The 57,671-nt window shown below is 27.3% G+C and carries 53 protein-coding genes, 1 riboswitch and 1 other annotated feature (1 of these 55 running past the window's edge); of the genes, 45 read left to right on the forward strand and 8 right to left on the reverse strand.

Annotation, left to right across the window (positions count from 1 at the left end):
* From J2Z53_RS11325 to J2Z53_RS11355, 7 genes are all read left to right on the forward strand, one after another.
* A partial coding sequence (locus tag J2Z53_RS11325; protein ID WP_209797607.1) for a sodium:solute symporter occupies positions 1–1,310 on the forward strand: 1,310 nt, incomplete at its 5' end.
* A gap of 40 nt (positions 1,311–1,350) precedes the next feature.
* The gene (locus J2Z53_RS11330; protein ID WP_209797608.1) at positions 1,351–1,803 is read left to right on the forward strand and encodes a YhcH/YjgK/YiaL family protein; all 453 of its coding nucleotides are present in this window, start codon (positions 1,351–1,353) and stop codon (positions 1,801–1,803) included.
* A 210-nt stretch (positions 1,804–2,013) separates the two neighbouring features.
* A complete protein-coding gene (locus tag J2Z53_RS11335) occupies positions 2,014–2,901 on the forward strand; it encodes an ROK family protein (RefSeq protein WP_209797609.1) in 888 nt (295 codons plus the stop codon).
* A gap of 69 nt (positions 2,902–2,970) precedes the next feature.
* Positions 2,971–3,822: a MurR/RpiR family transcriptional regulator gene (locus J2Z53_RS11340; RefSeq protein ID WP_209797610.1), complete on the forward strand. Its 852-nt coding sequence runs from the start codon at positions 2,971–2,973 to the stop codon at positions 3,820–3,822.
* A gap of 284 nt (positions 3,823–4,106) precedes the next feature.
* Positions 4,107–4,733 (forward strand): zinc dependent phospholipase C family protein, encoded by a 627-nt coding sequence (locus J2Z53_RS11345; protein WP_234925853.1) that lies wholly within the window; start codon positions 4,107–4,109, stop codon positions 4,731–4,733.
* 151 nt (positions 4,734–4,884) lie between these two features.
* A complete protein-coding gene (locus tag J2Z53_RS11350; protein ID WP_209797611.1) occupies positions 4,885–5,244 on the forward strand; it encodes an ArsR/SmtB family transcription factor in 360 nt (119 codons plus the stop codon).
* A 15-nt stretch (positions 5,245–5,259) separates the two neighbouring features.
* Positions 5,260–7,461, forward strand: coding sequence for a heavy metal translocating P-type ATPase (locus J2Z53_RS11355; protein ID WP_209797612.1), 2,202 nt, complete (start codon positions 5,260–5,262; stop codon positions 7,459–7,461).
* 82 nt (positions 7,462–7,543) lie between these two features.
* Here the strand turns inward: J2Z53_RS11355 and J2Z53_RS11360 are convergent, their stop codons facing one another.
* A complete protein-coding gene (locus J2Z53_RS11360) occupies positions 7,544–8,383 on the reverse strand; it encodes a phosphatase PAP2 family protein (RefSeq protein ID WP_209797613.1) in 840 nt (279 codons plus the stop codon).
* A gap of 376 nt (positions 8,384–8,759) precedes the next feature.
* Between J2Z53_RS11360 and J2Z53_RS11365 the strand changes: the two genes are divergently transcribed.
* The 7 genes from J2Z53_RS11365 to J2Z53_RS11395 all read left to right on the forward strand — a co-directional run bounded on the left by J2Z53_RS11365 (position 8,760) and on the right by J2Z53_RS11395 (position 15,548).
* Complete coding sequence (locus tag J2Z53_RS11365; RefSeq protein ID WP_209797614.1) at positions 8,760–9,404, forward strand: redox-sensing transcriptional repressor Rex; 645 nt, start codon at positions 8,760–8,762, stop codon at positions 9,402–9,404.
* Positions 9,405–9,645: 241 nt separating this feature from the next.
* Positions 9,646–10,428: a short-chain-enoyl-CoA hydratase gene (locus tag J2Z53_RS11370; protein ID WP_209797615.1), complete on the forward strand. Its 783-nt coding sequence runs from the start codon at positions 9,646–9,648 to the stop codon at positions 10,426–10,428.
* 61 nt (positions 10,429–10,489) lie between these two features.
* Complete coding sequence (locus J2Z53_RS11375; RefSeq protein WP_209797616.1) at positions 10,490–11,629, forward strand: acyl-CoA dehydrogenase; 1,140 nt, start codon at positions 10,490–10,492, stop codon at positions 11,627–11,629.
* A 16-nt stretch (positions 11,630–11,645) separates the two neighbouring features.
* Positions 11,646–12,425, forward strand: coding sequence for an electron transfer flavoprotein subunit beta/FixA family protein (locus J2Z53_RS11380; protein ID WP_209797617.1), 780 nt, complete (start codon positions 11,646–11,648; stop codon positions 12,423–12,425).
* Between the two features lie 20 nt (positions 12,426–12,445).
* The gene (locus J2Z53_RS11385; RefSeq protein ID WP_209797618.1) at positions 12,446–13,453 is read left to right on the forward strand and encodes an electron transfer flavoprotein subunit alpha/FixB family protein; all 1,008 of its coding nucleotides are present in this window, start codon (positions 12,446–12,448) and stop codon (positions 13,451–13,453) included.
* Between the two features lie 34 nt (positions 13,454–13,487).
* Positions 13,488–14,336: a 3-hydroxybutyryl-CoA dehydrogenase gene (locus tag J2Z53_RS11390; protein WP_209797619.1), complete on the forward strand. Its 849-nt coding sequence runs from the start codon at positions 13,488–13,490 to the stop codon at positions 14,334–14,336.
* A gap of 312 nt (positions 14,337–14,648) precedes the next feature.
* Positions 14,649–15,548, forward strand: a complete 900-nt coding sequence (locus J2Z53_RS11395) for a DNA-3-methyladenine glycosylase family protein (RefSeq protein ID WP_209797620.1) — start codon at positions 14,649–14,651, stop codon at positions 15,546–15,548.
* Between the two features lie 38 nt (positions 15,549–15,586).
* Here J2Z53_RS11395 and J2Z53_RS11400 read toward each other — a convergent pair whose 3' ends face one another.
* Entirely contained in the window at positions 15,587–15,874 is a 288-nt protein-coding gene (locus J2Z53_RS11400) for an HNH endonuclease (RefSeq protein WP_209797621.1), read from the reverse strand.
* 344 nt (positions 15,875–16,218) lie between these two features.
* Between J2Z53_RS11400 and groES the strand changes: the two genes are divergently transcribed.
* The 22 genes from groES (at position 16,219) to gltX (ending at position 42,107) form a co-directional block, all read left to right on the forward strand.
* On the forward strand, positions 16,219–16,503 hold the full coding sequence (gene groES, locus J2Z53_RS11405) for a co-chaperone GroES (RefSeq protein WP_209797622.1): 285 nt from the start codon (positions 16,219–16,221) through the stop codon (positions 16,501–16,503).
* A gap of 13 nt (positions 16,504–16,516) precedes the next feature.
* Complete coding sequence (gene groL, locus J2Z53_RS11410) at positions 16,517–18,142, forward strand: chaperonin GroEL (protein WP_209797623.1); 1,626 nt, start codon at positions 16,517–16,519, stop codon at positions 18,140–18,142.
* Positions 18,143–18,280: 138 nt separating this feature from the next.
* Positions 18,281–18,697 carry a type II secretion system protein gene (locus J2Z53_RS11415; protein WP_209797624.1) on the forward strand — a complete coding sequence of 139 codons (417 nt, stop codon included), beginning with the start codon at positions 18,281–18,283 and terminating at the stop codon, positions 18,695–18,697.
* Between the two features lie 206 nt (positions 18,698–18,903).
* Positions 18,904–19,001: riboswitch (purine riboswitch) on the forward strand.
* A gap of 158 nt (positions 19,002–19,159) precedes the next feature.
* Positions 19,160–20,614 (forward strand): IMP dehydrogenase, encoded by a 1,455-nt coding sequence (guaB, locus tag J2Z53_RS11420; RefSeq protein ID WP_209797625.1) that lies wholly within the window; start codon positions 19,160–19,162, stop codon positions 20,612–20,614.
* A gap of 211 nt (positions 20,615–20,825) precedes the next feature.
* The gene (gene guaA / locus J2Z53_RS11425; protein ID WP_209797626.1) at positions 20,826–22,358 is read left to right on the forward strand and encodes a glutamine-hydrolyzing GMP synthase; all 1,533 of its coding nucleotides are present in this window, start codon (positions 20,826–20,828) and stop codon (positions 22,356–22,358) included.
* A 231-nt stretch (positions 22,359–22,589) separates the two neighbouring features.
* On the forward strand, positions 22,590–23,105 hold the full coding sequence (locus tag J2Z53_RS11430; RefSeq protein WP_209797627.1) for a hypothetical protein: 516 nt from the start codon (positions 22,590–22,592) through the stop codon (positions 23,103–23,105).
* Between the two features lie 163 nt (positions 23,106–23,268).
* Positions 23,269–23,553, forward strand: a complete 285-nt coding sequence (locus tag J2Z53_RS11435; RefSeq protein WP_061415978.1) for a hypothetical protein — start codon at positions 23,269–23,271, stop codon at positions 23,551–23,553.
* Between the two features lie 106 nt (positions 23,554–23,659).
* Complete coding sequence (locus tag J2Z53_RS11440; protein ID WP_198605891.1) at positions 23,660–23,962, forward strand: hypothetical protein; 303 nt, start codon at positions 23,660–23,662, stop codon at positions 23,960–23,962.
* Positions 23,959–25,332: an FtsK/SpoIIIE domain-containing protein gene (locus J2Z53_RS11445; RefSeq protein ID WP_234925854.1), complete on the forward strand. Its 1,374-nt coding sequence runs from the start codon at positions 23,959–23,961 to the stop codon at positions 25,330–25,332. Before J2Z53_RS11440 ends, J2Z53_RS11445 begins: the two co-directional genes overlap by 4 nt.
* A 266-nt stretch (positions 25,333–25,598) precedes the next feature.
* The gene (locus tag J2Z53_RS11450) at positions 25,599–26,102 is read left to right on the forward strand and encodes a peptidase (RefSeq protein ID WP_075810332.1); all 504 of its coding nucleotides are present in this window, start codon (positions 25,599–25,601) and stop codon (positions 26,100–26,102) included.
* Positions 26,083–27,114, forward strand: coding sequence for a replication initiation factor domain-containing protein (locus tag J2Z53_RS11455; protein WP_209797656.1), 1,032 nt, complete (start codon positions 26,083–26,085; stop codon positions 27,112–27,114). Before J2Z53_RS11450 ends, J2Z53_RS11455 begins: the two co-directional genes overlap by 20 nt.
* A 22-nt stretch (positions 27,115–27,136) precedes the next feature.
* The gene (locus J2Z53_RS11460; protein WP_011722909.1) at positions 27,137–27,346 is read left to right on the forward strand and encodes a DUF3173 domain-containing protein; all 210 of its coding nucleotides are present in this window, start codon (positions 27,137–27,139) and stop codon (positions 27,344–27,346) included.
* Complete coding sequence (locus tag J2Z53_RS11465) at positions 27,339–28,595, forward strand: tyrosine-type recombinase/integrase (RefSeq protein ID WP_209797628.1); 1,257 nt, start codon at positions 27,339–27,341, stop codon at positions 28,593–28,595. The genes J2Z53_RS11460 and J2Z53_RS11465 overlap by 8 nt, the downstream gene beginning before the upstream one ends.
* A gap of 239 nt (positions 28,596–28,834) precedes the next feature.
* Positions 28,835–29,272 carry a GTP pyrophosphokinase gene (locus J2Z53_RS11470; protein WP_209797629.1) on the forward strand — a complete coding sequence of 146 codons (438 nt, stop codon included), beginning with the start codon at positions 28,835–28,837 and terminating at the stop codon, positions 29,270–29,272.
* Positions 29,273–29,506: 234 nt separating this feature from the next.
* Positions 29,507–30,781, forward strand: a complete 1,275-nt coding sequence (locus J2Z53_RS11475; protein WP_209797630.1) for a hypothetical protein — start codon at positions 29,507–29,509, stop codon at positions 30,779–30,781.
* Between the two features lie 552 nt (positions 30,782–31,333).
* Complete coding sequence (locus tag J2Z53_RS11480) at positions 31,334–33,619, forward strand: hydratase (RefSeq protein ID WP_209797631.1); 2,286 nt, start codon at positions 31,334–31,336, stop codon at positions 33,617–33,619.
* A gap of 158 nt (positions 33,620–33,777) precedes the next feature.
* On the forward strand, positions 33,778–34,575 hold the full coding sequence (gene hdhA / locus J2Z53_RS11485; protein ID WP_209797632.1) for a 7alpha-hydroxysteroid dehydrogenase: 798 nt from the start codon (positions 33,778–33,780) through the stop codon (positions 34,573–34,575).
* Between the two features lie 285 nt (positions 34,576–34,860).
* On the forward strand, positions 34,861–36,213 hold the full coding sequence (locus J2Z53_RS11490) for a glucose-6-phosphate isomerase (protein WP_209797633.1): 1,353 nt from the start codon (positions 34,861–34,863) through the stop codon (positions 36,211–36,213).
* A gap of 1 nt (position 36,214) precedes the next feature.
* Entirely contained in the window at positions 36,215–36,658 is a 444-nt protein-coding gene (locus J2Z53_RS11495) for a YaiI/YqxD family protein (protein WP_209797634.1), read from the forward strand.
* A 174-nt stretch (positions 36,659–36,832) separates the two neighbouring features.
* Positions 36,833–38,833, forward strand: a complete 2,001-nt coding sequence (locus tag J2Z53_RS11500) for a triple tyrosine motif-containing protein (RefSeq protein WP_209797635.1) — start codon at positions 36,833–36,835, stop codon at positions 38,831–38,833.
* A gap of 174 nt (positions 38,834–39,007) precedes the next feature.
* On the forward strand, positions 39,008–39,724 hold the full coding sequence (locus J2Z53_RS11505; RefSeq protein ID WP_209797636.1) for a pseudouridine synthase: 717 nt from the start codon (positions 39,008–39,010) through the stop codon (positions 39,722–39,724).
* 424 nt (positions 39,725–40,148) lie between these two features.
* Positions 40,149–40,385: a binding site (T-box leader), on the forward strand.
* Positions 40,386–40,448: 63 nt separating this feature from the next.
* A complete protein-coding gene (gene gltX, locus J2Z53_RS11510; RefSeq protein WP_209797637.1) occupies positions 40,449–42,107 on the forward strand; it encodes a glutamate--tRNA ligase in 1,659 nt (552 codons plus the stop codon).
* Between the two features lie 146 nt (positions 42,108–42,253).
* Here the strand turns inward: gltX and J2Z53_RS11515 are convergent, their stop codons facing one another.
* A complete protein-coding gene (locus J2Z53_RS11515) occupies positions 42,254–43,915 on the reverse strand; it encodes a glutamine--tRNA ligase/YqeY domain fusion protein (protein ID WP_209797638.1) in 1,662 nt (553 codons plus the stop codon).
* Positions 43,916–44,120: 205 nt separating this feature from the next.
* On the opposite strand from J2Z53_RS11515, the gene J2Z53_RS11520 reads away from it, so the two are divergent.
* On the forward strand, positions 44,121–44,987 hold the full coding sequence (locus J2Z53_RS11520; RefSeq protein ID WP_209797639.1) for a polysaccharide deacetylase family protein: 867 nt from the start codon (positions 44,121–44,123) through the stop codon (positions 44,985–44,987).
* Positions 44,988–45,110: 123 nt separating this feature from the next.
* On the opposite strand, the gene J2Z53_RS11525 is transcribed toward J2Z53_RS11520, so the two are convergent.
* Together J2Z53_RS11525 and J2Z53_RS11530 are read right to left on the reverse strand one after the other, a co-directional pair.
* Positions 45,111–45,737: a superoxide dismutase gene (locus J2Z53_RS11525; RefSeq protein WP_209797640.1), complete on the reverse strand. Its 627-nt coding sequence runs from the start codon at positions 45,735–45,737 to the stop codon at positions 45,111–45,113.
* Positions 45,738–45,866: 129 nt separating this feature from the next.
* Entirely contained in the window at positions 45,867–46,778 is a 912-nt protein-coding gene (locus tag J2Z53_RS11530; RefSeq protein WP_209797641.1) for a radical SAM protein, read from the reverse strand.
* A gap of 134 nt (positions 46,779–46,912) precedes the next feature.
* Here J2Z53_RS11530 and J2Z53_RS11535 point away from each other — a divergent pair, with 134 nt between their 5' ends.
* From J2Z53_RS11535 to J2Z53_RS11545, 3 genes are read left to right on the forward strand one after another with little or no spacing between them, the layout of a single operon-like run.
* Positions 46,913–47,323, forward strand: a complete 411-nt coding sequence (locus tag J2Z53_RS11535; protein ID WP_209797642.1) for a hypothetical protein — start codon at positions 46,913–46,915, stop codon at positions 47,321–47,323.
* Between the two features lie 33 nt (positions 47,324–47,356).
* A complete protein-coding gene (locus tag J2Z53_RS11540; RefSeq protein WP_209797643.1) occupies positions 47,357–47,941 on the forward strand; it encodes a pentapeptide repeat-containing protein in 585 nt (194 codons plus the stop codon).
* A gap of 29 nt (positions 47,942–47,970) precedes the next feature.
* On the forward strand, positions 47,971–48,777 hold the full coding sequence (locus J2Z53_RS11545) for an aminoglycoside N(3)-acetyltransferase (RefSeq protein WP_234925855.1): 807 nt from the start codon (positions 47,971–47,973) through the stop codon (positions 48,775–48,777).
* Positions 48,778–48,821: 44 nt separating this feature from the next.
* Here the strand turns inward: J2Z53_RS11545 and J2Z53_RS11550 are convergent, their stop codons facing one another.
* Complete coding sequence (locus J2Z53_RS11550) at positions 48,822–49,271, reverse strand: hypothetical protein (protein WP_209797644.1); 450 nt, start codon at positions 49,269–49,271, stop codon at positions 48,822–48,824.
* Between the two features lie 137 nt (positions 49,272–49,408).
* Here J2Z53_RS11550 and pcrA point away from each other — a divergent pair, with 137 nt between their 5' ends.
* The 3 genes from pcrA to J2Z53_RS11565 are packed head-to-tail and all read left to right on the forward strand — an operon-like array spanning position 49,409 to position 53,964.
* Positions 49,409–51,676, forward strand: coding sequence for a DNA helicase PcrA (gene pcrA / locus J2Z53_RS11555; RefSeq protein WP_209797645.1), 2,268 nt, complete (start codon positions 49,409–49,411; stop codon positions 51,674–51,676).
* An 18-nt stretch (positions 51,677–51,694) separates the two neighbouring features.
* Positions 51,695–53,686 carry an NAD-dependent DNA ligase LigA gene (gene ligA, locus J2Z53_RS11560; RefSeq protein ID WP_209797646.1) on the forward strand — a complete coding sequence of 664 codons (1,992 nt, stop codon included), beginning with the start codon at positions 51,695–51,697 and terminating at the stop codon, positions 53,684–53,686.
* A gap of 5 nt (positions 53,687–53,691) precedes the next feature.
* A complete protein-coding gene (locus J2Z53_RS11565; protein WP_209797647.1) occupies positions 53,692–53,964 on the forward strand; it encodes a hypothetical protein in 273 nt (90 codons plus the stop codon).
* A 41-nt stretch (positions 53,965–54,005) separates the two neighbouring features.
* Here J2Z53_RS11565 and J2Z53_RS11570 read toward each other — a convergent pair whose 3' ends face one another.
* Positions 54,006–54,284: a hypothetical protein gene (locus J2Z53_RS11570; protein ID WP_209797648.1), complete on the reverse strand. Its 279-nt coding sequence runs from the start codon at positions 54,282–54,284 to the stop codon at positions 54,006–54,008.
* A gap of 148 nt (positions 54,285–54,432) precedes the next feature.
* Between J2Z53_RS11570 and J2Z53_RS11575 the strand changes: the two genes are divergently transcribed.
* Positions 54,433–55,914, forward strand: coding sequence for an ABC transporter substrate-binding protein (locus J2Z53_RS11575; protein WP_209797649.1), 1,482 nt, complete (start codon positions 54,433–54,435; stop codon positions 55,912–55,914).
* Positions 55,915–55,956: 42 nt separating this feature from the next.
* Here the strand turns inward: J2Z53_RS11575 and J2Z53_RS11580 are convergent, their stop codons facing one another.
* Entirely contained in the window at positions 55,957–57,483 is a 1,527-nt protein-coding gene (locus J2Z53_RS11580; RefSeq protein ID WP_209797650.1) for a hypothetical protein, read from the reverse strand.
* Between the two features lie 166 nt (positions 57,484–57,649).
* Between J2Z53_RS11580 and rph the strand changes: the two genes are divergently transcribed.
* Positions 57,650–57,671: the beginning of a ribonuclease PH gene (gene rph, locus J2Z53_RS11585; protein ID WP_209797651.1), read on the forward strand. 725 nt of this gene lie beyond the right edge of the window; only the first 22 of its 747 coding nucleotides appear in the window; its start codon is at positions 57,650–57,652; the stop codon falls past the right edge of the window.

Consider the following 57,671-nt stretch of genomic DNA (forward strand, 5'->3'; position numbering starts at 1 on the left):
CACAATTAGGTATGTTTATAGCAGTACCTCTTACTATAAGATATTTTCTACCAGTTTACAGTAGATTAGATATCGATACTGCTTATGAATACTTAGAAATTAGATATAAAGATAAAGGTCTTAGAATTCTTGGAGCTTTAATGTTTATAATTTATCAAATTGGACGTATGGCAATAATTATGTATTTACCATCAATGGTACTTGCAAATCTTACAGGAATAAATGTTTATTTACTTATTATCGCAATGGGAGTTATAGCAATAATTTACTCATATACAGGTGGATTAAAGTCAGTATTATGGACAGACTTTATTCAAGGATGCGTACTTATAGCAGGAATTATATTTTCATTAATATTCTTAGTTTCAACAATTAACGGTGGATTTGGCTCAATAATGAGTGAATTAACTGAAGGTGGAAAATTCTTAGCATCAACTGAACCAGTATTTGATGCAAATATATTTAAATCAAGTGTATTCTTATTAATTGTAGGTGGTGGTTTAAATACTTTCTCATCATATATATCAAGTCAAGATATAGTTCAAAGATTTACAACAACTACTGATATAAAACAATTAAAGAAAATGACATATGGAAACTTAGTACTATCATTATTCGTTGCTACTATATTCTATCTAATAGGAACAGCCTTATTTGTATTCTACAAACAAAACCCAGCATTATTACAAACTGCACAACAAGATCAAATATTTGCTTCATACATAGCTTATCAATTACCTGTTGGTATAACTGGTATAGTTTTAGCAGCTATTTATGCAGCAGCTCAATCAACACTTTCAACTGGATTAAATTCAGTTGCAACAAGTTGGACTTTAGATATTCAAAAATACATATCAAAAGATATGTCAATGGAAAAGCAAACAAAGCTTGCACAATATATTTCTTTAGGAGTTGGTATTGCATCAATTGGAATGGCAATTATATTAGCAAATGGTGGAGTTAAATCAGCTTATGAGTGGTTTAATGGATTTATGGGACTTGTACTTGGAGTTTTAGCTGGAATATTTGTACTTGGAATATTCTTTAAGAAAGCAACAAAAGCTGGAGCATATGCAGGGTTTATAGCATCAGCAATAGCTGTAATAGTATGCAAATATGGTGGATTTGATGTAAGTATATGGTCATATGCAATAATATCTATTGGAGTTTCAGTAATAGTTGGAATGTTAGTATCATTAATTACTCAATCACAAGTTGTAGATGAAAAGACACAAAATGAAGCTACAATTTATTATAATAAAAAAAATAATAAAGAAGACAATGATAAAAGAGAAGCTGCTTTATCATAATGTTAATTTTAAATAAAGTAACTTTATGGGAGGTAATAAAATGATATTTGGAAATTTAAAAGATTTAGAAAGTTATAATTATCTACATGAATTAGTAAAGAAGGCTTTAAGACATGCTTTAGAAAATAATGTAATTGAATATGAAGCAGGAAGTCATGAAATTGAAGGTGACAAGCTTTTCTTAAATAGGGTTAACTATACTACTAAGGATAAGAAAGATCGTTTTTGGGAAGGTCATAAAAAATATATAGATGTTCATGTAGTATTTGAAGGAAAAGAAAGAATAAATCTTAACTTTAAAGAAAATTTAAAATTTAAGGAATATGTTGAAAAGGATGATTTCCTTTCATTTGAAGGAGATGAAAATTCCTCAGTAGTTCTTGAAAAGGGAGATTTTCTAATATGTTATCCAGCTGATATTCATATGACTTGTTTAAAGGCAGATGAAAATTCAGATAATGTTAAAAAGGCTATTTACAAAGTAATATTATAAAAAAATCTTATTGTTAATTAAAAATACCCTATAACATAATAATTATGTTGTAGGGTATTATTGTCTAAATTTATTAAATATTTTAGATAAATATAAAAAGGTTATATAAATTATAAGTAGAATATATTCAATAAATTAACTTAGAAAGTAATAAAATGTATAATGAGAGAATTAATTAAATTATACAATAATATATAGAGGTGATTTTATATGAAACTATTTGCAGGTATAGATATTGGTGGAACTAATATTAAATATGGAGTTATAAGTGAAGATGGAAATATAATTAAATCTTCCGAAAGATCAACTGAAGCTCATAAAGGTGGAATGAGTATAATAGATAAAGTTAAAGAAATAATTAGTGAAATGAATAAGGAATATAAAATAGAAGGAATATGTGTATCTACAGCTGGTATGGTTTGTCCAAATGAAGGGAAAATAGTATATGCAGGACCAACTATCCCAAATTATACAGGAGTTGAAATAAAAAAGATTTTAGAAAAAGAATTTAATATAAAATGTGAAGTGGAAAATGATGTAAACTGTGCTGCCTTAGGTGAGTTATGGCTTGGAGCAGGAAAAGGAAAGAAATCAATGGCGTGTATGACAATTGGAACAGGAATAGGTGGAGCTATAATAGTTGATGGAAAAATAATACATGGATTTAGCAATTCAGCAGGGGAAATTGGCTATATGCTAGTTAATGGAGAGCAAATACAAAATATTGCATCAACTACTGCTTTAGTAAAAAATGTAGCTCATAGAAAAGGTATAGATGAAAATGATATAAATGGTAAAAAAATATTTAAAGGGTATGAAGATGGAGATTCTATATGTATAGATGAAATTGAAAAGTTAGCAGATATTTTAGCTCTTGGAATAAGCAATACAGTTTATTTATTTAATCCTGAAGTTTTTGTATTAGGTGGAGGAATTATGGCTAGAGAGGATATTTTAAGACCTTTAATTGATAAATCATTGAAGAAATATTTAATAGAATCAGTTTATAACAATACTAATATAGCTTTTGCAGAACTTAGAAATACAGCAGGAATGATGGGTGCTGTATATAATTATAAAGTAAAGGAATTAATGTAATTATCACCTAATAATGTTATACTAATTATGAAACAAATGAAAATATAATAAATTTATAAGAGGTGTATAATGGGAATATTAGAACAACTTAAGGAACCTAATTTTAAAGTTACAAAATCAGATAAAACTTTAATTAAATATATAGAAACTAATTTAGAGAGTGTTATATATAAGTCAATTTCAGAAATTGCTAGAGAGTCAAATATAGGAGAGGCAACTATTACAAGATTTACAAAAAAGGCTGGATTTAGTGGCTTCCAAGATTTTAAGGTTACTTTAGCAAAGGACTTGTCTATTCAGAATAAAACAAGTGTTATAAGTTCACATGTACACAAAGATGAAGGCGTAATGGAGACAGCTAATAAGCTATTGCAAGCTACAATTAATGTTTTAGATGGAACTGTATGCAAAATAGATAAAAATATAATAAATCAATGTAGAGAGTTAATACTTACAGCAAAAAAAATATATTTTATAGGAATAGGATATTCAGGAGTTGTAGCTATAGATAGTAATTATAAATTTATGAGAATAGGTTTAAATACTGTTCCTATAACAGACAGTCATACTATGGTTATTATGTCAGCTATAATGAATAGAGGAGATGTAATTGTTGCTATATCTCACTCAGGAACAACAAAAGAAATATTAAAGACAGTAGAACTTGCAAAAGAAAATAAAGTAAAGATTATATCATTAACAGAAGATACTGATAATCCATTAAGAAATTTATCTGATGCTGAGTTAACATATGTATCTTCAGAAACAATTCTTGAAACTGGTTCTTTTTCATCTAAAATACAACAAATATTTTTAATGGATTTAGTATATACAGAAGTTATTAAAGATATGTTTAATGAAGCAGTAGATAGAAAGTTAAGAACCACAAATGCAATTGAATATTATAATGAAGGAATTTAATTAATATATAAATAAATATTAGTTAAAAAATATATAATTAAGATATCTAAAAAAATTTTTAGGTATCTTATTTTAAATTATTGTAATAAAAGTTAAAATAAGTGATAAAATAATATGTAGGGAAAATATTAAATAATAATATATTAAAAAATACATTAAAATTTATATTTTTAAAAAATTCTGAAATATTTTACAAGTTGTCCAATAAAATAGAGATGTATTTTACAATACTTTTATAGTAACATTAACTCAAGGTTTAAAATTAATAAGGAAGTGATGTTTAAATGATGATGAACACTCACATGATGATTGCAGATTATATATTAAATAATTTAAGAGATGATAGATTATATTTAATAAATAGAAAAAGATTTATTTGGGGAAATATAAAGCCAGATTGTGCATCAAGGTATAAATTTAAAAAGCATTATTACGATGAAAGTATAGATATGATAGTTGATATGATAGAGAAGTTATCTTCACTATCAATAACTGAAATAAATAATGAAAGTAGTATAGGAAAGTTTAGTGGAGCCTTAGGGGTTGTATGCCACTTCTTAACAGACTATTATTGTCTACCTCATTTCCAAAGATGGGAGTTTAAAAGTGCAATGAAACCTCATATTATGTATGAAAGAGAACTTTCACGAATAGCTAAAAATTATAAAATTGATGTAATTAAAAATAGTAGGGTAAAGATAGATAATGTGAGATATTTTATAGACGAGACATTAAAATTATATGCAACAGAGGAGAGTTATATAAATGACTTAAACTTTGCATACTATGTTTGTAGTAATGTATTTAATATGATTATTGAGTCTGTAATTGAGAATGAGAGAAAAATTAATAACGAAAAAATATCTTCAATCAGTATTGATGAAGAAGATGAAAATAGAATCGCAATGTAATTAATGTAAAAAATAATATAAAAATTGATTAATAAAGAGTATAAAATATTTTTATTTTATACTCTTTTTCTTTTAATATATATTGACCTTTTTAATTTATAAGAATATAATGAACATATGAACAATCATTCATATGTATGGGGGTATTTTTATGGCAAAAGATTCAATATATAAATGTGGAATTAATATAATACATCAAGATAGAATTGATAATGCAAAAGATAGATTACCAAAGGAAGAAACTTTATATGATTTAGCAGAATTATTTAAAGTTTTTGGTGATACAACAAGAATAAAAATAATATGTGCTTTATATGAAAGTGAAATGTGTGTATGTGATATAGCAGCACTTTTAAATATGACTCAATCAGCAGTATCACATCAATTAAGAACTTTAAAAGCGGCAAGATTAGTTAAATTTAGACGTGAAGGAAAAGTTGTTTATTATTCTCTAGATGATGAACATATTATGAGAATATTTAATGAAGGACTAAATCACGTAAATGAATAAAAGGAGGTACTTTTTATGGAAAATAAAAAAATAAAACTTTCACTAAATGGATTGGACTGTGCAAATTGTGCAGCTAAGATTGAAAAAAGTGTTAGCGATTTCCAAGAAGTAAAAGAAGCAACCTTAAATTTTTCTTTTAAACTACTTATAATTAAATATGATGGAAATGTTGATGAAAAATATATTATTGATAAAGTTACTAAAGTAGTTAAAGATTTAGAACCAGATGTTACTGTAGAAAAATATGTATTAACATCATCTAATAATTATAGAAAAGTTGAAGATTCTCACTGTGGACATTGTAATGATGGATGTTGTACAAGTCATAATGAGCATCATCATGATCATAATAAAGGTAAGGAAATATTAAAAGAAGAAAAACCAAATTTTTTCAAAGAAAACTTCAGATTACTAATAGGAATAATTCTATTTATAATAGGTATGATATGTGATGAAAATCCAGTTATACTAATAGCTTCATATTTATTTGTAGGTTTTGAAGTTCTTCTAAGTTCAATTAGAAATATATTAAAGGGAAAAATATTTGATGAAAACTTCTTAATGAGTATAGCTACAATTGGAGCAATTGCAATTAAACAGTATCCAGAAGGGGTAGCAGTTATGCTATTCTATGAAATAGGGGAAATGTTTCAAAGCTATGCAGTAAATAGATCAAGAAATTCAATATCAGAACTTATGGATATTAAAGCAGAGTATGCTAATTTAGATAAAGATAATAAAATAATTAAAGTTTTACCAGAGGAAGTTAAGGTAGATGACATAATTATAATAAAGCCAGGTGAGAGAGTTCCTTTAGATGGAATCATAATAAATGGAAATACATCAGTAGATTCATCAGCCCTTACAGGAGAATCAATACCAGTAAGTAAAAATGAAGGTGATGAACTATTAGCTGGATGTATAAATAGTACAAATACAATAAAGGTTAGGGTAACAAAGGAATTTGAAGATTCCACAGTTGCAAGAATATTAGAACTTGTACAAAATTCAAGTAGCAAAAAAGCTTTAACAGAGAAGTTTATAACTAAGTTTGCAAAATATTATACACCAATTGTTGTATTTTCAGCACTAGCATTAGCTATAATTCCTCCTTTAGTAATTGAAAATGGAATTTGGAGTGAATGGATATATAGAGCATTAATATTCTTAGTAGTTTCTTGTCCTTGTGCTTTAGTAGTTTCAGTGCCACTAGGATTATTTGCAGGTATTGGTGGAGCTTCTAAAAGGGGAATATTAATTAAAGGAGGAAATTATTTAGAAATATTAAAAGATGTTGATACAGTTGTATTTGATAAAACAGGTACACTAACTAAAGGTGTATTTAAAGTTTCTAAAATAAATAATGTTGAAATTTCAAAAAGTGAGCTTTTAAAATATGCTGCAATATGTGAAAGTTATTCAAATCACCCTATAGCAAAGTCAATAATGCAAGAATATAAAAAATCTAATAATATAGATGATTTAGTTATTGATAGTCACAAAGAAGTATCAGGAAAAGGTGTTGTAGCTAAAGCATATAATAAAGTTATATTGGCAGGAAATAAAAAATTAATGGATGCAAACAATATTACTGTTCCAAGTTATGATGAGATAGGAACAATAGTATATATAGCAATAGATAATGAGTATAAAGGAAGCATAATAATATCAGATGAAATAAAAGAAGATTCAAAGGAAGATATTAAAGAATTAAAAAATATTGGTGTTAAAAATATTGTTATGCTAACTGGAGATAGTAAAAAGGTAGCAGAGTCAGTTGGAAAAGAAATAGGTATAGATAATATATATTCAGAACTTTTACCAAACAATAAGGTAGAAAAGGTTGAAGAACTTCTAGACAAAAAGAAAAGTGGAAAACTTGCCTTTGTTGGTGATGGAATAAATGATGCACCAGTACTTGCAAGAGCAGATGTTGGAGTTGCAATGGGTGGAATAGGATCAGATGCAGCCATAGAGGCAGCTGATGTTGTTTTAATGAAGGATGAAATTAATGCTTTAGTAGATGCTATAAAAATATCAAGAAGAACTAATAAAATATTATGGCAAAATATAATATTTTCATTAGGAATAAAGTTATTAGTTTTAATTCTTGCAACATTAGGAGATGCAAATATGTGGGAAGCAGTATTTGCAGATGTTGGAGTTACTTTAATAGCAGTTTTAAATTCAATGAGAGCCCTTAGATATAAAAGGTAGTTTATTATAATATTTAAATTATAAATTAATATCATTGAATTAAAAAAGGATTAAGAAGTTTCTTAATCCTTTTTAATATTTTTTAATAATCCTTCTTACAAAGATTTAATTTTACAAATATAAATGGAGCTATTGATGCAATCCACATAGTTAATGAGAAGTATTTTAAAATAGTAAAAGAAGTTCCCTTTAAATATTTTGAAAATAATAGATAAATTATTAAAGCTCCAGCTATTCCAATTGTACATTTTATTATTTGAGTTAATGTCTTTCCGTTTGGATTAAATTTTATGTATTTCTTCTCTAATTTTAAGGATATAACAAATCCAATAAAGGCTCCAAGTGCTTTGTTTAAATCATTACTTGGTAAAAATAATCCAAGAACTAAAAATATTATTAAGGAATAAATAATTAATGATGATGATTTATCAAAGGATTTATCAAATATTTTATTTGAAATAAAAACAGATAGTATACCAATAATTGTTCCAGCTATAACATCCTTTGGCCAATGAACACCTAAATAAAGTCTAGATAAAGGCACCATAATAAGCATAAATATTCCAATAATCCATACATATTTATTCCTAAATTCGTTCATCATAAAGGTAAAGGATGTTGCATTTCCTTGGGAGTGACCAGAAGGAAAGGAACTACCAGTTGCAGTTTTTATTTCATTACTTGTTATTCCAGTTTGTCCAATTGGTCTTGGTGAATTAAAGAATCCTTTTAATACATTATTTAATGAGAATGAAAATATAATTGCATATAAAAACTTATAACCTAACGGCTTATTAATGCACCAAAATAGTATTACAGAAAAGATTACTCCAATAGTTGCTCCACCCATATGAGTTATAATACTAAAAAAATAATCTAAAAATGGATTTGAAAAACTTTGTATAAATTTTATTACTTCCATTTGTTCAGTCCTTTCATTAAATTATATTTAGAAAATATTATATACTAATTACTTTATAGTATACAAGTAATTCCATTGACAAAGGACATAAAGCTAAGTATAATTTACTACGGTAAATATTTCAGGCAGAGCAAAGAAGGTAGCATACAGGAGAAATCCTGTTATAAAGTTAAAAAAACTTTATATCTTTAAGTAAAGTTTATATATAAGTAATAATCTTATATATAAGCTTTATTTTTTATATAAAGAATAGATTATTATATATATTTTATGATAATATAATAGTGATAAAGAAAAGATATTTTAAAACTTTAAAGTATGAATTTATAAAAATATATAATAATATTATAAAAATATTTATTAAGGAGAAAACAGTATGGAAAAAAAGAAAAATATTTCTATGGCTGTTATCAAAAGATTGCCTAAATATCACAGATATTTAAATGAATTATTAAGAAATGATGTTGATAGAATATCTTCTAAGGAACTAGGAGAAAAAATAGGCTTTACAGCCTCACAAATACGTCAAGACTTAAATTGTTTTGGAGATTTTGGGCAACAAGGATACGGCTATAATGTAAGAGAACTTGCAGGTCAAATAAGAAATATACTTGGATTAGAAAATGAGCATAATTCTATAATAATCGGTGCAGGTAATATAGGTCAAGCAATTGCAAACTATACAAGATTTGGCTCAATGGGATTTAACTTAAAGGCTATATTTGATGCTAATCCAAAGCTTTTAGGAATGAAAATAAGAGATGTTGAAATTCAAGATATTGATAATTTAAAAGCATTCTTAAAAGATAATAAAATAGATATTGGTGTAATCTGTGTACCAAGAATAAATGCACAAAAAGTTTGTGATACTTTAGTCGAAGGTGGAGTTAAGGGAATTTGGAATTTTGCACCAGTAGATCTTGTTGTTCCAAATGATGTAACAGTAGAAAACGTGCACCTTAGCGAGAGTTTACTTACATTAGTATATTTACTTCACGATAAAGAAAAAGATGGAGAATAAGGTAAGGAATAAAAAAAAATAATTAATGTAATAGATTTATATTGCAAAAAATTTAACAAAGTATTATAATCATAATTGAAGTTGAAAGACTTCAATTATTTTTTTATTATCATTTGTTATAATATTAACAAAGATAGAGATTTAATTTTATTTAAAAACTTAAAGATAAATTTATTCTTATAATACGAATGTTAGCTTAATTAAAATATAAATAGGTAGTTGCCAAAGGAGGGCTTTATTAATGGAATTAAAAAATGTGCTTCTTGAAAAGGAAGGAAATTTAGCTATTGTAACAATTAATAGACCAAAGGCATTAAATGCTTTAAATTCAGAAACTTTAAAAGAGCTTGACACAGTAATAACAAACTTAGAAGAAGATAATAATATAACTTGTGTTATTTTAACTGGAGCTGGAGAAAAATCTTTTGTTGCAGGTGCAGATATTTCAGAAATGAAAGATTTAAATGAAGAGCAAGGAAGAGAGTTTGGAATTTTAGGAAATAAAGTATTTAGAAGACTAGAAAAATTAGACAAGCCAGTTATTGCAGCAATTTCAGGATTTGCATTAGGTGGTGGATGTGAGCTTTCAATGGCATGTGATATTAGAATAGCTTCAGAAAAAGCTAAATTTGGTCAACCAGAAGCTGGGCTTGGAATAACTCCAGGATTTGGTGGAACTCAAAGACTAGCAAGAATAGTTGGACTAGGAAAAGCAAAAGAGCTTATTTATACATGTGAAATTATTAGAGCAGATGAAGCTTTAAGAATAGGATTAGTAAATAAAGTAGTTCCTCTAGAAAATTTAATGGAAGAAGCAAAAGCTATGGCAAATAAAATAATGGCTAATGCACCAATTGCAGTTAAGTTATGTAAAGATGCAATAGGAAGAGGAATGCAAGTTAATATAGATGAAGCAATAATGATAGAAGCAGAAGACTTTGGTAAATGTTTTAGTACAGAAGACCAAGTAGAAGGAATGACTGCTTTTATGGAGAGAAGAGATAAGAACTTCCAAAATAAATAATTTAAAAAATAATTATAAATTCACTGATAATAATTGTGTATTGATTAGGAGGGTAATTTAAATGAATTTCCAATTAACTAGAGAACAAGAATTAGTAAGACAAATGGTTAGAGAATTCGCTATAAATGAAGTAAAACCAATTGCAGCTGAAATTGATGAAACAGAAAGATTCCCAATGGAAAATGTACAAAAAATGGCTAAGCTTGGCATGATGGGAATACCTTTTAAAAAAGAATTTGGTGGAGCTAATGGAGATATACTTTCATATATATTAGCTGTTGAAGAATTATCAAAGGTTTGTGCAACAACAGGAGTTATACTTTCAGCACATACTTCACTTTGTGCTACATTAATAAATGAATTTGGTAAACCAGAACAAAAGGAAAAATATTTAGTACCTCTTGCAAAGGGAGAAAAAATTGGAGCTTTTGGTTTAACTGAGCCAGGAGCTGGTACAGATGCTTCAGGACAACAAACAACTGCTGTTTTAGAAGGAGATCATTATGTATTAAATGGATCAAAAATATTCATAACAAATGGTGGAGTTGCTGAAACTTTCATAATATTTGCTATGACAGATAAATCAAAGGGAACAAAAGGAATATCAGCTTTCATAGTTGAAAAAGGTTTTGAAGGTTTTTCAATTGGTAAGCTTGAAGAAAAGATGGGTATTAGAGCATCATCAACTACTGAGTTAATTATGGAAAATTGTATTGTTCCAAAGGAAAATTTAATTGGACAAGAAGGTAAAGGATTTGCAATTGCAATGAAAACTTTAGATGGTGGTAGAATTGGTATAGCAGCTCAAGCATTAGGAATTGCAGAAGGTGCATTAGAAGAAGCTGTTAATTACATGAAAGAAAGAAAGCAATTTGGAAGACCTCTTTCAGCATTCCAAGGATTACAATGGATGATTGCTGAAATGGATACAAAAGTTGAAGCAGCAAGATATTTAGTATATAAAGCTGCAAGCTTAAAACAAGCTGGACTTCCATATTCAGTTGATGCAGCAAGAGCTAAATTATTTGCAGCAGAAGTAGCAATGGAAGTTACAACTAAGGCAGTTCAATTATTTGGTGGATATGGCTACACTAAAGAATATCCAGTTGAAAGAATGATGAGAGATGCTAAGATAACAGAAATTTATGAAGGAACTTCAGAAGTTCAAAAAATGGTTATCGCAGGAAGTAAGTTAAGATAGGGGAGGCTTTTTAAAAATGAATATATTAGTTTGTTTAAAACAAGTTCCAGATACAACAGCAGTAAAGATAGATCCTAAAACAGGAACACTTATAAGAGATGGAGTTCCATCAATAATAAACCCAGAAGATAAGCATGCATTAGAAGCTGCCCTTCAAATAAAAGATAAATCAGGAGCAAAGGTTACTGTAATTAGTATGGGACCTCCTCAAGCTAAGGATGCTTTAAGAGAAGCTTTATGTATGGGAGCTGATGAGGCAGTACTTATAACTGATAGAGCATTTGCTGGAGCAGATACACTTGCAACTTCAAAAGCATTAGCTGGAGCAATTAAAAAGTTAGAGTACGATATAATATTTGCAGGAAGACAAGCGATTGATGGAGATACAGCTCAAGTTGGACCAGAAATTGCAGAACATTTAGGAATTCCTCAAGTAACTTATGTTCAAGATGTTAAGATAGAAGAAGATGGATTATTAGTAAATAGAGCATTAGAAGATGGATATGAATTAATAAAAGTTCAATCACCATGTCTTTTAACAGCAATAGAAGAATTAAATCATCCAAGATATATGAATGTTGGATTAATATTCGATACAGTTGATAAAGAAATAACTATATGGTCAGCAGATGATATAGATGTAGATAAGGCAGAATTAGGACTAAAAGGTTCACCTACAAAAGTTAAAAAGTCAATGACTAAGGAAGTTAAGGGAGCGGGAGAACTTATAAAAGAAGGTCCAAAGGACGCAGTTAAATATGTTATCGGAAAATTAAAAGAAAAACACTACATCTAAAATTGGGAGGTAATTTTAAAATGAATATAAAAGATTACAATGGCGTATGGGTATTTGCTGAACAAAGAGAAGGCGAATTACAAAAGGTATCATTAGAATTATTAGGCGAAGGTAGAAAAATTGCAGATAAATTAGGAGTTAAGCTTACAGCTTTATTATTAGGTAATAATATAAAAGGTTTAGCTAATACATTAGGAGAAAATGGTGCTGACGAAGTTATAGTTGCAGATAACAAAGAATTAGAACATTATACAACAGATGGATATACAAAAGTTATATGTGATTTAGCAACAGAAAGAAAGCCAGGAATATTATTTATAGGAGCTACTTTTATAGGAAGAGATTTAGGACCAAGAGTTGCAGCTAGATTATCAACTGGATTAACAGCTGACTGTACTCAATTAGATGTTGTAGTTGAAAATGGAGATCTTTTAGCTACAAGACCAGCATTTGGTGGAAACTTAATGGCAACAATAGCATGTCCAGATCATAGACCACAAATGGCAACAGTAAGACCTGGAGTTTTCTCAAAGGTAGAAGAAAAAAATGATAACTTCAAAGTAGAAGAAGTTGAAGTTAAACTTTCAAGTGAAGACATAAGAACAAAAGTAGTTGAAATAGTAAAAGAAACTAGAGAAGTTGAAGATATAAGTGAAGCAAACTTCATTATCTCTGGTGGTAGAGGAATGGGAAGTAAGGAAAATTTCCAAAAACTTTATGAATTAGCAGAAGTTTTAGAAGGATCAGTTGCAGGTTCAAGAGCAGCAGTTGATAAGGGATGGATAGAAAGAGATTATCAAGTTGGTCAAACAGGAAAGACAGTAAGACCTAACATATATATAGCATGTGGTATTTCAGGAGCAATCCAACACGCAGCTGGTATGCAAGATTCAGATATGATTATTGCTGTAAACAAAGATGATAGTGCTCCAATAATGAAGATGGCTGACTATGCAATAGTTGGTGATATAAACAAAGTATTACCAGAATTAATAGCACAATTTAGAGAAGTAAAAGAAGGAAAATAAAGCTTTCAACTTAAAAATTAGGAGGGTGTTAATTATGAAAAAGATATTTGTTTTAGGTGCAGGTACTATGGGAGCTGGAATAGCTCAAACATTTGCACAAAAGGGATACGAAGTAATTGTTAGAGATATTAAAGATGAGTTTGTTGAAAGAGGATTAGCAGGAATTAATAAGAGCCTTTCAAGATTAGTTACTAAAGGAAAAATGACAGAAGAAGTTAAAGAAGAAATACTAGGAAGACTTTCAGGAACAACTGATATGGCTTTAGCAGCTGATTGTGATTTAGTAGTAGAAGCTGCTGTAGAAAATATGAAAATTAAAAAAGAAATATTTGTTGAATTAGATGAAATTTGTAAGCCAGAAACAATTTTAGCTTCAAATACATCATCACTATCAATTACTGAAGTTGCATCAGCAACAAAGAGACCAGATAAGGTTATAGGAATGCATTTCTTTAACCCAGCTCCAGTAATGAAATTAGTTGAAATTATTAGAGGAATAGCTACAAGTCAAGAAACTTTTGATGCTGTAAAAGCATTATCAGTAGAAATTGGAAAAGAACCTGTAGAAGTTGCAGAAGCTCCAGGATTTGTAGTAAATAGAATATTAATTCCAATGATAAATGAAGCAAGTTTTATACTTCAAGAAGGAATTGCTTCTGCAGAAGATATAGATACAGCTATGAAATATGGTGCTAATCACCCAATGGGACCTTTAGCATTAGGAGATTTAATAGGATTAGATGTTTGTTTAGCTATTATGGATGTTTTATACAATGAAACAGGAGATAACAAGTACAGAGCATCAAATATTTTAAGAAAATATGTAAGAGCTGGATGGCTTGGAAGAAAGACTGGAAGAGGATTCTTTGATTATAGCAAATAATTAATATAATTAATTATAAATAATACTTATAAAAAAACTACACCGTAAATAATAAAAAAGCACTATTAATTAGTGCTTTTTTATTATACAAATATTTTATTTGTGATATAATTGATAAAGATAATTAAAGGATAATAATTAGTAAAGAATGTTTTTTATGCACATAATTTATATAAAAAATTAAATAATTGTGGATAAATAAGTTGATATATGTTTATACAATTATAATTAGTATAAAAATAATTTAATTAAATAATTGTAGGTAAATAGGTGAATATATTATTATATAAAATATTAGAAAAGGTGATTAAAATGGATTTTGAAAATGTATTATATGAAGATAATAAAGTTGTTTTAGAAAAAGTTAGGAACTTTAACATAAAACAAATATTAGAGTGTGGTCAATGTTTTAGATGGGAAAAAATAAATGATGAAGATTACATAATAATTGCTTATGGAAGAGTAATAGAAGTTATTCAAAATGGAGATAAAGTTACTATTTTAAATTCTAATGAAGAAGATTTTAAAAATATTTGGTTATCTTATTTTGATTTAGAAAGGGATTATGGAAAGATTAAGGAAGAACTTTCTAAGGATGAAATATTAAAAAAATCTGTTGATTATGGATATGGAATAAGACTTTTAAATCAAGAACCTTTTGAACTTTTAATAAGTTTTATTATTTCTGCAAGAAATAGTATTCCTTCAATAAAGAAAACAATTAAAAAGATTAGTGAAAGATGGGGAAAGGAAATAGATTATAAAGGTGAAAAATTTTATACATTCCCAACTCCTGAAATGCTAAAAGATGCAACAGAAGATGAAATAAAGGAAACAGGAGCTTCATTTAGAAGTAAGTATATAGTTGATACTGTAGCTAGGGTAAATGAGGATTTAGACAATGAAGAAGGGCTTTATAACCTTGATAGAATATCTTCATTAACAGATGATGAGTGTCATAGTGCTCTGCAAGAGTTTAAGGGGGTTGGAGCTAAAGTTTCTGATTGCATAATGCTTTTCTCAATGAGTAAATATTCAGCTTTCCCTGTAGATGTTTGGGTTAAAAGAGCAATGATGCATTTTTATAATGCAGAGGAAGGTTCTCTTAATAAAATAAGAATATTTGCTAGAGATCAGTTCAAAGATTTATCTGGATTTGCACAACAGTACCTTTTCTATTATGCAAGAGAAAACAATATAAAAATAGATTAATAAATAAAAGGACTATATTAATAGGATATAGTCCTTTATTAACGTCTTTTTTTTGATTTTTTTATTGGAATAATAGCATCTCCAGGCATGTCCTTTATGAAATTTAGATACTTTTTTATACTTTTATCGTTTTTTAATCTTTCTATTGAAAATAATCTTGCGGCAAGTTCTTTATTTGAATATAGAGCATGAATTTGGTTATGGCACATTTTACATAACATAGTAGTTGGATAATATTTGCCGCCTTTTTCTTTAGGTATAAGATGATGTTCTGTTATTTCAGGAACTATTCTTTTGCATAGTTTACAAGTATACTTAAGTGTCATATCATAAATTACCTCTTTTAAGAAATTTACAAGAATATTATATCAATATATTTATTTTAAATCAAAAGAATAAAATACCTATAAGTTTTATAAAATTTATAATGAAGTAATTACATTTAGAAAGAAAATAAGAAAGTAGGTATAAATTAAAGAAAATAAGAGTAATATAGAACTATGTTGCTATAATTTAATATAATTAGGCTATTCTAAGATAAAATATTTTAATAAGTATTTGAATTTATTGGATAGAAAAGATATTATTATATTATAATTAGCACTCATTAGTATAGAGTGCTAACAAATGAAGTTTAATATTGATTGAATTTTAAAGGAGGGGTTTTAAAATGACTATTAAACCATTAGGAGACAGAGTTGTTATAAAAAGATTAGAAGCGGAAGAAAAAACAAAAAGCGGAATAGTTTTAACAGGATCTGCTAAAGAAAAGCCACAAGAGGCTGAAATAATTTCAGTTGGACCTGGAGCTATTGTAGATGGAAAAAGAGTAGAGATGGAAGTAAAGGTTGGAGATAAGGTTCTTTACTCAAAATATGCAGGAACAGAAGTAAAATTAGATGGAGAAGAATATATAATATTAAAGCAAGAAGATATTCTTGCAATAGTTGAATAGGAGGTTTTTTATTATGGCTAAAATGATTAAATTTGGTGAAGAATCAAGAAGAGCAATGCAAATAGGTGTTGATAAATTAGCAGATACAGTAAAGGTTACACTTGGACCTAAAGGAAGAAATGTAGTTTTAGATAAAAAATTTGGTGCACCTCTTATAACTAATGATGGTGTTTCAATAGCAAGAGAAATAGAACTTGAAGATCCATATGAAAATATGGGAGCTCAACTTGTTAAAGAAGTTGCTACAAAAACAAATGATGTTGCAGGGGATGGAACTACAACAGCAACACTTTTAGCACAAGCTATTATTAGAGAAGGATTAAAAAATGTAACAGCTGGAGCTAATCCAATGTTAATTAGACAAGGTATAAATATGGCAGTTGAAAAGGCTGTTACAGAAATAAAAGGAATATCAAAACCTGTAAATGGTAAAGAGGATATAGCAAGAGTTGCAGCAATATCAGCAGCTGATGAAACAATTGGTAAGCTTATTGCAGATGCTATGGAAAAGGTAGGTAACGAAGGCGTTATAACTGTTGAGGAATCAAAATCAATGGGAACAGAACTTAACGTAGTTGAAGGAATGCAATTTGATAGAGGTTATGTTTCAGCTTACATGGTAACAGATACAGAAAAAATGGAAGCTAATCTTGAAAATCCATATGTATTAATTACAGATAAAAAGATTACTAACATACAAGATATACTTCCTATATTAGAAGAAATAGTTAAAAATGGTAGAAAACTTTTAATTATAGCTGATGATATTGAAGGAGAAGCAATGGCAACATTAGTTGTAAATAAATTAAGAGGAACATTTACTTGTGTTGCAGTTAAGGCACCAGGCTTTGGAGATAGAAGAAAAGAAATGTTACAAGATATAGCAATCCTTACAGGTGGAGAAGTTATCTCAGAAGAACTTGGAAGAGATTTAAAAGAAGTTACATTAGACATGCTAGGAGAAGCTGAAAGTATAAAAGTAACTAAAGAAAATACTACAATAGTAAATGGTAGAGGAAATTCAGAAGAAATTAAAGAAAGAGTTAATCAAATAAAAGTTCAACTTGAAGAAACATCATCAGAATTTGATAAAGAAAAATTACAAGAAAGACTTGCTAAGTTAGCTGGAGGAGTTGCAGTAATTAAAGTTGGTGCAGCAACAGAAACAGAACTTAAAGAAAGAAAGCTTAGAATAGAAGATGCTCTAGCTGCAACAAAAGCTGCAGTTGAAGAAGGTATAGTACCAGGTGGTGGAACTGCTTATGTTAATGTATTAAATAAAGTAGCAGAATTAACATCAGATGTATATGATACAAAGGTTGGTATTGATATAATAGTTAGAGCACTTGAAGAGCCAATGAGACAAATATCTACAAATGCAGGTGTTGAAGGTTCTGTAATAATAGAAAAAGTAAGACATAGTGAAGCTGGAATTGGATATGATGCATTAAGAGGAGATTATAAGAATATGATAAAAGCTGGTATAGTAGACCCAACAAAGGTTACAAGATCAGCACTTCAAAATGCAGCATCAGTAGCTTCAACATTCTTAACAACAGAAGCTGCAGTTGTAGACATTCCACAAAAAGAAGAGGCAATGCCAACACCAGGTGGAATGGGTATGGATGGAATGTACTAAAATATAATATTTTTATAAAAGAAGCCAAAGTTATTGGCTTCTTTTTTTATGTGAAGTGATATAAATAAAAATATATTGGCAATAATCATAGGAGTAAATATAAAAAATAATAAAATTTTATAATAAAGGGGATAGAAAATGAATCAAATAATAAAATTTAAAAAGAAGAAAAAAGGATTTACTCTTATAGAATTAGTTGCAGTAGTTGCAATTATGGGAATACTTGCAACTATATTTGTTCCAAAAATAACTGGTTATATGAATGAAGCAAAAAAGACTAGAGTAATGGATCAGGCTAGAAAAGTTGTAATGGCAGTTGACACATATGAAATGAAACAAAATAAAGCTTTTTCAGGTAGTAAAGTTAGTGATGTTATAAGTAATAATATAACTAAAGAGTATTTAGGAGGCTCAGGTATAACATTAGAAAATACATTGCCTAATCTTAAGGCTGATACGAATATATCTGATTGTAGAGATATAATTGAAAGCAATAAATATTTTAAATTAGATGAAAATGATAAATTTGAATCTTTTATTGCTGAAAATCCTTAAAAATTTAAAAGTTTAAAGTGCAATAACTTTTATAAAACTAATAATAGTATATCCATATTTGATTTTTTATAAATAATATTATATACATTTTCAAGAAAACAGTTACAAATGTTAGATTTGTATTTCTGGTGATAAATGCAATAAATCATTCAAAAAAATTATTGACTTTAATTAATATGTAATTTATAATTAGTTTAATTTAAAAAGCGAAATGCACATTTAAAACTCGTATATCCCCTGAATATGGCAGGGAGTATCTACCGGGAACCTTAAATTTCCGACTATGAGTGGATTTAATATACCATTAAGGCTGCTCGTATTGTAGCATTTATTATGGCATATTAACTTCACTTAGGAAGTTAATGTGCTTTTTTTGTACAAAAAAACAGTGATGAAATGCAATAAAACTTGCAAAAGAGTTTTAAATGTGAAAGTATTAATGTAAAATTAGGAGGATGTAAAATGGCTAGAATTTTAAAACAAGCATATACTTTTGATGATGTATTATTAGTTCCAAATAAATCTGAAGTGTTGCCAAATCAAGTATCTTTAAAGACAAATGTAACAAAGAAAATACAATTAAATATACCTTTAATAAGTGCTAGTATGGATACTGTAACTGAATCTAAAATGGCAATTGCTATGGCGAGAGAAGGCGGACTTGGAATAATTCACAAAAACATGAGCATAGAAGCACAAGCAAAAGAAGTTGATAAAGTAAAAAGACAAGAAAATGGAGTAATTACAGATCCAATATTTTTATCACCAGATAACACTTTAGCTGATGCAGAAGAATTAATGGGTCAATATAGAATATCAGGTGTACCAATAACAGTTAACGGAAAACTAGTTGGAATACTAACAAACAGAGATATAACATTTGAAGAAGATTTATCTAGAAAGATATCAGAAGTAATGACAAGTGAAAATTTAATTACTGCACCAGAAGGAACAACAATGGATGAAGCTAAAGAGCTTTTAAAAACACATAAGATAGAAAAGCTTCCTTTAGTAGATAAAGACGGAATATTAAAAGGTCTTATAACAATTAAAGATATCGAAAAAGCAAAAATATTCCCAAATGCAGCTAAAGATAGTAAAGGTAGATTATTATGTGGAGCAGCTGTTGGAGTAACTAAAGATATGATGGAAAGAGTTGATGCTTTAGTTAAGGCTAAGGTTGATATTATAACAATAGATACAGCACATGGACACTCAAAAGGTGTATTAGATGCAGTTAAAAAAGTTAAAGAAAAATATCCAGAACTTCAAATAATAGCAGGAAATGTTGCAACAGCAGAGGCAACAGAAGATTTAATAAAAGCTGGAGCTGATTGTGTTAAGGTTGGTATAGGACCTGGATCTATATGTACAACAAGAGTTGTTGCAGGAGTAGGAGTACCACAACTTACAGCAGTTATGGATTGTGTTGAAGTTGGGAAAAAATATGGAATTCCTGTAATTGCAGATGGAGGAATTAAATATTCAGGAGATGTTGTTAAGGCATTAGCAGCTGGTGCATGTGCTGCAATGATGGGTTCATTATTTGCAGGATGTGAAGAAGCTCCAGGAGAAGTTGAAATATTCCAAGGAAGAAGCTATAAGGTTTATAGAGGAATGGGATCTTTAGGAGCTATGGCATGCGGATCAAAGGATAGATATTTCCAAGATGGAAACAAAAAGTTAGTTCCAGAAGGTATTGAAGGAAGAATAGCTTATAAAGGATCAGTTTCAGATACAATATTCCAAATGCTTGGTGGAATTAGAGCTGGAATGGGATATTTAGGTTCAAAGGATTTAGATACTTTATATAAAACTTCAACATTTGTTGTTCAAACATCAGCAGGACTTAGAGAAAGTCATCCTCATGATATAAATATGACAAAGGAAGCACCTAACTATAGTATAATGAAGTAATGTTTATATTTAGGTATTAAATCTATATTATATAAGCAAAATATATATAAAGAATTTATAAAAATGAGGGTATTTTCAAAAATACGAAAATAATTTAATTAATAATAAAAAATATTCGTATAAAAGGATAAATATTTCTCTAAATATGATATAATTAATAATAAACTGTAAAAACAGTGATGATTTAAATTTATTTATCTAGGAGGAGCTAATGAAAAAAGATTTAGTTTTAGTTGTTGACTTTGGTGGACAATATAATCAACTTATAGCAAGAAGAGTAAGAGAATGTGGTGTTTATTGTGAGATAATACCTTATAGTTATACAATCGAAAAAATAAAAGAAAAAAATCCTAAGGGAATAATATTTACAGGTGGACCAAACAGTGTATATGGTGAAGGTGCACCAAGAGTTTCAGAAGAAATATTCAATCTAGGAGTTCCAGTACTTGGAATATGTTATGGAGATCAGCTTATGGCTCATACTTTAGGAGGAAAGGTTGATACAGCTCCAGTTAGAGAGTATGGAAAAACAGAAATAAATTTAGATAATACATCAAGACTATTTAAAGGTATTAATGAAAAAGATATTTGTTGGATGAGTCATACAGATTATATAAGTGAAGCACCAAAAGGATTTAAAATAATTGGTCACACAGAAGTATGTCCAATTGCTGCAATGGAAAATGAAGAAAGAAATCTTTATGGAGTTCAATTTCATCCAGAAGTAGAACATACTCCATTTGGACAAAAAATGCTTAAAAATTTCTTACATGAAATTTGTGGCTTAGAAAGCCTATGGACAATGGCTTCATTTGCAGAAGATAAAATAAAAGAAATTAAAGAGTTAGTTGGAGATAAAAAAGTTTTATGCGCATTATCAGGTGGTGTTGATTCATCAGTTGCAGCTATGCTTGTACATAAGGCTATAGGACATAACTTAACTTGTATCTTTGTAGATCATGGTTTACTTAGAAAAGATGAAGGAGATACTGTTGAGAGAGTATTTAAGAAAGAATTTGATATGAACATCATAAGAGTTAATGCTCAAGATAGATTCTTAGGAAAACTTAAAGGAGTTTCAGATCCAGAGACTAAGAGAAAGATTATTGGTGAAGAATTTATAAGAGTATTTGAAGAAGAAGCTAAAAAAGTTGGATCTATTGATTACTTAGTTCAAGGAACAATATATCCAGATATAGTTGAAAGTGGAACTGATACATCAGCTGTAATTAAATCTCACCACAATGTTGGTGGACTTCCAGAAGATATGGAATTTGAATTAATTGAACCTTTAAGAGAATTATTTAAAGATGAAGTTAGAGCAGTTGGAGAAGAACTTGGAATTCCTCATAAGTTAGTATGGAGACAACCATTCCCAGGTCCAGGACTTGCAATTAGAGTTCTTGGAGAAATAACTGAAGAAAAACTTGAAATAGTTAGAGAAGCAGATGCAATTTTTAGAGAAGAAATAGCTAATGCTAACCTTGATGAAACTATATGGCAATACTTTGCTTGCCTTCCAAACATAAGATCAGTTGGAGTTATGGGTGATGAAAGAACTTACTGTCATACAGTAGCACTTAGAGCTGTTACTTCAAGTGATGCAATGACTTCAGAGTGGGCAAGAATACCATATGACTTATTAGATTTAGTATCAAGAAGAATTGTAAATGAAGTTAAAGGAGTAAACAGAATTGTTTATGATATAACTTCAAAACCACCAGCAACTATTGAGTGGGAATAAAATATATAAGTAATTAGAAATGATAAAGCCTATTTTACATTGTTTATTTTAATTAATAATTTGTAAAATAGGCTTATTTTTATATAGTTCACCACCAATTCTCACCACCAAAAATATATTTATTTAATTTGTTTATAGAGGAGTATTAAATACTCCTTATTTTTGACATAGGTTGATTGCTTTGATAATATAAAATTTATATAGTTAATATATTTGAAGGTAGGTGTAATTATGGATTTGCAAGTAAGAATTTCTATTGAAACTGCTGAAATGTTTGAAGAATTAAAAAATTATTATGAAAAAACAATGGGAATAAGTTTTTCAAAAAGTGATGTACTTATACAAGCATTTTCTTATGCAATTAATAAATGGAATCAGATAGATTGGAGATTTGTTAATGAAAAAAAAATTAATATAAAAAATTATGATATATCTCAATCTTCTTTACGTCCAAAACTTCAAGTAACTTTTGATATTCAAGAAAAGTTATTAGAACTTAAAGAGATATTACCTAAAGAATTAAAACTTCGTAGTGTTACTTTAGGAGTGTGCATTAAACATATTTTGAAATTTGCATTAATCGATATACAACAAAATGATAGAGAAATTGAAATTAGTGATATTATTGAAAAAGTTAAAAATAAATATTTAACTGATATATCTAGTGAAGAAATAAAATTAATTATTGATAAATTTACAAAAGATATTTTAGTTGAATTGGAAAATTATGAAATTACAATTAAATAGTTAATTATTAAATACTCGATAAAATATATCGAGTATTTTTATTTTTATTCAAATGTATTTAAATGCTTTTAAACGCTTGACATTATTTTAAAATAAGTATAATATGACATTGAGGAGTATAAAAGGAGTACAAAAAAAGGAGTAAAAATAAAGGAGGAAAATTATGATTAAAGAAAAAGTTTTAGAGGTTATTAGACATTTACAGTTAACAATACCTAATAAAAAAGATGTGGCTAATTGTTATGATAAAGTTAGTCAAGTTCAGAAACAAGATTTTTTGGATGCAGTAAAGTGTTATGAAGGAAGAGTTTATCCTTCTTTTGAAAAAATTCTTTATGATAAATATGTTTACGCTTTAAATGCTAAATTTAATGGGATGACTATGTTTGACTATCTTATGATACATGGAAATTTTAAAGTTAAGAGAGCTACTTCTTTTAAAATTTAATAAAATTAAGAACGATGATGTAGAAAAAATAACTTAAAATTCATTTTCTACATCTCGTAAATATTCTTGAAAAAATTAAAATTTTAAGTTATATAGGAGGTTGATTATGGGAAAATCATTAAAAAAATTTAGTGCTTATAAAATTTATTTTTTTAAAGTATTAATTATTTTGTGCTTATTTGCTTTATCATATAGAGTAATTTATCCAAGCAGAATATGGGGAAAATTGCTTTTTGCTTCTGTAAATTTAGTTAGTGAAGGATTATTTAATAACTATATTGATAGAATGGCTTGTTGTTATTTTACTTTAGCCACAGGTTTAATATGTTGTTTCTTATCTCAAATACTTTTTTCTGTATTAAAATTTGCATATTCAAAGTTAAAAGGATATAGGAGAAAATATTTATGATAGAAAATTTTTTTAGAATAATAATGAAGAAGGACACTAATGGTTGGCAGACCGTTAAATATCCTCCTCCAGTATCAAAAAAGTTTGGGTTTATAGCTTTAAAAATTGTATCGTTGATAATAATAATAATTTTAGAGAGCATTATTATTGTTAATATTTCTGAAATTAATATTTTCAAAAACAATATTACACAAATTTTAATAACAATTTTTTACTTTTATCTTATATATAAAACCATAGTCCATTATATGAGATTTCAAAAAAATAGACAAGAAGAAAGTAATTTATGGATAGAGAGAAGACTTATTTATCTTATTCATAGCCTAAAACTTTATGATGAAGAAATGATTGGGATAGGTTCGGATAAGGAAAAAAGAATTGTAAGGACTATTCAAATTATGTATAGAGAAGATGATAAAAGAGTTTATGTGCGAATTTTGAAATTGGGTAATCGTTTTAATAAAATTGCTCCAACTTTAGGTGAAAATATAGAAAGTACTTTAGGATTGGAATTAGATAGAACTAATTCAACTGTTGATTATTTTGATTATATATTATTAAAAGAAAAAGATAGAAGAATTGATTTAAGAGAGAGCATTAGTAATCAACATAATAATTCAGATGTTATTAATATTAGTGGAAATATATCTTATAGATTAAGTAAAACTCCACATAGCTTGATAGTTGGGGGAACTGGTAGCGGAAAATCATTTTTTATATTAGGAAAGATTGTTTCATATTTAAGTTTAACTCCACAAGCAGAATTGTATATAGTTGATCCTAAGAAGGCAGATTTAAGTCTTTTAAGATTTATAGGAGGTATGGAGGAAAAAGTAGTAACAGAACCAAATCAAATTGCAAAGATGTTAAGAGAAGTAGTAGAGATAATGGAAGATAGATATAAGACTTATTTTAATGATATTTCTGCATTTGGTAAAGATTATACTGATTTTGGATTATCACCTGTAATTCTAATATTCGATGAATTTTCAGCGTTTATCCATTCAGTAGATAAAAAATTAAGTAAAGAAGTATTAGATTATATATTTACAATAGTTATGAAAGGTAGACAAGCTGGGGTTCAAGTTGAAATTTTAATGCAAAGACCAAGTGCAGACGATTTACCAACTAACATTAGAGCACAGATGGGATTTAAAGCAGGATTAGGTGCTATGGATAAAATAGGATACAATATGATATTTGATACTAATGATGTAGATTTTAAAACAGTTACTGAAAAAGGTGGAGGTTATATTCAAATAGATGGAGTACATACTGCTCCAGTTTATTTTGAAACTCCATATATAGACAAAGAGTTTGACTTTATACAAGAGATAACAAAGTTAATTGAAAATAAAAAGCAACAATAATTGTCATTTTGGATAATATTGTAGACGAAAACGGAGTTTTTCGAATGGAATGGTCGGAAATATTATCCAAAAATGACAATTGAGCGTTAGCTCATATTATTAAAAATTAACTAGAAAAATAAATCTCAGCTGTGAGTAACACAGCTGAATCTCCCTCAAATAAAACTCTTGAAAGGATTGAAATATAATAGTTTTGAGAGAGTTTTAAATTCCGAGATTTCGGAACTTTAAAAAACTAAAATTTTAAAAAAAGGAAGGTAGTAAAAATGGAAAAATTAATTTTAAAAAGCACAACATTATTCAACTTAAATGATTCAGAAAATATTGATTTAGGAGATTTAAATTTTGATATTTCTCAATTTAAAGTTCCTAATGAAATGGTAGTTCCTAAAGAAGGGATTAACGTTAAAATAGAAAAAGAAAAAAACTTAAATGGCGAATTAGTTGAAACAGGGGAGTATACTTTAATATTTAAAATATATGATTTGAATTTTATTAGACTTGTTATTCAAAATGGTTCAACAGAAATAGGAAATCCTATAACTATAATTGTTGAGAAACAAAAGAATATTCCAAATTTAGAAAGATTTGAAGAAGGAGAATTTATACCAGTATCATTTAAAAACATTAAGGTTAAACCTAAAAAAGTTCAAAATAAAACTTTTATAGGAAAAGATGTAGGGTATAAAGATGTTTGGCAATATGCAGATATTAAGGTAGTAGCAGAAAGCTATATTATAGGTGAAGAAAATGGAGCAAAAGCAAAGTAATAAATGTTTAATTGATTATTTTCGTTGTTCAATACCAAATAGTAATTTAAGAAATGTATCTAATAATGTTTTGGGAATAGAATTTTCTAATTTTGTAGGGGGAACAGTAAAAGGTTCTCCCTATCCAACTTATGATAGTTGTCTTAGTTTTGCTAATATTAATCTTCATTCTAGTCAAAGTCATAATAATATTCTAATAGATATGGGAGGACAAGCATGTAGGCAATATGAAGAATATATGGATAGAGTTGAAGGTTGGCATTGGTACAAGTTAATTTCTTATATATTAGAAATTAAGGGGAATATATCAAGAATAGATTTAGCTTTAGATATATTTGATAATTCAAGCCCATCTGTTAGAACATTGCAAGATTATGTTAAGAGAGGTCAGTTAAGCACAAAAAGTCATAAATTTGTTGAAATAAATAGTGGAAGAATTTTAGATGGAAAATTAACAGGTTTTACTCTTTATATAGGTGCTTCTCCACAGATATTAAGAATTTATGATAAAAAGCAAGAAAGAAGAGATAATGTAGGTGAAGTTGTTAATGTTGAACAATGGGTTAGGTGGGAACTTGAATTGACAGGTAAAAAAGCAATGTTAGTAGCTTTTAAAATATCTAATGGTAATCCACTAAATTTAATAATAAAAGGTATTTTATCAGCACATTATTGCTTTAAAACAAAACCTAAAAATGCTAGTGATTTACACAATAAAAATAGATTATCTAATATGAGATGGTGGGATAAATTTGTTGGTGGGATTGAAGCTATTCCATTAAAAGTTCAACGTGAAAAAATGACACTGCAAAAGAAAAAAAGATGGGTTGAAGAAAATACTGCAAAATCAATAAGTATGATTTATGAAGTTTTTGAAAGTGTATATGGAAGTGAATTTGCGGGGATCTATTTAAAAGAATTAATTGAGAATGGAAAACAAAAAATAAATGTAGCAGATAGAACTTTAATAGACCAACGTATTTTAGAGTTAATAAATGAAGAAGAATATTGATATACAGAAGGGAGAGTAAAAAATGGGTGTTACTGTATGTAAAGATGATTTGATGAGAATGGGATATAAGAAATATCAAGCTATATCTTTAGTTAGACAAGCTAAAGCTATTATGGTTCAAAGAGGTTGTCCGTATTACAATAATAAACGTTTGGGAAGAGTGCCAAGAGAAGTTGTTGAAGAAATTTTAGGAGTTTCTTTTGAAATAGAAAAGAGTGGTATTAATGAATAAAAAAACACAACATACAACAAAGTATCCAGGTGTTTATGTAGATGATAAAGGAAGGTTTTTTTATCAATCAGAATTTGGAACTGATAAGATTACTGGTAAAAGAATAAGAAAAAAGGGAAGAAAAGATAGGAATGGTAAGCCTTTTTCTTCCGCTTTAGAAGCTAATAAAGAATTAACTCGTTTAAAAAGAGAGTATCATAAAGCCGAAAGCTATGCAAATTATAAAATGACATATGAGCAATTTATGAAGGAAGTATATATTCCATTTTATAAAACTGACGTTGAAGAAAGTACATTTAGTACAAGGGAAGCAATTTTTAATAAATTAATTAAAAGATTTGGAGATATTCAACTTAGAAATATTACAATAGAAGATATTCAAAATTATAGAACATTTATATTAACTGATAAAGAAAATGGTGGAGAAGGATTTTCACAGGGGTATTGTAGTATTTTATTTGGAACTTTAAGAAAAAGCTTAGACAAAGCAGTTGAAATGCAATACTTAGAAAAGAATGTTTCGAAAAAAGTTAAAGCTATATCTAAAGGGAAAACTATAGTTCCATATTGGACTAAAAAAGAGTTTGAAAAAGTTATAAATCAAATTTATATAAAAGATTTTTACGAGCATTTAAATTTTGTAATATTATGGGTTTATTATATGACTGGAATTAGAGTTAACGAAGGAACTGCTCTATATTGGAATGATGTAGATTTAGAAAAGAAATGTTTGAAAGTTCATCATATGCTTATAGTTAAAAATAGAAAAGAATGGAGAAGAAATTCTTATACTAAGACAGCAGATGGAAAGCGTATAATTGCATTAGATGATGATACGGTAAAGATTTTAAAAGGGTGGAGAGTTAGACAGAAGGAAATAGGGCTAGGAGGAGAAGAAGACTTTATATTTAGCTATGATGGGCATCCTATGATTAAATCTACTATATCTAGAATAATTAATCGATATTCTAAATTGGCGGGAGTAAAGAAGATACAAGCAAAGGGACTAAGGCACTCTCATGCTTCATACCTAATTAATGAATTTAATGTATCAGTTCTTGTTTTATCACAACGTATGGGACACTCTAGTCCAGAGATAACTCTTAAGCACTACTCGCATTTATGGAGTGGAATAGATACTGAAATAGCTAAAAAGATAAGTGGAAATATAAAAATTGATACTGCTAAGTCAACTAAGCTTAAATTTAATGGAAATCAATCAGTTAATAATAAGATTAGATTGATTTAGTTATTTAATGAAAAATGCCCGTAGGGTTTACCATTTACAGTGAGTAGGAGCATGATAACCTAGTTATGGTATGAGCCTTTTTCTAGGATAGGCGGTAAGGTCAAAGAATTATGCTCCTAGAGGCTCGCTGTCAATGGCATTTGGAATGGACTTTTAAAATTAATAATTAGATATAATTAACTTAAAAAAGTATATAGTTGAAAGTTAAAATATTATTAAAATAGAAATGAGGTATTGTTTTGGAAAAAAGTTTAGAAGAGCAGTTAGAAGAAGCTATTAAGTTAGCTTCTATTAAACACTATGGTCAAAAAGATAAAGCTAATAAGCCTTATCTTTTTCATTTATTGTATGTAATGAATAATGTTAGTGATTTAAATGCTAAAATAGTAGGTGTATTGCATGATATTTTAGAAGATACAGATATAACTAGAAATGATTTGTTAAATTATGGTTTTTCAGAAGATGTTGTCAATACAGTTGAAGTATTAACTAAGTCTAAAAATCAAAAATATATGGAGTATATAGAAAATATTAAATGTAATGATATTGCTAGAAAAGTTAAATTGATAGACTTAAAACATAATATGGATTTAACAAGATTATCTGAAATATCTGATAATGATTTAAAACGTACTATTAAGTATTTTGAAGCTTATAGAAGATTAAGCCAACGTTGATTATATAGTACTTTTTGAAAATATAGTATTATATAAGTATGTATAAATAGTAATATTTTATATTGAAAAGTTTTATAGCTTCTAAATTATATAAATAAAATTTTTTAATAATTAAAAATTTTATCATAATATATTTATTTATGTAAAAAAATGATATAATTTACATAAAAGACAATTTATAATTTAAAAATAGAAAATATTTTTGATTATGAAGTTATAAATTAGGAGAGTAAAATGGATTTAGGTAAGTTTAAAGAAATAATTAAGGCAATATTATTTAGATGTGATATTGAAGATGGGGACAATAAAATAAAGATAGTTTACAGGGATTTAGAATTTGAAGTTGAGTCCACAAGATTAGACGAAATATCAAATAATTTAAACAAGATGAATAAAAAAGATAGTATTGGAATATATTCAAATAATTATTGTGAAACACTAGTAAGAAATGCAAATAATAGGCGATTCATGATGAGTCAGAAGTTTATGGAAAAGTATGCCAATATTAATGATGAGCAAAACAAAATTAAGTATGAATTAAGTAAAGCCTCAGATGAATATATAATTATGCTATTGGAAAAATTAAGTGATTTAAACATGCTTAAAGAATTTAGGAGAAATTCTTTAATACTTGGTAGTATTATTATTGAAAGAGAAAAAGAAAAAGAAAAAGAAAGTAATGATTTTTTTGAATTTTTAAGGTTGTTGTTTCGTCAAATTGATACATTAAAAATTAAATCAGAAGAAAATAAAAGTTATAATGAATTTGAAAAATTAAGCAATTCTTATTTATTTAATTTAGCATTTAATTTAGAAATACCAGTTATAGAGGTTAAAGGTATAGATGAATTTATTAGTTCAGAGAGAATAACTTCAATTAGAAGAAGAAAAGAAGAACTTGATCCACCTAAAAGAAAGTATATACCAGATTTAGTTTATCATTATCAAATGGCAATATCTTCTGATAGTCCATTTTTACAATATATATCTTACTATCATATAATGGAACATTTTTTTGAAAAGATATATAATGAAGAATTAGTTAAATTAGTTCAATATGAAATATCAAATCCAAATTTTTCAATTAAAAGAGAAAGTGATATCAAAAAAGTTATAAAAGTTATAAATAAAAAATTACAAAGTCATAGAGAAGAATTTTCTGTTAATGAGAAAGAAGCATTAGAGTTAGTTTTATTAAGATATATAGATATAGAAAAGTTGAAGAGAAAGATTGATGAGTATGATAGCTCATTGTTAGAATATTATAAGAATGAAGAAGTTTTATTTTCTGGAGGAAGTAAAATAAATTTTGAATTAACTCAGCATAAAGATATTATAAAAAAAATTTCATTAAGAGTATATAAGACAAGAAATTCACTTGTTCATAGCAAAGAGACAGATATGTCAAAGTATGTTCCATTTAAGCATGATAAGAAATTAATTAGAGAAATTCCTTTAATGAGGTTTATTGCTGAAGAAATAATACTTATGACTTCAGAGTTATTATAGATTATAGTATTTGATTAATGAATTATTAATCAAAATATGTGAATTTTAGATAAAAAGAAATAATACCCACCGTAAAACCCACCAAAATTATATATTTTTTTGAAAATCTAGTATTTAAAAAGATTATAGAACTATGTATACTATTGAGTGGGAATAGTATATAATTAAGTTTAAGCCTTGAAATAACAAGGAAATAACTATGAAATATAAGTGAATATTAATTATTAAAAAGTCCTTATGATATTGTTTATTTAAATGAATATGTCATATGGACTTTTTTGTTTACTTAATATTTATTGGATAAATTTAATTATAAAGTTTTTCATATTTTTATTTTAAAAATATTTATTAAGTAATATTAGATTATATATAAGTTTAATTTTAGTATTAATTCATTTTATGAAATTATAAAAAAGATATTAAAAAATAAAATTAAAAGAGAAAAAAATATGAGGAAAAGTACAAAAATATCATTATATTTATCCAATTGGTATTACAAAAATTTCTATTATATACTAAAACTAATTTAAAAAATTGGTAGGAGGTTAATATATGGTAAAGCTGTACGAAAAGGGTGTTTATTTAATAAATGGTATTGAATTAGTTAAAGAAGAGGAAAAAAGTAGAATAAAAAAATTAATAGGAAAAGACATCTCAAAAGAAAAAGCTAAAAAAGGAACAATTTCATATTCAATTCTAAAAAAACATAATAGATCTAATAATATGAAAGAACTGAAAATTAAATTTGATTCATTAGCATCTCATGACATTACATATGTAGGAATTATACAAACAGCAAAAGCTTCTGGAATGGAAAAATTCCCTATACCATATGTATTAACTAATTGTCATAATTCTTTATGTGCAGTTGGAGGTACAATTAATGAAGATGATCATGTATTTGGATTATCAGCAGCTAAAAAATATGGAGGAATTTATGTTCCACCACATATTGCAGTTATCCACCAATATATGAGAGAAATGATGGCTAGTTGTGGAAAAATGATACTAGGGTCTGATAGTCATACGCGTTATGGAGCATTGGGAACTATGGCAATTGGTGAAGGGGGAGGAGAGCTTGCAAAACAACTTTTATGTGATACATATGATATCTCATACCCAAAGATTGTTGCTATTTATTTAGATGGTAAGCCAAACTTTGGAATTGGACCTCAAGATATTGCTTTAGCTATTATTGGAGCTGTATTTAAAAATGGGTATGCAAAAAATAAGATAATGGAATTTGTAGGTCCTGGAGTTTCATCTATGACAACAGATTTTCGTAATGGAATTGATGTTATGACAACAGAAACTGCTTGTTTATCATCAATATGGAGAACTGATGAGGATACAAAAGAATTTTTAGAAACTCATGGAAGAGGAGATGGGTTTAAAAAATTAAATCCTAAAGAAGTGGCTTATTATGATGGTGCTATATATGTTGATCTTAATAGAATAAAACCAATGATAGCATTACCATTTCATCCAAGTAATGTTTATGAAATTGATGAGTTAAATGAAAATTTAGAAGATATATTAAGAAAAGTTGAAATTGATGCAGATAGAATTTCAGGTGGAAAAGCTAAATTTACTTTAATGGATAAAATAATAGATGGAAAACTTAAGGTTCAACAAGGTATAATTGCAGGATGTGCAGGAGGTAATTATACAAATGTAATAGAAGCTTCTAATATTTTAAAAGGAAAAAATATTGGAAATGGTGAATTTTCTTTAGCAGTATATCCATCTTCACAACCAGTATTTATGGATTTAGTTAAAAAAGGTGCTATTTCTGATTTAATGTCAGCTGGAGCAATTATTCGTACTGCTTTTTGTGGTCCTTGTTTTGGTGCTGGAGATACTCCTTGCAATAATGGACTTAGTATTAGACATACTACAAGAAATTTTCCTAATCGTGAAGGGTCTAAACCTACTAAAGGACAAATGTCTGCTGTGGCACTTATGGATGCACGTTCTATTGCTGCAACATGTGCAAATGGAGGAAAACTTACTTCAGCAGAGGAATTTACAGGATTGGGCAATATACCAAAATATTATTTTGATAAAACAGCTTATAAAAATCGTGTATATTTTGGGTTTGATAAGGAAAATGAAGAAGAGAAACTTATATATGGACCTAATATTAAAGATTGGCCAAAGATGAGTGAGCTTTCAAATAATATTTTATTAAAAGTTTGCTCTAAAATAATGGATGATGTTACTACAACAGATGAATTAATTCCATCAGGAGAAACATCATCTTATCGTTCAAACCCATTAGGACTTGCAGAGTTTACTTTATCAAGAAGAGATCCTGAATATGTAAAGAAAGCAAAAGAAGTTAAGACTTTAGAGGAAAAAAGATTAAAAGGACTAGATTTAGAAGAAATAGATGATGTATTAAAAAAAATAAATAATATTTCTGGAAGTGAAAATGTAAAAGCTAAAGATATAGAAATAGGAAGTATGATATATGCAATAAAACCAGGGGATGGTTCTGCACGTGAACAGGCAGCAAGTTGTCAAAGAGTTTTAGGTGGACTTGCAAATATTTGTGTAGAATATGCAACAAAAAGATATCGTTCAAATGTTATAAATTGGGGGATGATTCCTTTTCAAATGAGTGGTAAGCCAAATTTTAACGTAGGAGACTATATTTATATTCCAAATATTTCAAAAATAATTGATAAGGATTTAAGCAATATAAAAGCTTATGCTATTGGAGATAAAGTAGAAGAAATAGAACTATATATTTCTGATATAACAGAAGAAGAAAGAAACATTATAAAGGCTGGTTCACTTATTAATTATAATAGAAATAAAAATGCTAAAAATTAATTTAATAATATAAAAGATATATGTATATAATCCCTTTGTAAATTAATATATATTTAAAATATTAAATAATAATACTACTGATTTTTTATTGTAACTTTATTATAATAAGGATAGGGAAGTTATTAATTAAAAAAAATATATTAAAAAGAAGGGATAGTATGAGATTAAAAAATAAGGTAGCATTAATTACAGCATCAACAAGAGGAATTGGTCTTGCTTGTGTAAAACGTTTTGCAGAAGAAGGAGCAACTGTCTATATGGCAGCAAGAAATCTTGAACGTGCAAATGCTAGAGCAAAAGAATTAAATGATAAAGGTTTTAATGTAAATGTTGTGTATAATGATGCATCTAAAAAAGAAACTTATATTTCTATGATAGATGAAGTTATAAAGAAAGAAGGAAGAATAGATATTTTAGTTAACAACTTTGGAACATCAAATCCTAAAAAGGATCTAGATATTAAGAATACAGATTATAAAGAGTATATTTCAACTATTGATATGAATCTTGCTAGTGTATTTATGACTTCTCAAGCAGTTATTCCACATATGGCTTCAAATGGTGGTGGAAGTATTATTAATATATCTTCAATTGGTGGATTGCGTCCAGACATTTCACAAATTGCTTATGGTACAAGTAAAGCAGCTATTAATTATTTAACAAAATTAATTGCTGTACAATCTGCTAGAGATAATATTCGTTGTAATGCAGTTTTACCAGGAATGACAGCAACAGATGCAGTTAATGATAATTTAACTGATGATTTTAAAGAGTTCTTCTTAAAACATACTCCAATTAGAAGAATGGGAAAACCAGAAGAAATTGCAGGAACAGTATTATATTTTGCAAGTGATGACTCAGCTTTCACTACAGGACAAATTGTTGATGTATCAGGTGGATTTGGTATGCCAACTCCTGTATATGGTGATATGATTGAAATGAAAAACAGAAGATAGATAAAAATATTATTTTATAAAAAAAGAGACTTTAAAAGTCTCTTTTTTTTTTAGAAATTGATAAAAAAATAAATATAATATTTAAATGTTTACATAAAATAAATTGATAACAAGCTACTTTTATAAGATTTGGATATGTAGTAAAATATAAAATGATATCACTTTCATTAAGCAAATCAAAGATTTTTTTAATGAAAATGTATTATTGGGTTATAAATATATTGTGTATGGCATAACATAAATTTATGTTAAAAAGTAATGCACAAAAAGAAGGAGGACATGATTATGACTAAAGGATTATCATTAGATTTATCTAAAGTATCTCCATATTTAAATATGGAAGAAATAAACCTTATGGAACATTTAGTAAAATCAGCACACAAAACATTACACGAAGGAACAGGAGCAGGAAATGACTTTTTAGGATGGCTTGATTTACCTGTAAATTATGACAAAGCAGAATTTGCAAGAATTCAAGAAGCTGCAAAAAGAATTCAAGAAACATCAGATGTTCTTATAGTAATAGGAATAGGTGGATCATATTTAGGAGCTAGAGCAGCAATAGAAATGCTTACAAATAACTTCTATAATGTATTATCAAAAGAAGATAGAAAAACTCCACAAATATTCTATGTTGGTAACAATATAAGTGCAACATATATGAATCAATTATTACAAGCTATAAAAGGAAAAGATATTTCAGTTAATGTAATATCAAAATCAGGAACTACAACTGAACCTGCAATAGCATTTAGAATATTTAAAGATCTTCTTGAAAAGAAATATGGAAAAGAAGAAGCTAAAAAGAGAATATATGCAACAACAGATGCTTCAAAGGGAGCACTTAAAACACTAGCTGATGCAGAAGGTTATGAAACTTATGTAATACCTGATGATGTTGGTGGAAGATACTCAGTTTTAACTGCAGTAGGATTACTTCCAATAGCAGCAGCTGGAATTAATATAGAAGAAATGATGAAGGGTGCACAAGATGCAAGAGAAGCTTATAAGACACCTTCACTTAAAGAAAATGATTGCTATAAATATGCAGCAGTAAGAAATGCTTTATACAATAAAGGAAAGAGCATTGAAATATTGGTAAACTATGAACCATCACTTCATTACTTCAATGAATGGTGGAAACAATTATTTGGAGAATCAGAAGGAAAAGATAACAAGGGAATATTCCCAGCAGCTGTTGATTTCTCAACTGACCTTCACTCAATGGGACAATACATTCAAGAAGGAAGAAGAGATTTATTTGAAACAGTTCTTCATGTAGAAAAAGCTCAAGAATCAGTAATTATTGAAGCTACAGAAGATAATATAGATGGATTAAACTTCTTAGCAGGAAAAGATATGAACTTTGTAAATCAAAAAGCTTTTGAAGGAACATTACTTGCACATAATGATGGTGGAGTTCCAAACATGGTAGTTAATATACCAGAATTAACTCCATATTACTTTGGACAATTAGTTTACTTCTTTGAAAAAGCATGTGGAATTAGTGCATATCTTTTAGGAATAAATCCATTTAACCAACCAGGAGTTGAAGCATACAAGAAAAACATGTTTGCTTTACTTGGAAAACCAGGTTATGAAGATATGAAAGCTGAATTAGAAGCTAAATTAAAATAATATGAAAATTATAATTGATGGGGATGCTTGTCCAAGCATCCCTAAAATTAAATCTTTAGCAAAAAAATATAGCATAGAAGTAGATATATTTGTTGATATAAATCATTATATACAAAGTGATTATTCAAAAGTTATAGTTGTAGATAGTGGGTTTCAAAGTGTTGATATGTATGTTGTTAATAACTGTAAAGAAAAAGATATTGTAATAACTCAAGATTATGGAGTAGCAGCAATTTGCTTACCAAAAGGTGCTAGTGTCATAAGCCCTAATGGAAAAATTTATACAGAAAAAAATATTGATTTATTATTAGAGCAAAGACATATTTCACAAAAAATAAGAAAAGCTGGTGGAAGATTTAAGGGACCTAAAAAAAGAACTTCAGAGGATGAAGAAAGACTAATAAATAATTTAAAATTTATAATAGAAACTAATATTAAAAATTAAAGCTGATACAATATTTAAAAGGTATTGTGTCAGCTTTGTTTTTTATAAAAAAGTTAATTGTGGATTAATAAGAATGTTGTATAATAAAATAAGAGAATTATGGAATTTTATTTACAAAAAATGGGATTATAGTATAATGAATAGTAGGAGTGGCAAAATATGGGGTGAAAATATATGGGTACAATAAATATTTTATTTGACAAAAAAAGTCCTCAAAAACCTAAAGAAAATATAGAAATAGAAATTGATTTTGAGGAAAATATAGATTTTAAAGTATTAGTTGGAAATAATGGCATTTGGAGCACTATAAAAGAGTTCAATAATCAAAAGTCATGTGTATGGACTCCAAAGGAGGAAGGGCACTATATGGTAATGGTACAAGGAAAAAAGAGAGGATCAAAGAAACCATTTGAATATTTGGCAAAAGAAGAATATATAATAGGAAAGAGTACAGAGGAAAAAGATTTGATTAAGGATATTTTATTAGAAAAAGAAGAATATTTTATTGGAGAAAAAATTAATATAGAGGTTGCAACTGAAGAGGAAAATTTATTATATAGGTTTTGGAGAATGGGTGAGTATGGTTTTGAGCCAATAAGAGACTATTCACCTGATAATAAGTTATCCTATGCAGCCATAGAAGAGGGGGAAGAAGAACTTCTAGTTGAATGTAAAAGAACTGATTCTAAGGAAATATTTGATGAACATAAAACTATTAAATTTATAATTAAAGAAAAGAATAAGGCAGAAATTACTGATTTCAAATGCTTAACAGATGAATTATTATTGAATGAGGAACTTGTATTTAAGGTTAAAGCATCTTGTGATGAATCACGTCCTTTATTATTTAAGTTTGTTAAAGTAGATCAGTATGGTAGGTCAGTATGTATACAAGATTTTTCATCAAGAAGAATAGTTAGTTTTCAAGAAAGTGAAGAGGGTGAATATAGACTTCTTTGTTTAATGAAAGACTTATTTTCAAATAAGGAATATGATGATAGAGCTGTAATGGTATATGAAGTAAGACCTTATAATGCAGTAAGAATTGTTACTTTTAATTCCGATGTTAAAAGTCCTCAAGTTTCAGGAACAGATATAACATTTAAAGCTAATGCATGTGGTGGTAGGGAATTAGTTTACAGGTATATTGTAGATGGCCCAATTGCAGAAGATTCATGTTATACAAGAAGTAAGGAATTTTACTGGGATCCTAGAGAAGAAGGTTCATATAAAGTGACTTTATATGTAAAGGATGCCTCTTATGAAGGTGATTATGAAGATAAGAAAACAATATTTTTTGATATAGATAAAAAGGCAGATAAGCCAATTAGAATTTTAGATGTTATATCTAATCATAGAAGACAAACTTTAATTAATAAGCCAGTAAACATTAGAGTTATTGCAGAAGGTGGAAGTATTCTTTTATATTCTTTTATTATATATAGAGATGGCGAAGAAGTTGACAGAATAGAATATAGCAGAACTAATTGGATGAACTATATTCCAAAGAAAAAAGGAAAATATGAAATAGAAATTAGAGTAAAAGATAAATATTCTTTAGAGGAATATGATGTGCAATCAAATTTATTTTTAAGAGTAAAAGATTATTTGCCAGCAACTATAGATTATATACTACTTCCATGTAGAGATGTTTTTTTAGTTGATGATGTAATAGATGTAGAGGCAATAGTACAAAATACAAAGAATATATTGGTTAATTTTGTAACAAAAATAAATGGACATGAAGTTGAAGAAACAGGCTTTGTTGAAAATAAAAAAATTCAATTTAAACCAAAATGTTCAGGAAAGTATACTTTTGAAGTTTATGCTAAAAATATTAAATGTGAAAATGAATTTGATACTAAAAAAGAAATTAATATTTATGTTCATGAAGCAATTCCTGTTACAGGAACTAAAATAACATTTGATAAAAACGATATTAAAATAAACAAGGAAGTAAATTTTTGGGCAGAAAGTATTGGTGGGAAAGATGTTTGCTATGAATTTTATTTAATGGAAAAAGGCAATTGGGTAAAGGCACAAAGTTATAGTAAAAAGAGATACTATACTTTTATACCTTTTTCAAAAGGAACTTATAAAATTATGGTACTTGCAAAAAGTTTTTATAAGAGAGTAAATTATGAGGACTATTGTGAAATAGAATTTACTATTTAAATATATAAACTCCTAAACTTTAGGAGTTTTATTTTTTTGTTTTTATGTAATGGTATGAATAGTGTATAGAATACTTAAATTGCTTTTTAGTTAAATTAATAATACAATAAGGTGAACTTAAGTTATAATTTTAATATTAATATAAAAATAAAAGTATAAGAGGTGTTTATAATTTTGGAAAGACTTGATAAAATAATTTCTAATTTAGGATATGGAAGTAGAAAAGAAATAAAGGCAATTGCAAGAAAGGGACTTATTGAAGTTGATGGAGTAGTAGAAAAAAATAGTGCAACTTTAGTTGATCCTGAAAAGTCAGTAATAAAATTAAATGGTGAAGAAATTTTTTATAGAAAATACATATATCTTATGATGAATAAGCCTGAAGGAGTTATTTCTGCAACTTATGATTCAAGAGAAGAAACAGTTATAGATCTTTTAGAAATAGATCATCAAGCATTTGAACCTTTCCCAGTTGGAAGATTAGATAAAGATACTGTTGGTTTATTATTATTAACTAATGATGGAGAATTAAATCATAGATTAATATCACCAAAATGGAAAGTAGATAAAATTTATTATGCGAAAATTGATAAAAAAGTTACTGAAGATGATATTAAAGCTTTTAAAAAAGGTATTACATTAGATGATGGATATACATGTAAGGAAGCAAAATTAGAAATAATAAATGCTTCAGAAGATGGCTCAGAAATTAATGTAACAATACAAGAAGGAAAGTTCCATCAAGTAAAAAGAATGTTTGAAGCTGTAGGTAAGAAGGTGGTTTATCTTCAAAGAATAGAATTTGGAGGATTACCTTTAGATGAGAATTTAGAAGAAGGCGAATATAGAGAATTAACAGAAGATGAAATACTACATTTAAAAAGCTTTTAACGAATAAAGAATAATTTTGCAAGAAAATCATTCAATTATAAGTATAAAATAAGGGAAAATTACAAATTTACTTGCATTTTATAATGCATTAACATATAATACTAGTTGCAAGGATAAATAAAAGGAATAAATAGCCCCCTTTTTATTTATTGCTTATTGCTAAAGCGCAACCTGGCCCCAAGGGTTGCGTTTTTGTTTTTAAATAAAATAGTAATGTAAATAATTACATTGGTGTTTTTGTAGATTAAATATAGTAATAATATAAGAAGTAAAAATGAATTAAAAAAATCAATATACTTTAAAAATGAATTATTTAATTCATAAAATATATAAAATGAATTAAAATGTAAACTATGTCTTTTTAAAGATAGGTTTACAATAATATTTAATAAATGTATAATTAAATAAATCAAATTAAATAAAAAGTGATGCGGTGAAGAAGAAGAGTATATGAAAGTTCACTTTAAAGAGAGCAAAGATATGGTGGAAACTTTGTAAGTAATTTCATAGAAAGAAGCTTTGGAGCATAATATCGAAAATATAAAAATATAGGAGTAGATATTTGGGTTCTCCCCTTATAGAGAATAAAGTGAGTTTAGAGAAAATTTCTCTAACTAATTTAGGTGGTACCGCGTAAAGTTATAGTCTTTTCGTCCTAATATTTTAGGAAGGATAAGGCTTTTTTTTATTATAAGAATGTTACTTTTAGAAAGGCGATGAAAACATGAGTAGAGAAAAACTAGCAAATTTAATATTTAAAGAAGAACTTAAAACTCCACAATATTATTTAGAAAAATATCCAGAAAGAAATTTAAAAGAGGGAGCTAGAGTTGTAAGATATGCACCAAGCCCAACAGGTTTCCAACATATTGGAGGCGTTTATGCAGCTCTTATAAATGAAAGACTTGCTCATCAAAGTGAAGGAATCTTTTATTTAAGAATAGAAGATACTGACCAAAAGAGAGAAGTTGAAGGTGCAATTGAAGATACAATAGCTACTATGCATAATTTTGGAATGAACTTTGATGAAGGTATGACAGGAGAAGAAACTTCAAAGGGAGAATATGGACCATATAGACAAAGTAAGAGAAAAGAAATATATCATACATTTGCTAAAGATTTAGTAGAAAAAGGATTAGCTTATCCATGTTTCTGTACTACAGAAGAATTAAATGAAATAAGAGAAAAGCAAATGGCAGAAAAAATTACTCCAGGATATTATGGAAAGTATGCTATTTATAGAGATCTTCCAGTAGAAGAAGCAATAAAGAAAATTGAAAATGGTGAAGAATATATTTTAAGATTAAAATCACCAGGAAAAGAAGAAAATAGAGTAGAATGTCATGATTTAATAAAGGGAGATGTTTCATTCCCAGAAAATGTTCAAGATATAGTTATAATTAAATCAGATGGACTTCCAACTTATCATTTTGCACATGCTATAGATGATGCTTTAATGCATACTACAGATGTAATAAGAGGAGAAGAGTGGTTATCATCACTTCCAATACATCTTCAATTATTTGATGTTTTAGGATTTAAGAGACCAAATTATGCTCACGTTCCAACAATAATGAAATCAGAAAATGGTTCAAAGAGAAAACTTTCAAAGAGAAAAGATCCAGAAAGTGCAGTAAGTTATTATAGAGAAGAAGGATATCCAGCTGTTTCAGTTATTGAATATCTTTTAAATATTATAAATTCAAGCTTTGAAGACTGGAGAGCAGAAAATCCAGATGCTGATTATCATGAATTTCCTGTAGCTTTAGATAAGATGAGCAAATCAGGTGCATTATTTGATATAGTAAAACTTCATGATGTAAGTAAAAATGTTATTTGTAAAATGAAAGCTAGTGAAGTTTATGATTATTATGTTTCTTGGGCAAAGGATTTTGACAAAGAAATGTTTGAACTTGTAACTAATAATGAAGCTATGATGAAGGAAGTATTTAATATAGATAAAGAAGGTCCAAAGCCTAGAAAAGATTTTGGAAAGTGGAATGAAGTTAAAGAAAAGATTTTCTACTTCTTTGATGAATTATTTGATAAAGAAACAGCAGAAGATGTTGAACTTCCAAAAACTTTAGAATTAGAGGAAGCAAAGAACATAATAAAAAATTATGCTAAAATATATAACTTTAACACAGATCAAGAAACTTGGTTTGAAGAACTTAAAGCATTAGCAGTAGAACTTGGATATGCAACAAATAGAAAAGAATATAAGAAAAATCCAGAACAATTTAAAGGAATGGTTTCAGATGTAGCAGGTGCAGTAAGAGCATCACTTAGCCATAGAACAAATACTCCAGACCTTTATACAATAATGCAAATTATGGGTGAAGATAAAGTTCGCGAAAGATTTAATAAATTTATTAACCTATAATATATTTAAATTTAATTATAAAAAGGTTAGTATACTTGTTTTTGTATACTAACCCTTTTTTTATGTATTAAAAACATAAAAATAATATACCATAAGCTTAAAAAAGCAACTCTAAAAATTTAGAGTTGCTTTTTTATAATAATATTTTATTTTAATTTAAATGAACTTTTTAATGGAACTATTCTGTTAAATACTAACTTTTCATCAGTAGTATCTTTAGTATCTACTGAGAAGAAACCATTTCTAATCATTTGGAATTTATCTAAAGGCTTTGCATCTTTAATTGCAACAGGCTCAATAAATCCTTGTAATATTTCCATAGAATTTGGATTTATTTGTTCTAAGAAATGCTTTCCTTCATTTTCCTCTAAATCATCTAATATTAAAGGCTCATATAATCTAAATTCAGCTGGTACTGCAGAAGCTGCATTAACCCAGTGAATTGTTCCTTTAACTTTTCTTCCTTTAAAACCTGAACCACTTTTAGTTTCAGGATCATAAGTACAGTGAAGTTCAACTACATTTCCATTAGCATCTTTTATAACATCATTGCACTTTATAAAGTATGCTCCCATAAGTCTAACTTCGTTTCCAGGGAATAATCTAAAGTATTTCTTTACTGGAACTTCCATAAAGTCATCACTTTCAACATATATTTCTCTAGAAAACGGAATTTCTCTAGTTCCTAGTTCTGGATTTTTAGGATTATTATCTACAGGTAACATTTCAGTTTGTCCTTCTGGATAGTTAGTTATAATAACCTTAAGTGGTTTTGTTACTGCCATTGCAGTAGGTGCTTTAGTTTGAAGATCTTCTCTTAAGAAATAATCAAGCATTTGAGAATCAACTATTGAATTATTTTTAGCAACTCCAATTGCATTACAGAAATTTCTTATAGATTCTGGAGTATATCCTCTTCTTCTAAGGCCTGATATAGTTGGCATTCTTGGATCATCCCATCCATCAACTACTTTTTCATCAACTAATTGTTTAAGTTTTCTTTTACTCATAACAGTATTAGTCATGTTAAGTCTTGCAAATTCTATTTGTCTTGGAACATGTTCCATTTCACACTCTCTAACTATCCAATCATATAAAGGTCTATGATCTGCAAATTCTAATGTACAAATTGAATGAGTTATTCCTTCAATAGCATCTTCTAGTGGATGAGCAAAATCATACATAGGATATATACACCATTTATCACCTGTATTATGATGTGATATATGAGCAATTCTATATATTATAGGATCTCTCATATTCATATTAGGAGAAGCCATATCTATTTTAGCTCTTAAAACTTTCTCACCATCTTTAAATTCACCTTTTCTCATTCTTTCAAATAAATCAAGGTTTTCTTCTACAGTTCTGTTTCTGTAAGGACTATTTTTTCCAGGTTCAGTTAAAGTTCCTCTGTATTCCTTAGCTTCTTCTGGAGTTAAATCACAAACATATGCTAATCCTTTATTTATTAAAAGTACAGCTCTTTTGTACATTTCATCAAAATAGTTTGATGCAAAATGAAGTTCACTCCAATTACAACCTAGCCATTTAACATCTTCTTCTATTGACTGTACATATTCAGTATCTTCTTTAACTGGATTTGTATCATCAAATCTTAAATTTGTTCTTCCTTTAAATTCTTCACCAAGTCCAAAGTTTAAAAGAATTGATTTGGCATGACCTATATGTAGATAACCATTAGGTTCAGGTGGAAATCTAGTAATTATACTATCATGCTTACCGCTTTCTAAATCTTCAATAATAATATTTCTTATGAAGTTAGAAGAATTTATATCGTTTGACATAAATATTACCCCTCCTGTTAAGTATATTTTAAATAGGGCTATTAAAAACAACCTCTAATCTATGTCTATATATTATACATTTACCTTTAATTTTAATCTAATATAGAAAAAAAATAAAGCATAACTTTATTTATCCAAGTTAAAATAGATAATATTTTAAAATTAGTATAAAATTTAATTATATTATGGTTTTAAGGGAGGAATTATGAAAGGCTTAAAAAAGATAGCAATAGCACTTAGTATTACTTTTATAATTATTAATTTAATGTCATGTTCTTCTAAAAAGGAAACAGATTTAAAGGTAGATAATAAGGAGAATATTTCTAATAATATTTCTAAGGAACAAAAAGATAATAAAAAAGAAAAGATAGTTACATTAGAACAAATAGAAGAAAAGTATAAAGGAAAACCCCCTAAGGAATTTAGTGAAAAAACTACTGGAGTATTAAATCATATAAAAACAAAGGACAAAGTAGTATTTTTAACCTTTGATGCCTGTGGAGGTAAATATGGAAGTGATTATGATAAGGAGCTTATAGATTATTTAAAGAAAGAAAAAATAGAAGCTACTTTATTTATTAATAGTAGATGGATTGATAGTAATAAAAAATTATTTAGTGAATTAGCTAGTAATAAATTATTTTCAATTCAAAATCATGGAACATTGCATAGACCTTTAAGTATAAATGGAAGGGAAGTTTATAATATAAAAGGAACTAATTCTATTAAAGAGGTTTATAATGAAATTATGGGAAATGATAAGAAAATAACAGAACTTACAGGAAAGAAACCAAAGTTTTTTAGGTCAGGAACTGCTTATTATGATGATATATCTGTAAAGATAGCGAAGGAGTTAGGTTATGAAATAGGAGGCTTTGATGTATTAGGAGATGCGGGTGCTACCTTTTCAAAAAAAGAAATTATAAATCAAGGTAAAAAAGCTAAAAGAGGTTCTATATTAATTTATCATATGAATAAACCTAAAGGGCAAACCTTTGAGGGAGTAAAAGTAGTTATAAGTAATTTAAAAAAGGAAGGATACTCCTTTAGAAAATTAGAAGATTATATTTAGAAAATAATTATATTAAAAGACTATTACTTTAAAAGAGAAAAGGGCAAAATTATAAAATTTTTAGGAAAATATATTTTCACTAAGATTTATAATTTTGCCTTTTATAATTATAATGTATATTTACTATAAGTTTGTTGCCTTTTTAAAACGTTCACTAATTACATCCCAATTTATAAGTTCGAAGAAGCAATCTAAATAATCAGCACGTTTATTTTGATATTTCAAATAATATGCATGTTCCCAAACATCAACTGTTAGAAGAGGAATTTGATTATTTGATAGTGGATTATTTTGATTAGCTGTGGATATAATTTCAAGTTTATTATTTTTATTTAAAATTAACCAACCCCAGCCTGATCCAAATTGACCAAGTGCAGCTTCTTTTAGTTTAGATTTAAAGTTTTCATATGATCCAAAAGTATTATAAATAGCTTCTTTTAAAGCTCCTTCTGGTTCTCCACCTTTATTTGGAGCAATTCCATCAAAGTAAAACTCATGATTATAAACACCACCAGCATTATTTATAATGGCTTGCTTTATATCTTCTGGGATAAGTTCAACATTTTTAAGTATGTCATCTAAAGACATATTAAAAAGTTCAGGGTGTTTAGATAGAGCTTTGTTTAAGTTATCAACATAAGTTTGTTGATGTTTATCGTGGTGAATAGTTACAGTCTTTTCATCAATAAATGGTTCTAAAGAATCGTAAGCATAAGGTAAGGGTTTCAAAGTAAAAATTTTTCCTTCCATGAATATCACCTCTTAAATTTATTATTTAATAAATATATTAATTAAAATACAAAATAATAAAAATTATTTTGCAAATTTATATTTATAATATAATTATATTAGTTTTTTTGTTAATAATCTAATTATAAGTTAATCAAAAACACCCTCTAAGTTAAATGAGGGAACAAAATCAGTAGTATTTGTTCCATTATCTTGTATAAATGCATTTTTTATACCTATTTCAGCAGCATAATTAACTAGACTATCATAAACTTTAGGATTTAAAGGTTTTGAGATTTCTTTAAATTCAAAAGCTTTAAACATAGGTGTATATTGATTCATAATACTTATATAAACATCATCACCAAATAAAGAATATATAGTATCTATAACTTTTTTTGAATCAAATAAAAGTCCTGGAAGCATAAGGTGTCTAATTATCATTCCTTTAATCATTCTTCCTTTATTATCAAATTTATTTTTAGAAACTTGAGAAAACATTTCTTTTAGTATTTCTATTAAATTTTCTCTGTAATTTGGAGCTTTAGAATATCTAATAGCATATTTATTATCAAAATATTTAAAGTCTGGAAGATAGACATCAATATATCCTTTTAAAGCTTTTATTGTTTCTAAAGAATCATATCCATTTGTATTATAAAGTATTGGAAGATTCAACCCTTCTTTTTTTGCTATTTTTAAAGCTTCTATTATTTGAGGAACATAGTGAGTTGGAGTAACTAGGTTAATATTGTTTGCTCCTTCTTTTTGAAGTCTTAAAAATATATTAGCTAGTTCATTAACGGTTATAAATGCACCCTTATGTTCCTGACTTATTTCATGATTTTGGCAAAATACACATTTAAAATTACAGTTAGAAAAGAAAACTGTACCAGAACCAGTATCTAAAGATATTGGGGGTTCCTCCCACATATGTAACTTAGCTCTTGCAACTTTTATTTTGTCAGAAGAATTACAAACGCCAACTTCTCCCTTTAATCTATTTACATTACACCTTCTCATACAAAGATTACAATTTTCTAGTAAAGCATTGTATTCCAAAAAAATCACCTCTTATATAATATATAGAAATTATATTACTAGATAATTTTTTTATCAATTATATACTATAATGATATAAAGAATAGAAAATGGTGTTTATATTATTATATGTGAATTAAGGTTAGGAGAATTTTATGAATTTTATATCAGTTTTATGTTTTCAAATATTAGCAGTTATATTTATATTAGTTTCAATTGTAATTAATTTAGTAAAAGTAGTTAAAGGTAAAATATCAAAAAAATATTTAATATTAATTTTAGTAGTAGTAGTTTGCAGTGAAATAACTTTAATTAATATAATAATCCCTAAAATAAAAGACATTAAATATTACAAAAAAGAAGAATATTATATAACAACAGGAACTTGTAATAGTTTTAGTAATTACAGAGGAATAACACAATTAGAAGTAAATAATATTATATATAAAATAGATTCGTGGAAAATTAAACCTAAAATTGGAACTAAATATAGGCTAGAATATTTACCAAATAGTAAGTTTGTAATAAAAGCTAGTGAATTAAAAAATAACAATAGTATAAATTGAAATTAAAATATAAATAGGGTAGGGTGAAAAGATATGGAAGATGGATTTTTTGAATATGATTATTATGATGAAGTTTTTGAAAAAATTAAAATTAGGAATAGAGAAATAAGAGAGGTCAATTTTGAAAGATGTGTATTTAATGGATGTGATTTTTCAGGAACAAACTTTTTAGAAGTAACTTTTGATAGTTGTACTTTAAAGGAGTGCAATCTAACTCTTTCTAGATTTTATTATTCAAAACTTAGAGGAGTTAAGTTTATTGATTGTAAAATAGTTGGTGTAGATTTTACTAAATGTGATAGATTTATAATAGACTTTGAGTTTTATAAATCACTTATTCAAAGTTGTAATTTTGCAGAACTTAAAATACCAAAAACTAAATTTAAGGAATGCAATGTAACATCAAGTGATTTTATTAATTGTGATTTAAGAGGGGCAGATTTTTCAAAATCAAGCCTTGAAGATAGCATATTTGAAGGTACAAATCTTTCAAAGGCAAATTTTAAAGAGGCTATGGATTACAAAATAAATCCTCAAAATAATAATATAAAAAAGGCAGTCTTTAGTATTCCAGAAGTTTTAGCACTACTTGATGAGTTTAATATTATTATAAAATAATTTACTAAAGAAAATACTTAGGAGGAATTATGGAAAATATAGAAAAAATAATAGAAGGTACAAAAAGACCTATAACTATAAGTTATTTAAAGGATGAGTTTAAAAGAATAGGTTTGAAAAAGGGAGATAAAGTATTAGTTCATTCAGCTTTAAGCAAGTTAGGCTGGGTTTGTGGCGGTGAAGTTGCAGTTGTAAAGGCATTAATGGAAGTAATAACAGAGGAAGGAACTATAGTTATGCCAACTCATAGTGCTGATTACTGTGATCCTATATTTTGGGGAGAACCAGCAGTTCCAGATTCTTGGTATGAAGATATAAGACAAGAAATGCCAGCCTTTGATCCTAAAATAACTCCAACATGGGGAATGGGGAAAATAGTTGAAAGCTTTAGAAATTTTCCAAATGTAAAGAGAAGCTGTCACCCAACAGTATCTTTTGCAGCTTGGGGTAAGGATTCAGACTTTATAGTTGAAAATCATAGTTTAGAATATTCCCTTGGTGAAAAATCACCTCTTGCTAGATTTTATGATTTAGATGGAAAGATATTATTACTTGGAGTTGATTATGATAGCAATACATCCTTCCATTTAGCTGAATATAGAGCTAAAAATTATAATGAGGTTATAAATATATCACCAATAATAGAAAATGGAGAGAGAATATTTAAAAAGTATAAGGATATAGAATTTAAGACTGAATTATTTATGTTTGTTGGTGAAGAATTTGAAGAAAGATGCAATGTAAAATTAGATAAAATAGGCAATGCTAATGTCAAATTATTTAGTCAAAGAGAATGTGTTGATTTTGCAAAAAATTATTTTGAAAATTATAATTAATAAAGAAATAAGCTGCTGTTAAATAAACAGTAGCTTATTTTATATTACTTTTTAGATAATTCTTTTATTTTTGGAGAACTAAAGTATAAGTTGCAAACTTTATGTTTAGAATTAATATCTTTAAATGATATTGATATATTTACAGGCTCAGTTTCTTTAGTAAATTTAGCTCTATAAATTATGCTTTTAATATCCTTATCTTTTTTTGCTTGTACAAATTGTAAGGAACTTTTTTCATAAGTTCCAACAGCATTTTGAATAGGCATAACTAGATTAATAAAAGAAGCTTTATCAGGAACTAATTCATCCATTTGTGTATCGAAATCTTTTTTAAACTCATCATAGTTTAAATCACTCATTGAAGTTAGAATATTTTTCATTATAGAATCTGAATATTTTCTTATAGAAGACTCATCAATTTTTGAAGAACAACTTACTAAAGAAATTATAAAAATGCTTCCAATTAAAACAAATATAAATTTTTTTAATTTCATAAAAAATCCCCCACATAAATCAATAAAATTTAATAAAGATATTGTATCATATTTTCGTTAATAATCGCATTTTAAGGCAACAATAAAAAGATGATGTGTGATATAATATTTTAATACTAGGAAGGGAGGATGATGATTTGGATTTAAAATCATTATTAAACAAGGAACAGTATGAGGGTGCAGTTACAGTTGAAGGCCAAGTTTTAATATTAGCTGGTGCAGGCTCTGGTAAGACTAGAGTTTTAACATATAGAATTGCACATATGATTGAAGATTTAGAAATAAAGCCATGGAGCATATTAGCAATAACATTTACAAATAAAGCAGCTAAAGAAATGAAAGAAAGAGTTGAATCTTTAGTTGGCGAAAAAGCTAATGATATGTGGATATCAACTTTTCACTCAACTTGTGTTAGGATTCTTAGAAGAGAAATTGATAAGCTTGGTTATAAATCAAGTTTTACTATATATGATACTTCAGATCAAAAGACCCTTTTAAAAGAGTGTATGAAAGCTTTAAATATAAATGATAAAGATATTACATTGCAAGAAATTATGGGAAAAATAGGTAGAGCTAAAGATAATATGCAAGGCCCTGCAAGTTTTATGAGAGAACATGAAAGTAATTTTAGAGAAAAGAAAATTGCAGATGTTTATGAGATGTATCAAAAAAGACTTAAAGAAAATAATGCCTTAGATTTTGATGATCTTATATTTAAAACTGTAGAATTATTTAAAAGTCATGAAGATGTATTAGAATTTTATCAAAATAAATTTAAATATATTATGGTAGATGAGTATCAAGATACAAATGGAGCACAATATGAATTTGTAAGACTTTTAGCTAAAAGATATAAAAATATCTGTGTTGTAGGAGACGATGATCAGTGTATTTATGCGTGGAGAGGTGCAGATGTAACTAATATTCTTGAGTTTGAAAGAGACTATCCAAATTGTAAAGTTATAAAACTTGAACAAAATTATAGATCTAAAGGTAACATATTAGAGGCAGCAAATGTTGTTATAGTAAATAATTCAAGAAGAAAAAGTAAAGCCCTTAGAACAGAGCAGGATCCAGGAAGCAAAATAAAAATTTATAGAGCATATTCTGATAAAGAAGAAGGAGATTTTGTAGCTAGACAAATACTAGATATAAAATCTAAAAGTGGAGCAGAAAATAAAGATTTTGCAGTTTTATATAGAACAAATGCACAATCACGTTTATTTGAAGAAATCTTTAGAAGAAGAGGGATTCCTTATAAGATTGTTGGAGGAACAAAATTCTACGATAGAAAAGAAATTAAAGATATGTTAGCTTATCTTAAGGTGTTAGTAAATCCTCAAGATGATATAAGTATAAAGAGAATAATTAATGTTCCAAAGAGAAGTATAGGAGATGCAACAGTAAATAAAGTTCAAGATTTTGCAGATTCTTACGAATTAAATCTTTGGGATGTACTTCAAGAAGTTAGAAGTATACCTACTTTAACTGCAAGAAACTGTACATCACTTGAAAAGTTTACAGAACTTATGGATAACTTTATGATAATGGCAGAAACTATGCCAGTTTCTGTTTTAATTGAAACTATATTAAAAGATACTGGATATTTAGATGAACTTAAAAAATCAAATGAAATAGAAGATAAAAGTAGAATAGAAAATCTTCAAGAGTTAGTTTCTGATGCTGTTGAATTTGAAAAGAGTGAAGAAGAAGATAAAAGTTTAACTGCTTACCTAGAAAAAGTATCTTTAGTTCAAGATATTGATAATGAGGATGAAGAAGAAAATTCAGTAGTGCTTATGACTTTACATAGTGCAAAAGGATTAGAGTTTCCACATGTATTTATGGTTGGAATGGAAAATGGAATTTTCCCAAGTATGAGCGATTTTGATAAAGAGGATCAAATGGAAGAAGCAAGAAGACTTTGTTATGTTGGAATAACAAGGGCGAAGGAAACTTTATATATGACTTCAGCAGAAGTTAGAAGAGTTTTTGGTAGAACTATGTCTTATAGTCAATCAGACTTTATAGGTGAAATAAAATCTGACTTAAAGGAATATGTAAATGAACGAAGTACAAATGGAGCTGCAAGAGAAGGTATGTTTAATTCACCTTCAAAATCAAGCTTTAATAATCCTCATAGTTTAAGAAATTCTATGAGAGAAAATAATTCAAATAGAGCAGTATCACCAAGTGGAATTTCACATGTTTCTCCAAACAATGCAAAAGTAATGATAGATAGTTCAGAGATTACTCTTGGAAGGAAGGTTAAACATCCAAAGTTTGGAGAAGGAACGATAGTTTCTATAGCACCATCTGAAAGTGATAAAAAGCTTACAATAGCATTTGATAAACAAGGAGTTAAGGTTCTTTTATTATCAATGGCAAATTTAGAAGTTTTATAACTAGGAGGAAATGTATCTATGGATAAGAGAGAAAAAATGAAAGCTCTTGTAGATGAGTTAAATAGATATGCATATGAATATTATTCATTAGATAATCCATCAGTTAGTGATAGAGATTATGATAAAAAATATGATGAACTTGTTCTTTTAGAAAAAGAACTTAATGAAGTATTACCATATTCACCTACTGTAAGAGTTGGTGATGTGGTTTTAGATGGATTTAAAAAATATACACACAAGGGAAGACTTTGGAGTTTAGGGAAAGCTCAAAGTATTGAAGAAATTAAAGAGTGGCACAATAGAAATGTTAAATTTGTAAATGAAATGAGAGAAAAGGGAGAAGACTTACCTCCTTTAAAATATATAGCTACAAAGAAATTTGATGGATTAACAGTAAATTTAACTTATGATGAAAATGGTGTATTAAAAGTTGGAGCAACTAGAGGAACTGGAGTCATTGGAGAAGATGTAACTGCTCAAGTTAAAACAATAAAAAGTATTCCTCTTAAAGTAAATTGTAAAGATGTATTTGAAGTGCATGGTGAAGCAATTATGACAACTGAAGCTTTTGAAAAGTATAACAATGAAGCAGAGGTTCCATTAAAGAATTTAAGAAATGGTGCAGCTGGAGCTTTAAGGAATTTAAATGTTCGTGAAACTGCTAGAAGAAATCTTTCAGCATTTTTTTATGACGTTGGATATAAAGAAGGAAATCAATTTAAAAATTATATGGAAATGATGAATTTTATTAAAGAAATGGGATTTCCAGTAGATGATTATATTAAAGAATGTTATACAATTGAAGATATTCAAAAAGAAATAGATTATATTAGAGATATTAGATTTGATTTAAATTATGATATAGATGGTCTTGTACTTGTTATAGATGATATTAGAACAAGAGAACTTTTAGGTTATACTGTAAAATTTCCTAAATGGGCTATTGCATATAAGTTTGAAGCACAAGAGGCAACTACAAAGCTTTTAGAAGTTGAATGGAATGTTGGAAGAAGTGGAAGAGTTTCACCAACAGCAATTTTAGATCCAGTTGAACTTGCAGGAGTTACTGTAAAGAGAGCAACATTAAACAATATGGATGATATAAAAAGAAAAGGTATAAGAGTTGGAGCAGAAGTTTTTGTAAGAAGAAGTAATGATGTTATTCCTGAAATAATGGGAGTAGTTCCAGATAGCCTAGAAGAGTCAGCTGAAATAATACCTCCAACTATTTGTCCAGCTTGTGGAAGTCACTTAGTAGAAGAGGGAGCTCATATATTTTGTGAAAATACACTTTCATGTAAGCCACAACTTGTAAAAACAATAGTTCATTATGCTTCAAGAGAAGCTATGAATATTGTAGGTTTTTCAGAAAGAACTGCAGAAGCATTATTTGAAAAGTTAAATATAAAATCAATATGTGACTTATATAAGTTACATAAGGAAGATTTAGTGGAATTAGAGAAGTTTGGACCTAAAAAAGCACAAAATCTTTTAGATTCAATTGAGAATAGTAAAAATTGTACTCTTGATGCATTTATATATGCCCTTGGAATTAAAAATGTGGGAGTAAAAACTGCTAGAGATATAGTAAATAGATTTAAGTCAATTGAGGGCTTAAAAAAGGCTACTTTTGATGAACTCGTTGAAATTCCTGATGTTGGAGATATAGTTGCAAGTTGTATAGTTGAATTCTTTAATGAAGATAAAGTAATAGAAACAATTAATGAGCTTTTAAAAATTGGAGTTAATCCTATATTTGAAGAGATGGAAATAATACAAAGTGTGTTTGAAGGAAAAACTGTAGTTGTAACAGGAACTATGGAGAAATATTCAAGAAAAGAAATTAAAGAAAAATTAGAAACTCTTGGAGCTAAAGTATCAGGAAGTGTAAGCAAAAAAACTGATTATGTTGTAGCAGGAAAGGAAGCTGGATCAAAACTTACTAAGGCACAAGAGTTAGGCGTTAAGGTTATTAGTGAAGATGAATTTGAAGAAATGATAGGAGGTTAAATAAATTGAAAAAAATAATAAATATATTAAGTATTGCTTCAAGTGTGATAGCTTGTATAGTTATAATTTGTACTTTTTTAACTTCGTATCAATTTTTATATGTAGGAGAAATATTTGATTCATATTTACCAGTACAAATAATAGTTGCAATAACAATGGGTTTATGGGCAATTAGATTTTGGATAAGTGAATTTGGAAGAAGAAAGGTATTTTATACACTTTTAAGTTTATGTATATCAGTATCATTAGTTTGTTTTATATTTGGGACAATAAGATAATTATAAATAAAAAAACTTCTATGAAATATCATAGAAGTTTTTTATTTACGTTCTTTTTTCTCAAAATCTTTAACTTTTTCTAAATCATAAATATTAAATTCTTCAGAACTCTCTTCATTTAAAAAATCATCATAAGAATAATTGCTTTTATTTATATAAAGAGCGTCTAATTTTTGACTAATTTTTTCAAGTATATAGTTTTTATAACGAAGTTGATTATAAGCTTTTAAGGCTATAATAAAAAGCCATATGCCAATAAACATAAAAGTTAACATAAAAAGTATTCCTATAATGGATACTAAACCAACTAAAAATGTCATATCAACGCCTCCTTCGAATATAGGTTAATTATAGCATAATTATTTTATAAATTTAACCAAAGCATCAAAAAATATTCAAATATATGATTAAAATAATATGACGGTGACAATAATTATGATAAGTTAATAAAAAAAGGAGAGGCAAGGTTTGAAGAAACTAATAATACCTAGTTTTATTATTTTTATAATAGTTATTTTAAGTTTTATAGAGATAGAAAAAATAGATGAAGTTAAAGTTAATGATTCTCTTTTGTATGCCGTTAATACAGTGCCAAATGAATTAAAAGATATAAGTAAACTTACAGTAGGTGAAAGGGATATAATTTGTGCTACAAGTAAAGGCCTTATGGAGAAGGATAGTAATGGTAAGATAGTTCCTTCATTGGCAACAGAAGTAAAAGTAAAAGATGATGGAGTTGAGTATGAATTTAAAATAGCAGATGATGTTTATTGGAGTGATGGAAATAGAATTACAGCAAAAAATATAGAAGACTTTTTTAAGGAGTTACTCAAAGAAGAAAAGGATGAAAATATAAAACCATTTTTAAATGTTTATGGAGCAAAGGATTTTAGAGATGGGAAGACAACCTTTGAAAATGGAGTTGCTATAAATTCTAGTGAAGATATACTTAAAATTAGATTAAATGAGAAGAATGATAAATTTTTAGATGAACTTACAAAAGTTCAATATAGAGTTAGAAAGTATTTATTAATGTGGAATGATATTGAAAAAAACTATAAAAAAATAGTATATTCTGGAGAATATTTTATAAATAATGTTAGTAATGAAGGAATAGAACTAAAAAAGAATATCAACAGTAAAAATGATTCTACTAAAAATATAAAAATAAATTCTGATGAAAACGAAGAGTTATCAATGGCTGCTTTTGAAATAGGTGAAAGAGATATTGTTGTTAATCCACCTAGTACAGAGTTAAATAGATTACAAAGTGAAGGACGTCTTAAAACTTTACCATCTGAAAAAGGAAAGTATATTTCTTTTAACTTAGAGTTGGAGAATTTACCACTATCTGTTAGGAAAACTCTTTATTTTAATATAAACTCTGCAATGATAGAATATGAAGAGGAACACTCAAATTATATTGAACTTGCAGAAAGTAGCTATTTTAGAGAAGATAAAAATAATATAGATAAATTGCAGGCAAGAAAAGTTATGACAAATAATATGGATGGAAAACTTCCTGAAATAATAACTATACTTGCTAAGGATACTAATGAAAATAGAGGAATAGTTAAACATATTCAAAATTGGTTTAATAAAAATACAAATAGTAATGTAAGGTACACTCTTGCAACAGAGGCTGAATTTAAAAATTTAGAACTTAGAAAAAGATATGATATTTTAATTATAGATGAAGTTTCAAATTCAAGTAATAGAAAAGAATTCTATTCAAATCTAAAACCCTATTATACTGAAGGTGAATTAAAGATTTATGAAAAATTATGCAATAAAAAAAGTAAGGATTTTAATGAGTTAGAAGAGGTTCTTTTTAATAATTATAGTTTATTACCATTACTATTTGAAAATAAATCAGTTGCGATATCTAAAAAAGTAAATAATATTCAATTTGATTGGTATGGGAATATAAAATTTGAAGCACTAAAATAAGACTGCTAAATTGCGGCAGTCTTATTTTATATAGTTATATAATTAGTTTGATGTATTTTCATTATTAATATTTATATTATTTTCTTTGTCAGCATTCTTAGGATTAATTGATGAATTTTCTAGTTTATCTTCAGTAGAAAGATTTTCTATAATAGATCCGCTATTTTCTAAAGGCTCATTATTTATTGTAATCTCTTTAAGTTCTAACTTATCAAAAAAATTATCTTTGAAGTTATGAATTATTATATAGAATATAAACATATTTTTATAACTATCAAAAGATTTTCTGTTTGAAAAAGTAAATGTATCTTTTTTTCTTGAATAAGTCACATTCTTTAAAAAAATAGGAGACATACCAGTGCTAGCTAAAGTTGGTAGATTAGGCATTCTAAAAAATGTTTCATCTAACATATCTTTAGCAAGCATGCTAAAGTGTTTATACCTTTCTTCATTATCTAAATCAGGTGCATCTGGCCAACTAGTAACTAAATTTGAATTTAAAACATATTTTTTATATATTTTTGAAATAATAGGTGTATATTCTCTAATATTATCTGATTTATTAGCAAACATTATTAAAGATATTAAATAAAAACAAATATCAAAAGAAGTATATTTAATTTCTTTTTTATCAGTAAGCTTTTGAAGTATGTTATTATCCTTATCGTAAAGGGAAATTAGTCTATCCATTATATTACAATATTTTTCTCTAAAAGTAATTAAATTAGTATGTTCATATGAATTCATTAAATTAATTGCAAATAAAGCACAAATATCTAATTCTTCCACATAATAATCTTTTTCATCAAACTTACCAATTAAAAATTCACTTAAATCTGTAATTAAATCTAAAATTTTATTATTTTTAGAGTAATCATAGTATATATTAAATGCTAATAGAGTTTTAATACCTTCTTCAAAGGATAAGTTATATAACGCTTCTTTATAGTCTAAAAACATTTGTAAAATTTCTAATGAAAATTCTTCATATTCTTTTTTTATATCTTCATCTTCTTCATAAATTGAATATAAATAATAAGCATTCATCATAAATGCCTGATCGCTAAATAAAAATTTTCTATCCTTATCTATTAGGTTATGTTCTTTAGAACCATTTTCAAATAAGCTTTTTTTAGAAATAAATAGACCTTCTGTATTTCTTAAATTTTCATAATAAAAATCTAACTGTTCACGAGCAAGAAATCTATAAGCAGTTTTAAGGTGTTTTTCATCAGATTTTTTATTAAAATAAGAATAATAGTCGCTCATTTCCAATAAACACATTGTCATCAAAGCATTAGTTGATGGATTTACCTCTCTCTTAAAAGAAGATGAATCAAACCCGTGAGAAGTCTTATTATGCATAAATACTGGAGATGATTTCCTGTATAAGCACAATACTGGTGAAAATTTACTTAATATGCTAATATCTTTTGTAGATAAACTTTTTTTAGAATTTCTTACAGGGAATATATAACCGCATTTGGAATTTAGGGCAAGTATTTTAATAGCTTCTTTGGATAGATGAAAAAGCTGACCACATATTTCATCTTGTGATAGGCTATTCATGCGAAAAAATGGCCCGATATATCTCAAAATATTTCACCTCATAATATAATTGTTATAATAATTAATATGAGTAAACTTTAAAAAAATTGCATAAAACTAAAAAATGATTTAAATTACTATAAAATAGAGGAGTTTTAAATACTAATATAAGGAGGAAAAAACTGCAATGAGAGTTGATGGAAGAAAGA

This window comes from Clostridium moniliforme, assembly GCF_017873235.1.
GTDB classification, from domain to species: domain Bacteria; phylum Bacillota; class Clostridia; order Clostridiales; family Clostridiaceae; genus Clostridium; species Clostridium moniliforme.

Bases quoted from the DNA above. Each gene is read 5' to 3' on its own strand.
- J2Z53_RS11365 (WP_209797614.1), top strand. From the start codon at position 8,760: ATGGAAAAAAAGAAAAATATTTCTATGGCTGTTATCAAAAGATTGCCT.
- J2Z53_RS11435 (WP_061415978.1), top strand. From the start codon at position 23,269: ATGATTAAAGAAAAAGTTTTAGAGGTTATTAGACATTTACAGTTAACA.
- J2Z53_RS11345 (WP_234925853.1), top strand. From the start codon at position 4,107: ATGATGATGAACACTCACATGATGATTGCAGATTATATATTAAATAAT.
- J2Z53_RS11370 (WP_209797615.1), top strand. From the start codon at position 9,646: ATGGAATTAAAAAATGTGCTTCTTGAAAAGGAAGGAAATTTAGCTATT.
- J2Z53_RS11465 (WP_209797628.1), top strand. From the start codon at position 27,339: ATGAATAAAAAAACACAACATACAACAAAGTATCCAGGTGTTTATGTA.
- J2Z53_RS11385 (WP_209797618.1), top strand. From the start codon at position 12,446: ATGAATATAAAAGATTACAATGGCGTATGGGTATTTGCTGAACAAAGA.
- guaB (WP_209797625.1), top strand. From the start codon at position 19,160: ATGGCTAGAATTTTAAAACAAGCATATACTTTTGATGATGTATTATTA.
- J2Z53_RS11495 (WP_209797634.1), top strand. From the start codon at position 36,215: ATGAAAATTATAATTGATGGGGATGCTTGTCCAAGCATCCCTAAAATT.
- J2Z53_RS11340 (WP_209797610.1), top strand. From the start codon at position 2,971: ATGGGAATATTAGAACAACTTAAGGAACCTAATTTTAAAGTTACAAAA.
- J2Z53_RS11440 (WP_198605891.1), top strand. From the start codon at position 23,660: ATGGGAAAATCATTAAAAAAATTTAGTGCTTATAAAATTTATTTTTTT.
- groL (WP_209797623.1), top strand. From the start codon at position 16,517: ATGGCTAAAATGATTAAATTTGGTGAAGAATCAAGAAGAGCAATGCAA.
- J2Z53_RS11390 (WP_209797619.1), top strand. From the start codon at position 13,488: ATGAAAAAGATATTTGTTTTAGGTGCAGGTACTATGGGAGCTGGAATA.
- J2Z53_RS11355 (WP_209797612.1), top strand. From the start codon at position 5,260: ATGGAAAATAAAAAAATAAAACTTTCACTAAATGGATTGGACTGTGCA.
- groES (WP_209797622.1), top strand. From the start codon at position 16,219: ATGACTATTAAACCATTAGGAGACAGAGTTGTTATAAAAAGATTAGAA.
- J2Z53_RS11415 (WP_209797624.1), top strand. From the start codon at position 18,281: ATGAATCAAATAATAAAATTTAAAAAGAAGAAAAAAGGATTTACTCTT.
- J2Z53_RS11475 (WP_209797630.1), top strand. From the start codon at position 29,507: ATGGATTTAGGTAAGTTTAAAGAAATAATTAAGGCAATATTATTTAGA.
- ligA (WP_209797646.1), top strand. From the start codon at position 51,695: ATGGATAAGAGAGAAAAAATGAAAGCTCTTGTAGATGAGTTAAATAGA.
- J2Z53_RS11545 (WP_234925855.1), top strand. From the start codon at position 47,971: ATGGAAAATATAGAAAAAATAATAGAAGGTACAAAAAGACCTATAACT.
- J2Z53_RS11520 (WP_209797639.1), top strand. From the start codon at position 44,121: ATGAAAGGCTTAAAAAAGATAGCAATAGCACTTAGTATTACTTTTATA.
- J2Z53_RS11400 (WP_209797621.1), bottom strand. From the start codon at position 15,874: ATGACACTTAAGTATACTTGTAAACTATGCAAAAGAATAGTTCCTGAA.
- J2Z53_RS11360 (WP_209797613.1), bottom strand. From the start codon at position 8,383: ATGGAAGTAATAAAATTTATACAAAGTTTTTCAAATCCATTTTTAGAT.
- J2Z53_RS11580 (WP_209797650.1), bottom strand. From the start codon at position 57,483: ATGAATAGCCTATCACAAGATGAAATATGTGGTCAGCTTTTTCATCTA.
- J2Z53_RS11480 (WP_209797631.1), top strand. From the start codon at position 31,334: ATGGTAAAGCTGTACGAAAAGGGTGTTTATTTAATAAATGGTATTGAA.
- J2Z53_RS11455 (WP_209797656.1), top strand. From the start codon at position 26,083: ATGGAGCAAAAGCAAAGTAATAAATGTTTAATTGATTATTTTCGTTGT.
- J2Z53_RS11330 (WP_209797608.1), top strand. From the start codon at position 1,351: ATGATATTTGGAAATTTAAAAGATTTAGAAAGTTATAATTATCTACAT.
- J2Z53_RS11430 (WP_209797627.1), top strand. From the start codon at position 22,590: ATGGATTTGCAAGTAAGAATTTCTATTGAAACTGCTGAAATGTTTGAA.
- J2Z53_RS11375 (WP_209797616.1), top strand. From the start codon at position 10,490: ATGAATTTCCAATTAACTAGAGAACAAGAATTAGTAAGACAAATGGTT.
- hdhA (WP_209797632.1), top strand. From the start codon at position 33,778: ATGAGATTAAAAAATAAGGTAGCATTAATTACAGCATCAACAAGAGGA.
- J2Z53_RS11395 (WP_209797620.1), top strand. From the start codon at position 14,649: ATGGATTTTGAAAATGTATTATATGAAGATAATAAAGTTGTTTTAGAA.
- guaA (WP_209797626.1), top strand. From the start codon at position 20,826: ATGAAAAAAGATTTAGTTTTAGTTGTTGACTTTGGTGGACAATATAAT.
- J2Z53_RS11335 (WP_209797609.1), top strand. From the start codon at position 2,014: ATGAAACTATTTGCAGGTATAGATATTGGTGGAACTAATATTAAATAT.
- J2Z53_RS11460 (WP_011722909.1), top strand. From the start codon at position 27,137: ATGGGTGTTACTGTATGTAAAGATGATTTGATGAGAATGGGATATAAG.
- J2Z53_RS11500 (WP_209797635.1), top strand. From the start codon at position 36,833: ATGGGTACAATAAATATTTTATTTGACAAAAAAAGTCCTCAAAAACCT.
- J2Z53_RS11535 (WP_209797642.1), top strand. From the start codon at position 46,913: ATGAATTTTATATCAGTTTTATGTTTTCAAATATTAGCAGTTATATTT.
- J2Z53_RS11350 (WP_209797611.1), top strand. From the start codon at position 4,885: ATGGCAAAAGATTCAATATATAAATGTGGAATTAATATAATACATCAA.
- J2Z53_RS11550 (WP_209797644.1), bottom strand. From the start codon at position 49,271: ATGAAATTAAAAAAATTTATATTTGTTTTAATTGGAAGCATTTTTATA.
- J2Z53_RS11570 (WP_209797648.1), bottom strand. From the start codon at position 54,284: ATGACATTTTTAGTTGGTTTAGTATCCATTATAGGAATACTTTTTATG.
- J2Z53_RS11380 (WP_209797617.1), top strand. From the start codon at position 11,646: ATGAATATATTAGTTTGTTTAAAACAAGTTCCAGATACAACAGCAGTA.
- J2Z53_RS11515 (WP_209797638.1), bottom strand. From the start codon at position 43,915: ATGTCAAACGATATAAATTCTTCTAACTTCATAAGAAATATTATTATT.
- J2Z53_RS11525 (WP_209797640.1), bottom strand. From the start codon at position 45,737: ATGGAAGGAAAAATTTTTACTTTGAAACCCTTACCTTATGCTTACGAT.
- J2Z53_RS11450 (WP_075810332.1), top strand. From the start codon at position 25,599: ATGGAAAAATTAATTTTAAAAAGCACAACATTATTCAACTTAAATGAT.
- J2Z53_RS11490 (WP_209797633.1), top strand. From the start codon at position 34,861: ATGACTAAAGGATTATCATTAGATTTATCTAAAGTATCTCCATATTTA.
- gltX (WP_209797637.1), top strand. From the start codon at position 40,449: ATGAGTAGAGAAAAACTAGCAAATTTAATATTTAAAGAAGAACTTAAA.
- J2Z53_RS11540 (WP_209797643.1), top strand. From the start codon at position 47,357: ATGGAAGATGGATTTTTTGAATATGATTATTATGATGAAGTTTTTGAA.
- J2Z53_RS11445 (WP_234925854.1), top strand. From the start codon at position 23,959: ATGATAGAAAATTTTTTTAGAATAATAATGAAGAAGGACACTAATGGT.